Consider the following 57,671-nt stretch of genomic DNA (forward strand, 5'->3'; position numbering starts at 1 on the left):
GGCAGTCGATCAGCTCGAAGTTGACGCCGCCGAGATATCGTTCCAGTCGTCCAATGGCTGGGATATTGCCGGTGCCGGGCATTTCGGTTTCCGCACCGCCTGGATCAATCGCACCAAACAACCGATGGAACGCCTGTCGCATCAGGCTGATGTGGTCCTAAACGGTCTGGACGAACTTTTGCCCCTGATTGAGGCACCACAAAAAGCGTAACAGGGAACACCGCAGCGTTTTTTTGACAGACGACATCACGACCAATAAAAAAGGCAGGCCAAACGGGCCTGCCTTTCATTTTATGGAACCAGCGGATCGCGACTTGTTGGTCGCGCCCAGATGATCATCTTTAGATCACTTGTTGTGTTCTTTTTTGATATGAGACGCAACAACCTGCCCTGCCTGAATAACCGTCAGGCCGCCTTCTTCGGCAAGGCCTTCAATACGGCGGCAGTGCCCTTCGATATGGGCACCGGGCTCGATTGACAGGCTTTCATGAAGGATATCGCCCATCATGCGTGCTGTGTCTGCCAGCGATACGTCACGGGCTCGGACCTGCCCGGTGACGGAACCGCAAATGCGAATCTTGTCGGCAACGATTTCGCCGCGGACTTCGCCAGATTGACCAATGGTCAGATTACGGGTGCGAATGTCACCATTCACAGAACCATCAACCTGCACATCAGATTCCGAAATCAGATCACCGGTTACCCGAAGATCCGCATTAATTACTGAAAGGCCACCCTTCTTCTCGGCAGCAGAACCACCGTGATTAGTTGTTGCCGTTTGTTTCGTCTTGCTCGTTTTTGAAAACATAACGTCCCGCCTCAATGAACTTTATCGGATTGACCGGTTTGTCATTAACCAAGACCTCGTAATGAACATGGCTTCCCGTACTTCGACCGGTACTTCCCATCAATGCAACGATGTCTCGATAACCTACTTCATCGCCCTTCTTTACGAGGACCTTGTATAAATGCCCAAAACGGGTTCGAACGCCGTTCCCATGATCGAGTTCGACCATCTTCCCGTATTTGCCACTCCACCCTGCGTGCACCACTTTTCCGGGTGCTGTAGCAAAGATCTTTGTTTTGACCGGCCCGGCAAGATCGACGCCGGAATGAAAGGCCCATTTCCCATTGATCGGGTCTTTTCGTTTACCGAACGGACTGGATAGATAATAAGCCCCTGCCGGTTCCCCGATCGGTGCCTTCGTTATTCGCTCATTCAGATTGGCAAGATGATCCATGCGATCATTCAAGGCCACGGCTGTATTGACGAATTCCTCGTCCTGCGGATGTTCGGGCTCAAACGCCACGAACGGACCACCAATCCCCGGTTCATCGGGCTTCATCGGCGGCAGGATAAATTCTTCCGGCTGCAAGCCGGTCATTTCAAGAACACTTTCCAGTTCAAGAATAGTGCTGTCTGCGGTTTCTGCCACCCGCTGCATCGCCTGTTGCTGCACGGTATGCAGATCAGCAATACGTTGGCGCGTGTCACTCAGTTCAACCTGCAACTTCTTTGACCGCTGCAAGGCCTGATCCCGTTCACGCATAAGCCGCGACATCACAGTTTCAACTGTTTCGAGTTCATCGCGCAGTGCCAGATTGCGGTTGGTAATCCCGTCGATCTGCCCCTGAAGGGCCGACATCTGGTTGTCCATCGATGTCCGAAGCGCAGAAATACGGGTTTTTTCTTTCTCACTGCTTTCGAGCTTGGACGTATAATCCTGTACACGCGCTTGAAGCTGCATGTTCTTTTCGGCCATCGACAGAAGGTTGCGGTGCGTCCCTTCCATCTGGGTCGTAATTTCGCCAAACCGACGCTGACTTTCTGTAACCCGCGTAATCAACTGGTTATAGGACAGCTCGCTGCGAAAAAGTTGCTGTTCGCGCGTCGCCAGCCTTTGATCAAGGTACCAACTATACCCCGACACACCGACCATCCACGTGATGGCAGCCGCCCCGAACGAAGCCAAACCGAGCTGTGCGTATTTTCCAAGCCGAAGCTGGTAAACAGAATCGTTTGATCGGACCAGTATCTGCCGGTCCGGGAACCATTTATTCACCAAGCGACGCGTGCGTTCAAACGCCGACATATTCAGTATATAACCCCTACTTGCCCGTACTCACGCATCCGGGACCCCCGATCACGCATTGTTTCTTCTTAGCCCCATCGATCTTATTTTTTGCTTTATCTTTACGCTACCTGTTACTCGCCACTCAGGCAAGCATGTTAACGCAACCTTAACTTCAAAATTTTCTCCGGTCGGTTGCTTTGCTATGGTACTTAATGGCATGTTCAATAGCTAATGTGCGGATCAGTAATGCCTTTTTCCCGTTTTTTGATCACCTGCTCCGCCACCTGGTTCTATAGCGGAAAAAGTCCAAAGGCCCCCGGTACGATGGGGTCTTTTGCCGCATTACCGTTCGGCTGGTTGTTGTGGGCTTACGGTGGCAACACTGCCCTTATCGTTGCCAGCATCGTTGTTTTCGTTTTCGGCGTGTTTATCGCTGATCGATACAGCCACATGATCGGCGTCCATGATGCCGGTGAAATCGTCATTGATGAAGTTGTCGGTCAATGGATGTGCCTGATGGTCATTCCGCTTGGCAATGGCTGGATTGATCTTGCCTGGCTGTTTGGGGCTTTCGTCGCGTTTCGTGTATTTGACGTTTTAAAACCATGGCCGATCCGCTGGGTTGATCGCCGTGTTGGGGGCGGGTTTGGCATCATGTGTGATGATGTTCTGGCAGGAATATTCGCAATGATCATACTTGCCGGCATCCATCATTTCATCAGCGGGGGATTTGTATGATGATAGATGACGATATCCTGACCGCCGCGCGTAATCTGATCGAAAAATGCACCCAACGGGGCGAAATGATCGCAACGGCCGAGTCTTGTACGGGTGGATTAATCACCGGCGCACTGACCGCCGTCGATGGCAGCTCATCTGTTGTTGATTGCGGGTTTGTCACCTATTCCAACGAGGCAAAGCACAGCTTGATCGGTGTGAGCCAAGATGTACTGGCCGAACATGGTGCCGTGTCACAGCAGGTCGCCAAGGCGATGTGCGAAGGCGCATTGCAGCGCGCCCCGAATGCAACCATTGCCGTCTCTGTCACCGGCATTGCCGGTCCGGGTGGCGGAAGTGCGTTAAAACCTGTTGGTTTGGTTCATTTTGGCTGTGCAGGCAAAGGACGCCCGACCCGACTGTATCACGAAGTCTTTCCCGGTGATCGCCATGCGGTGCGTAAGGCAACCATCCTTCACGCCTTTGCCATGATCAACGACATGCTAAGAGGCTGATCACAGCAATATATGCCTGCCCCAGCCTCCATGATCGAGATATAAAAGGGAATTAGTCGCCCGATGGCGGCACGTTCGGCTCGCCATACACTTCACGGGCGCGATTTTCGAACGCCCCCACCATTCTTTTGACCGCTTCGTTAAAGACCACCCCGATCATCTTTTGCAAAAGGGCAGATCGGAATTCAAAATCAACGAAGAAATCAAGCCAGGTCCCGCCGTCCTCATCCTTTTCAAACACCCAATGGTTGTTAAGGTATTTAAACGGTCCTTGCAGATACTCGACATCAATCCGGTCCGGGCGCTGCAAGGTTACTTTGGATGTGTATTTCTCACGGAACATCTTAAAGCCAATCACAAGATCGGCTTTAAGAACATCACCCTCACGGCTGCGTACACGCGATGCGACACACCACGGCAAGAACTCGGAATAGGAATCGACATCCTCGACGAGTGCAAAGAGTTGTTCCTGCGTATAAGGCAGCTTCCTGCGCTCTGCATGCGTCGGCACTCGATATCTCCCCTTATCGTCGCGCGTGTCGTTTCTAACTTATTCGGCGGCTTCGGTTGCGCGTGCAACTTTTGCCTTGGCCTGATCTGCCGCCGCCAGCTTCTTCTCACGTGCTTCACGCAGCTGTTCGAAATCTCGGTCCGCGTGATAGCTCGAACGCGTCAACGGCGTTGCTGACACCATCAAGAAGCCCTTGCCACGTGCCATCGATGCATATTCATCGAATTCATCAGGCGTCACGAACCGATTGACCGGCTCATGTTTAAGGGTTGGCTGCAAATACTGCCCAATCGTCAGGAAATCGACATCAGCAACACGCAGATCATCCATTACCTGTGAGAGTTCCTTACGTTCTTCGCCAAACCCAACCATCAGGCCCGATTTGGTAAAGATCGTCGGATCAATCTGTTTCACCCGATCCAGAATACGCAGCGACTGGTAATAGCGCGCGCCCGGACGGATGTTGGTATAAAGACGCGGCACGGTTTCCAGATTGTGGTTAAACACATCCGGGCGGGCCTTGGCCACGATTTCAACCGCTCCCGGCTTATCACGGAAATCCGGGGTCAGAATTTCAATGGTGGTTTCCGGCGCTTTATGACGGATCGCTTCGATCACGCGGGCAAAGTGGGCTGCCCCGCCATCAGCAAGGTCATCACGGTCAACAGACGTGATCACAACATGCTTAAGCTGCATGTCGGCAACCGCCATCGCCAGATTTTCCGGCTCAAACGGATCAAGTGCGTTCGGCATCCCGGTTTTAACGTTACAGAACGAACATGCCCGTGTGCAGGTGTCGCCCATAATCATGAAGGATGCATGCTTTTTCTGCCAGCATTCACCGATATTCGGGCATGCCGCTTCTTCGCAGACCGTATGCAGATTCAGACCACGCGCAAGTTCGCGGGTTTCCTGATACCCCTTCGACGTCGGCGCCTTAACACGGATCCAGGACGGCTTGCGCCCTGATGGACGATCCGGGCGTTTTTGCTTTTCCGGGTGACGAAGTGCTTTCGCCTCGTTCTGCGCCGTCGACATAGAGTGACCTCCGAAGGATTTGACGGGCGGCAATGTGCCGCCACGCCACGTATTTGTCAAACCGACATTCGTCAAATTACGTCATACCGGGCATGCTTGCCCGGTAAAACGCGATATTTTAGAAATGGATCGCACGCCCATAGGCGTCAAGGACCGACTCATGCATCATTTCCGAAAGTGTCGGATGCGGGAAGATCGTATGCATCAGGTCTTCTTCGGTCGTCTCAAGCCCCATGGCCACGACAAAGCCCTGAATAAGCTCGGTCACTTCGGTGCCCACCATATGCGCGCCCAGCAATTCGCCGGTTTTCGCATCAAACACGGTTTTCACCAGACCTTCGGGCTCACCCAATGCAACCGCCTTGCCGTTGCCAATGAACGGGAATTTGCCAACTTTGACATCATACCCGGCGTCTTTGGCCTTGGCTTCGGTCAGGCCGACACTGGCGACCTGTGGATGGCAATAGGTGCAGCCCGGAATCTTAAGCGGATCAATCGGGTGAACATTTTTGACACCGGCGATTTTCTCAACACAGATGACACCTTCATGCTCGGCCTTATGGGCCAACATCGGCGGACCGGCAACATCACCAATGGCATAAATGCCCGGTTCTGCGGTGCGCGAATATTCATCGGCGCCAATAACGTTGCGATCAACTTTGACTTTGGTAGTTTCAAGACCGAGGTTTTCGGTATTGCCAATCACGCCAACAGCCGAAATCACGCGATCAACGGTGATTTCCTGTTTCTTGCCGTCTTTGGTCTCAACCGTCACAACAACGTTATCCGCATTGCGCTTCAGGTTGGCAACCTTGGCTTCGGTCAGGATTTTCATCCCGTCCTTGGTCATCATCTTCTGCGCAAGGGCGGCAACTTCCTTGTCTTCGACCGGCATGATCTGCGACATGATTTCAACCACGGTCACATCCGCACCCATGGTGTGATAGAAGCTGGCAAATTCGATCCCGATTGCCCCCGACCCGACGACCACAATGCTTTTGGGCATTTTGTCCGGCGTCATCGCCTTTTTGTAATCCCAGACCACCTTGCCGTCGGCCTCAAGCCCCGGCAGCGAACGGGCACGTGCGCCGGTGGCAATGATGTAATGCTTTGCCGTATAGGTGCCTGCATCCTTGCCTTCAACAACGATCTTTTTCGGGCCATCAAACTTGGCTTCGCCGTTGATGACGGTAACCTTGTTCTTCTTGAGAAGATGACCAACACCGCCGGTCAGCTGTTTGGAAACGCCACGCGACCGCTGAATGACGGCATCAAGATCAAAGGATGGCTTTTCGCACGAAAGGCCATATTCCTTTGCATGGTTCATATTGCGATATACTTCGGCTGAACGCAGCAACGCCTTGGTCGGGATACAGCCCCAGTTCAGGCAAATACCACCAAGGTGTTCACGTTCAACAACAGCCGTTTTCAGGCCAAGCTGGGCAGCACGGATTGCGGTTACATAACCACCCGGACCTGCACCAATCACGATTACGTCGAAATTGCTATCCGCCATCGTAGGATCTCCTTCGCCTGCCCGTCACCGGTTACAGGTCTTGAAATTCAAATGCTTGCGGGGACTAATTAAAGTCCCCGCGCAACTTTGGACCCTCAGAGCAGCATGCTCAGCGGATCTTCAATCAGCTTTTTGAATTCGGCCATGAACTCGGCACCGACCGCGCCATCGACCGCACGGTGGTCAACAGACAGGGTGCAGCTCATGACCGTGGCAATGGCAAGCGCGCCGTCTTTAACAACCGGACGCTGCTCGCCTGCACCGACGGCAAGAATGCAACCCTGCGGCGGATTAATGATGGCAGAAAATTCCTTAATGCCAAACATGCCCAGATTGGAAACCGAGAAGGTCCCGCCCTGATAATCTTCCGGCTTAAGTTTGCCATCACGTGCTTTGCCAGCAAGTGCTTTCATCTCGCCCGAGATTTCAGCAAGGCCTTTGGAGCCGGCATCACGCACAACCGGCGTAATCAGCCCACCCTCGATGGCAACCGCCACCGAGATATCCTGTTTCTTGCACATCAGGGTCGCTTTGTCGGTCCAGATGGCATTTGCCGCCGGAACTTTTTTAAGTGCCAGCGAAACAGCACGGATGACAAAGTCATTGACCGAAATTTTGACACCGTCGCCAGCTTTTTCATTTAGCTGCTTACGGGTGGCAAGAAGGTTGTCGAGTTCGCAATCGACCGTCAGGTAGAAATGCGGAACCTGCTGTTTAGATTCCGTCAGGCGGCGCGCGATGGTTTTGCGCATGCCACTGTTCGGAACTTCTTCGTATTCCGGAAGACCGGTCAAATCCGGGTTCCAGCCAGATGCCGCCGGGGCGGCAGATGCAGCCGGTGCAGATGGCGCAGCCTCTGCGTCCGATTTCTTTTCTGCCGGTTTCGACGACATGGCCGCTTCGACGTCACGTTTGACAACGCGACCACGCGGACCAGAGCCGGTTACAGCCGCAAGGTCAACGCCTTCGTTCGACGCAATGCGTCGTGCAAGCGGGCTGGCCTTAACGCGCTCACCACCAGATACAGGGGCTGCTGGTGCCTGACTTGCTTCTGCCGGGGCAGAAGCAGCCGCTGGTGCGTCTTCTTTGGCGGGTGCAGTCTCTTTTGTTTCTTTGGAACCTGCCGCCGAGGTATCCGCTGCTGACGTATCAGCACCGTCAAGAGCGCTTTCGTCTTCGTCTTCTTCAAGCAGAAGCGCGATTACCTCGTTTACAGGAACACCCTCGCTGCCTTCGGCAACAAGGATTTTACCGATTTTGCCTTCATCGACGGCTTCGACTTCCATCGTGGCTTTGTCGGTTTCAATTTCTGCGATGACATCGCCCGATTCAACGGTATCACCTTCCTTGACGTGCCATTTTGCCAAGGTGCCTTCGGTCATGGTCGGCGAAAGCGCCGGCATCAATACTTTTACAGGCATGAACACATTCTCCCGGTAACGGGGCGGTGCGTTTTATAACCGCACCTGCCCCTGTCCGTATCACTTAGCGATAGCAAACGGCCTTGGCCGCATCGACGATGTGCTGCTCTTGCGGAAGTGCAAGCACTTCCAGATTTGCAGCATACGGCATCGGAACATCTTCCCCGGCGACACGCGCAACCGGTGCGTCGAGGTAATCAAATGCATGTTCCATGACCGCCGATGCGATTTCCGCACCGATACCGGCGAAGTGCCAGCCTTCTTCACAGGTGACAATACGGTTGGTCTTCATCACCGAGCGAATGATCGTGTTCACATCCAGCGGACGGATCGTACGCAGGTTGATAACCTCAGCCGAGATGCCCTGCTCTGCCAGCTGTTCAGCAGCTTTCAGTGCCTTTCCAACCATGATCGAGAAAGCAACGATAGTGACATCGGTCCCTTCGCGTTCAATTTTGGCCTGACCGATTGGCAGAACGAAATTGTCGTCATCAGGAACTTCGAAGCTCTGACCGTACATCAGTTCGTTTTCAAGGAAGACAACCGGGTTCGGATCGCGGATCGCCGCCTTGAGAAGACCTTTGGCATCTGCGGCTGAATACGGTGCAACAACCTTAAGGCCCGGGCAATGTGCGTACCATGATGCATAACACTGCGAGTGCTGGGCACCAACGCGCGATGCGGCACCGTTTGGACCACGGAACACAATCGGGCAACCAAGCTGCCCACCAGACATATAAAGCGTCTTTGCTGCCGAGTTGATGATCTGGTCAATCGCCTGCATGGCGAAGTTGAACGTCATGAATTCGACAACCGGTCGCAGGCCCATAAATGCGGACCCCGTCGCAAGACCGGCAAACCCCTGTTCGGTAATCGGCGTATCAACAACACGCTTGTCACCAAACTCATCAAGCAGACCCTGGGTAACTTTGTAGGCCCCCTGGTACTCCGCAACTTCTTCGCCCATGACAAAGACGTTTTCATCACTGCGCATTTCTTCGGCCATTGCATCACGCAAGGCTTCACGCACCGACTGGGTTTTAAAGCTGGTGTAGGTTTTCTCATCCTGCGTTGCGTTAACAACACTCATGGCGCGCGGATCAGACTCCGCACGTTCAATCGTACCACTTGCGGAAACCGGGGCGGCCTTTGCCGTGCTCGGTGCCGGTGTTTCTTTTTCTTCGGCGGGTGCCGGTGCGGCTTCTGCTTTGGGCGCAGGTGACGCAGAAACATTATCAAGTGCAGACGCATCCTCGTCTTCGTCGAGGATGTACGCGATGACTGCATTCACCGCGACATTTTCGGTACCTTCAGCGATCACGATCTTGCCCACAGTACCTTCATCGACAGCTTCGACTTCCATCGTCGCCTTGTCGGTTTCAATTTCTGCGAGGACGTCACCGGATGCGACAGTGTCGCCTTCCTTGACAATCCATTTGGCAAGCGTGCCTTCGGTCATGGTCGGCGACAGCGCCGGCATCAAAACTTCAATCGGCATTGTTCCCTCTCTCCCGGGAAAAATCGTTCAAAAGCGGTTCGCGATAGCTTGCGATCACGCGTCGATCAGAATATCGGTAAACAGCTGCGAAACATCCGGTTCCGGGCTGTTCTGTGCGAACTCGGCCGCTTTTGCGACGTCGGATTTCACTTCCTTGTCGATATCTTTCAGGCCAGCTTCGTCAATGATGTCGCCATCAATAAGAAGCTTTTTGACCATATCGATCGGATCGTGTTCTTTGCGCATCTTGTCGAGTTCGTCCTTGGTGCGATATTTCGCAGGATCCGACATCGAATGACCACGATAACGATACGTTTTCAGCTCAAGGATATAAGGGCCCTTGCCTGCGCGGCAGTGTTCAACCGCACGTTCGCCAGCGGCTTTCACCGCCAGAACATCCATACCGTCAACCTGTTCACCCGGAATGCCATAAGCAGAGCCGCGCTGATAAAGATCAGGACTGGATGAATGACGCTGGGTAGAGGTACCCATGGCGTACTGGTTGTTCTCGATGCAATAAATCACCGGAAGCTGCCAGAGTGCGGCCATATTGAAGGACTCGTATACCTGCCCCTGGTTGACGGCACCGTCACCAAGATAGGTCAGGCAGACCTTGTCTTCACCGCGATATTTGTAATTGAAGGCAATACCGGTCCCAAGCGGAACCTGTGCGCCAACGATACCATGTCCGCCATAGAAATTCTTTTCCTTGGAGAACATATGCATCGAGCCACCCTTACCTTGGGAGTACCCGCCTTCGCGTCCTGTCAGCTCTGCCATCACGCCACCGGCATCCATGCCACATGCAAGCATATGTCCATGGTCACGGTAACTGGTGACAACACCATCGTCGCCGGTAACAGCAGCCTGCATGCCGACAACGACTGCTTCCTGCCCGATGTAAAGGTGACAGAAGCCACCGATGAGACCCATGCCATACAGCTGACCGGCTTTTTCTTCAAAGCGACGGATCAGAAGCATTTCACGGTAATATTTGAGGAGATCGTCACTGCTCGCCTGATTGTCGGCGCGCGTTGTGGCGCGTTTGCGTTTCGTGGTCGCCATGTTTCCTCCCGGTGGATGGCTGTCGCTTAAGCATCATGTATGAGCGCTTAATTCGGTACTGGACCACCGAAATGACTACCTAAAACCACGTGGAAGGGCAAGTAATCTAACACTGAATAAACCTTTGTTTTGCAACGCACAATTGCTGATAAACCATAAAATGGTTAATTATCGCAATTTCACAAATATACAGATTTTCAGAGTTTTCAGCTACTTGGGGCGATCCTTTAAAATCCGTTCATTCCCTCACGTCACAAATGCTATGCTTTTATGAACATAATATCGCATAGCCGTAAAAGAACAAATACAACCCCAGAAGGCATTCAATATCAACGCCCTCAACTGTTTTCCTGAGGAATTGGCATTTCAACCAAAAGTCAGTTGAAACAAAACCTTATCCAAAGGGATTTATTACTGAAGCCATTTCACAACTATAAATATTCACATCAAGCACAGGATTTGTGCCAAACCGGTGCCAAAACGGCAAAAGTTACAATAGTTGCAATCAATGGATTCTCCGGCCTGTTTTAAAGCACCGGAAGAAACGATGACGTAGTGCCGGGGAGATTACTTCTGCGCTGTGATGGTTGCGGTGTCGCTGTAGCCATCATGATGGAAGATAATCACATCATCTGGATGGGCGGCATTAAGCATCGCGCGCGCGCGTTCATCAAGCAGATCAGGGTCAAGATGCTTGGCGCGCAAGGACACAACATGTTGTTCAAGCAGTTTGCGCTTTTGCGTCGTCTCATCGCGGACCAAAGCAATCTCGGTGACACGATCCTGCATCGACCAATAGGTCAAAAGACCGCGATCACCTTCCACACTATGGAAGATGAAATACGCCATTACTGTAAATGCGATGACCGGTGCAACAGCCTGTTTAAGGCGACGAAAGACCGGTGATGTTGAAGACATTTACCCCTGCCCGTGCGCACAAAGCCGATTTGACGGCTTAAAAAGTTATTCCGGCTCCGCAACATGAAAACAACATACGTTATTCTCATGCCTTATCAGGTAGATAACACCTGCTAAGGTCAAAAGCCGGGTAATATTACCCGTCAAGTAACACCCAAACGCGTAAAAATAGAGTTAACCGCGCGCTTCAAACGCACAAAAATACGGTCAAACAGGTAATTCTGAATTAGGGAAATGGGGCAGCAAGAGTACGTATGAGCAGCCGCCTCATCCGCCACTGGCGCGGCGTTCCGTCTTTTGTGACACCGCTCATTGCACATGGAAAACGGGCCGCCCCGGAAATTCCCGGAACGGCCCGCCTTAACATCTATCGATCTTTAAAACCGATACGGCTTACTTCAGGATCGAACGACCCGGATAATACGCACCGGCATCAAGCATCTCTTCGATGCGGATCAACTGGTTGTATTTTGCAAGACGGTCAGAACGTGACAGCGAACCGGTTTTGATCTGACCACAATTGGTGGCAACCGCCAGATCGGCAATGGTCGAATCTTCGGTTTCGCCCGAACGGTGCGACATCACGGCAGTATAGCCTGCGCGATGGGCCATTTCGACAGCTTCAAGCGTCTCCGACAACGTGCCGATCTGGTTGACTTTGACCAGGATCGAGTTGGCAACGCCCTTTTTGATGCCGTCGGCAAGACGGATCGGGTTGGTCACGAAAAGATCATCGCCAACCAGCTGGGTTTTAGCACCGATTGCTGCGGTAAGTTCTGCCCAACCGTCCCAGTCATCTTCGGCCATACCATCTTCGATGGAGAAGATCGGGTATTTCCCGACAAGATCGGCCCAGTATTTCACCATACCACCGGCATCAAGGGTCTTACCCTCGCCCGCCAGCACGTATTTGCCGTCTTTGTAGAATTCGGTTGATGCGGCATCAAGCGCCAGCACAACGTCTTCTTCCGGACGATAGCCAGCAGCTTCGATTGATTTCATGACATAGCTGATTGCAGCTTCGGTCGATGCGATGTTCGGGGCAAAACCACCTTCATCCCCGACCGAGGTGCTCAGACCGTCTGCGGACAGTGCCTTTTTCAGGTTATGGAAGATTTCAGCACCCATACGGATCGCGTCTGACCCGGTTTCGGCTGAGACCGGAACAACCATGAATTCCTGAACATCGATGGCGTTATCGGCATGCTCGCCACCGTTGATGATGTTCATCATCGGCACCGGAAGGGTGCGTGCAAACGACCCCCCAACATAACGAAACAGCGGCAGGCCCGCATCTTCGGCCGCAGCCTTGGCTGTGGCAAGCGACACACCAAGGATCGCATTTGCGCCAAGGCGGGCTTTGTTCGGGGTACCGTCAAGATCAATCATGACGGTATCAACAGCAATCTGGTCTTCGGCATCCATACCAACCAGCGCTTCAAAAATCTCACCATTGACCGAGGCCACTGCTTTGGTGACACCTTTGCCCATATAGCGGTCTTCTTTGTCACGCAGCTCAACAGCTTCGTGCGCACCGGTTGACGCGCCAGACGGAACGGCAGCACGACCAAAGGCGCCATTTTCCAGAGTGACATCAACTTCGACCGTCGGGTTACCACGGCTGTCAAGGATTTCGCGGCCGCGAATATCGATAATAGCGGTCATGACTGAAACGTTCTCCTTAAGGACGAGGAAGCAAGCCCTTTATTGGGCTTGCGGGTTACAGCAAAAACAATGCCGCCAGACATGTTCTGGCGGCATTTTTATTTTCAGACGTCAAACATATCCAGACGAACCGGGTTGGCTTTGGCCACCTTGTCGAGTTCCATCAGGACCGAAAGAACTTCGGGGAGTTTGTTCAACGGAATTTGGTTCGGGCCATCGGAGATGGCCGTCGCCGGGTTATCGTGGGTTTCGATAAACAGTGCCGCGATACCAACCGCAACGGCCGCACGCGCAAGGACCGGCGCGAATTCGCGCTGGCCACCTGATGTGGTGCCCTGACCGCCCGGCTGTTGAACCGAATGGGTTGCATCAAAGACAACTGGATAGCCCTGACGGGCCATGGTGGGAAGTCCGCGGAAGTCTGTAACAAGCGTGTTATAGCCAAAGCTGGTTCCACGATCACACAGCATAATATTTTCATTGCCGGTAGCAGCAATATTGTTGGCCACATTGGCCATGTCCCAAGGCGCCAGGAATTGCCCCTTTTTGACATTAACCACGCGCCCGGTTTTGCCCGCCGCCTGCAAAAGATCGGCCTGACGGCACAGGAATGCCGGGATCTGCAGGATATCGGCAACTTCACCAACAGCCGCACACTGATCAGGCAAATGCACATCGGTTACAATCGGAAGGCCGGTCTTGTCTTTGACTTCGGCCAGAATATCAAGCCCCTCGGACATACCAACACCGCGTTTTGACGTCGTGCTGGTCCGGTTGGCTTTATCAAACGAGCTTTTATAGACAAGCCCAATGCCCATCCCCTCGGAAAGTTCCTTAAGGGCGATGGCCATTTCAAGCGCATGCGCACGGCTTTCAATCGCGCACGGGCCCGCCAATACAGCAAACGGCCGGTCATTGGCGATTTCGATATTTCCGACTTTAACGGTTTTGATTTCGGTCACTTCACTGACTTTCACTCAAGGCTTCAGGCACGCACGTTATAGGGTTACACCAGACGACTGCGCTCTTTGGCAGCCTTGATGTAGGACACAAATAGCGGATGCGGATCAAGCGGACGCGACCGCAGTTCCGGGTGGAACTGCACGCCGATGAACCACGGATGATCCGGGTATTCGACGATTTCCGGCAACCGCCCATCCGGCGACAGGCCCGAGAATTTAAGCCCTTTTTCCTCAAGCTGCCCCATGAAGTTTACGTTAACTTCATAGCGATGGCGATGGCGCTCAAGCACGGTTTCACTGGCATAGATGTCGCGCGCGCGCGACCCGTCAACCAGTTTGCACTCGTAATTGCCAAGACGCATGGTCCCGCCAAGATCGTCTTCATCCGAACGACGCTCAACCGACCCACCGTCTTTCGACCATTCGGTCATCAGACCGACAAGCGGTGTTTTCGTCGGACCAAATTCCGATGATGATGCATCTTTAAGGCCGGCCAAATTACGGGCGGCCTCAAGAACCGCCATCTGCATGCCAAAGCAAATGCCAAAATACGGCACCTTGTTTTCACGGGCATAACGGGCTGCGGCAATCTTGCCTTCTGCGCCACGCTCGCCAAAACCACCCGGCACCATGATCGCATCAAGCTTGGACAGGATTTCGCTAACGTCACCCTCTTTTTCAAGCGCGTCTGACGCAATCCACTCCAGCTTAACCCGGACCTTATTGGCAATGCCGCCATGGGTTAGCGCTTCGGTCAGGGATTTATAGGCATCAGGCAACTGAATGTATTTGCCAACGATCCCGATGGTGACTTCACCTTCCGGATTGCGGATGGTGTTGCAGATTTCATCCCACGGACGCAAATCGGGGTCCTGTGCCTGCAGGCCAAAGTGATGAAGCACTTCGTTATCAAGACCATACTGATGATAGCTGATCGGCACCTGATAGATGTTATCAACATCATAGGCCGGGATAACAGCCGCTTCACGCACGTTACAGAAACGCGCAATCTTGCGGCGCTCATTGATCGGAATTTCACGATCACACCGGCACAGAAGGATATCAGGCTGAATACCAACACTTTGCAGTTCCTTGACGGAATGCTGGGTTGGTTTGGTTTTAAGCTCACCGGCCGATGAAATATACGGCACCAAAGTCAAATGCATGAACAAGGTCCGGCCATCGCCAAGATCATTGCCCATCTGACGAATGGCTTCAAGGAACGGCAGGCTTTCGATATCGCCAACCGTGCCGCCAATTTCGACCAGAACGAAATCCTCGGTCGCATCGGACTGAACGAATTCCTTGATCGCATCGGTAATGTGCGGAATGACCTGCACCGTCCCGCCGAGGTAATCCCCGCGACGTTCGCGCGCAATCACATTGGAATAAATCCGCCCGGTGGTCACGTTATCAGAACGGCGCGATGACACCCCGGTGAAACGTTCATAATGGCCAAGATCAAGGTCGGTCTCGGCCCCGTCTTCGGTCACATAGCACTCACCGTGCTGATACGGGCTCATGGTGCCCGGATCAACGTTGATATATGGATCAAGCTTGCGCAGGCGAACGGTAAAACCACGTGCCTGTAGCGAGGCACCCAAAGCAGCCGACGCCAGGCCTTTGCCCAACGAAGAAACAACGCCACCGGTGATAAAGATATAACGAGTCATTTCTTTGCCTCATCTCAAAGCACAAAGCCTCGGTTCCAATGCAGTGCATCATGAACCGGGAAATACAACAATCAAAAAATGAGGCGGCAAGTTTGCCGCCTCGGGTCGTCGGTTATTTTGTCTAGCGGGTCGGAGCCGCGGGCCCGGTATCCTCAGCGGGTTCAGTAACCGCTGGGGCATCCGTGGTCGCCGAGGACGATGCTGCCGGAGCCTGTTCCAAGATGGAAGCTGGCTTGGTGTGGCTATTGGACTGGAGGGCCAGGATGATGCTGGTGATCATGAACGCGCCGGCCAGTATCGCAGTCGTGCGGGTCAGCAAGTTTGCAGCACCGCGTGAGCTCATCACGCCAAAACCGCCGCCGCCTCCGCCGCCACCGCTGTTACCACCGATACCAAGCCCACCGCCCTCGCTGCGCTGTACGAGAATGACGGCAATCATGCCAAGCGCGAGAAGAAGGTGAATTACCAGAATAACTGTTTGCATGGTGTCGAAACTCTTGTCCTAACTTCCGATCCGAACGCAACCTGCCCCGGATCGGGCATAAATTTGATGCGTATTTAACCCGTTTTATGGCTGTTGGCTAGGCGCAAGTTTCAATAATTTTCCAAAAATCATCAACCTTGAGGCTGGCCCCGCCGACCAAAGCACCGTCAACATCTTCGACAGCAAGCAATTCCGCCGCGTTGGACGGTTTGACCGAACCACCATAAAGAATACGGAATTCATCACCGTCTTCAAAACGTTCAACAAGTTCGGCACGAATTGCGGCATGAACCTTGGCAACTTCGGCAACACTGGCCGTCCGCCCGGTGCCAATGGCCCAGACCGGCTCATAGGCAATAATCGTGTTTTTCGCCGTCGCCCCATCGGGCACCGACACGGCAACCTGACCATTAACCACCGCAAGCGTCGCCCCAAGATCACGTTCCTGTTCGGTTTCACCAACACAGACAACCGCTGCCAACCCCGCATCATGTGCGGCGATGGCCTTCAGACGGATGGTGGTGGAACTTTCATCGTGATCGGCACGACGCTCGGAATGTCCGACAAGAACATAACCCGCGCCAATGTCAGCCAGCATCGGTGCAGCCACATCCCCGGTATGCGCGCCTGACGTCGCAACATGGCAATCCTGCCCGCCGACCATCACCGCACTGTCTTTGGTCGCCGCAACAACCTCGGACAACAGAGTTGCTGGCGGACAGACAAGAACGTCACAGCCCAAAACCCCGCGTTCGCCCGCCTTGGCCGCAAGGGCCGTAGCCAGCGCGACACCATCCGCGCGCAAACAGTTCATTTTCCAGTTTCCGGCGATCATGGGACGGCGTTGGGTCATGGATGTGGTCCTCTTGCTGGGTCAGGGTCAAACAGGCTCGGTATCTCTAACAAATGCGTCGTCGGGCGCATAGCCCGGTTACGATCCGTTACATTCTATCTTGATACGCGGTTTCTAGCACGCGGCATGCTCTGCGCCAAGCCCCGGAAACGGTGGTGATATGGCCCTTGTTTTGTCCTGCTTATTTGTTCTATGTAATCGGATGTTGCCGGGGGTACCTCTCGCCATTAAGATGCGCGACAATTCCGAACCGGGTTCCGTACCGTGACGGACAAAATTATAACCTGTCGAGACACCATTTCGACACCAAACCACGAATTGTTAGGCTTATTCATATGCTTGCTGGCATTCGCAAATTTTCGAAATCAATCTTTGCCAAAATCATCTTTGGCCTGATTGCATTGAGCTTCGTCGGCTGGGGCCTCAATGCGTCCATGCTTGACCTTGGAACATCACGTCAAGTCGCGGAAATCGGCAATCAGTCGATCACCCCCGTCGAACTGGACCGCGCTTTCCAGCGCAGTGTTCAGAACATGCGTAATGTGTTTGGTCCGAACTTCAACCAGCAGCAGGCCGTGCAAATGGGCCTCCTGAACAATACGGTTCAGTCACTGGTTTCCCAGAAGATCATGCGTGAAGACGCACGCGACAAGGGCATTGGCATCAGCGATGAAAAAGTCCGTGACGCCATCTTTGCGTCGGACAATTTCAAAGACCCGGCAACCAACCAGTTCAGCCGTGATCGTTTCATGCAGTCGCTCTATGCCGCAGGTTACACGGAACAGGAATTCATCGACGGCGTGCGTGGCGATCTTATGAGCCAGCAGATCGTTGGCAGCCTGACCGGCACTGCCGCAGTTCCTGAAATTATGGCACAGCAGATCGTTTCATATCGGAACGAACAGCGTTCGGGGTCATTCTTTACCCTTAACCGCGCAGAGTTTGACGACATCGCAACCGCCGATGACGCCACCCTTCGCAAATATCACGAAGACAATGCCCAGCAGTTTACCGCACCTGAAACCCGTGACGTCACCTTGGCGACACTGTCTTCTGCGGATCTGATCAGCACAATCAACGTGACCGACGCAGAAATCCTCGAATCCTATAACCAGCGCATTGCCGAATTCCAGACACCGGAAAAACGCACCGTGCAGCAGATCCTGTTTGCCCCGAACGAAGAACAGACAGCCAAAGACGCTTACAAACGTCTGCAAGAAGGCGCTGACTTCATGGACGTCGCCAAAGAAGCCGGCATGGATAGCTCGATGGTTAATCTGGGTGAATTCACTGCCAATGACATTCTTCCTGATTTGCGCGATGCGACCTTTGATCTGCCTGAAGGTGGTGTTTCCGAACCGGTTGAAACCGCACTTGGCTGGCATATCCTGCGTGTTCCGTCGATCACAGCAGGCAAAACCCAGTCACTTGATGACGTTCGCGACACCGTTGTTGATGGCTTGAAACAGTTCAAAGCCGAAGACGCGATTTATGATCTTGCCGTCACCTTCGACGAAGAACTTGGTGCAGGCACCCCGATCAAAGATGCCGCACGCGAGGTCGGGGCAAAAACCTATGACCTGTCGGGCGTTGTCCGTGGCGAAGGTCTGGCCGGTCAAACCATCGATGGTTCGGATGAAATCAACGCCAAAATCTTTGAACTCGAAGGTGGCGAAGAAAGCCTGCTTGAAGAAACTGCAAACGGCGTACGCTATGTCCTGCGGGTAAACCAGATCACCCCGTCAGCCTTGCGTCCGTTTGAGGACGTACGTGACGAGGTTGTGGCCGCATGGACAACCGATGAACGTCAACGCCTGATGCTTGCCAAGGCCGAAGAACTGGCCAGTGACATCAACAACACAGGTGCAGACATCGCCACCACGGCGGCCAATGATGGGGCGGAAGTCAAACAAAGCGGCCTGACCAAACGTGACGGCAATGGACTTAACGATGACGTTAGCCCATCTGTTGCCGCTGCCCTGTTCTCGCTTGAGGATGGCAAGGCCAAAGCACTCCAGACCAGCGAAAACGTTGTCATCGTCAAACTTGATGACATCAAGGCTGCCAATACGGACACCGCGGATGCGGCCCCTGTCACCGATGAGCTTAAACAAGCCATCAATCAGGACATCCTCGCGCAGTATCTTGATTACCTGAACGAGGAAATCTCGGTCAGCATCAACAACAGCGTGATCAACGGGCTGTATGCGCCCGCCGCGGCAAACTAATCATCCAACGCAAAGGGCGGCTTGTTTAAACAGGCCGCCCTTTTTCTTATAAAATCCACCCACGCCACAAGACCGGAAATCGGACATCCCCATGGAAATCAAACCGGATTTCACCAGTTTCAAGCAAAATTACGAAAACGGCATTTCGCAGGTTCTCTCGACAGCACTCACCGCGGACCTCGATACACCTGTCTCGGCTTTCCTTAAAATTGCCGACGGCATGCCCAATACCTATTTGCTTGAATCTGTTGAAGGCGGCGCTGTTCGCGGTCGTTATTCGTTCCTTGGCCTGAAACCCGATCTGATCTGGCGGTGCTTTGGCGATCGCGCCGAACTCAACCGGCGTGCCATGGCCGATGCCGACGCATTTGTTGCCGAAAAAGACGCCCCGCTCGAAAGCTTGAAAAAGCTGATGGCTGAAAGCCACATTACCCTGCCCGACAATATGCCGCCCATGAGTGCCGGTCTTGTTGGCTATATGGGCTATGACACCGTGCGTCTGATGGAAAAACTGCCCGACAGCAACAAGGATGAACTTGGTGTTCCTGATGGCATTTTTATCCGCCCAACGGTCACGGCAAGCTTTGACACCATCGCGGACACGGTCACCGTGGTAACACCTGTACGCCCTGAAGACGGCATCAGTGCTGACGCGGCCTATGATCTGGCCTGTGCGCGCCTCAATGACGTGGTTTTACAGTTCCAGCGCAATCTGTTTATCGACCGGCGTTCGAAATCGGTGCCCGACACCCTGCCCGACCCCAAGGTCAGCGTCGACGAAGCCGGGTTCCATAAAATGGTCGATCAGGCCAAGGAATATATCCGCGCGGGCGATATTTTTCAGGTGGTGCTGTCACAACGCTACACGTTGCCTTATCAGCTCCCGCCTTTCGCATTTTATCGTGCGCTGCGCCGGATCAACCCGTCGCCTTTCATGTTTTATCTTGATATCGGTGGGTTTCAGGTGGTTGGCGCCAGCCCGGAAATTCTGGTGCGCCTGCGCGATAACGAAGTCACCATTCGCCCGATTGCCGGTACGCGCCGCCGCGGTCATACACCCGAAGACGACAAAGTCATGGCGCAGGACCTTCTGGACGATCCCAAGGAACGCTCAGAGCATCTGATGTTGCTTGATCTTGGCCGCAACGATGTGGGCCGCGTTTCCAAACCCGGAACCGTACGCGTCACCGACCGCGAAAAGATCGAATATTATTCTCACGTCATGCACATCGTTTCCAACGTCGTGGGTGAAGTTGACGAAAAATACGATGCGATGGATGTACTCAAGGCTGGATTCCCGGCGGGAACAGTCTCGGGTGCCCCCAAGGTGCGCGCCATGGAAATCATTGATGAACTGGAATCGGTCCGTCGCGGCATTTACGCCGGATGCATTGGCTATATTTCCGCCGATGGCTCAATGGATACCTGTATTGCCCTGCGCACCGCCGTCATCAAGGACGAGCAAATCCACATTCAGGCAGGGGCTGGCATCGTTGTCGACAGCCAACCCGAACTTGAAGACAAGGAATGCCGAAACAAGGCAGGCGCGCTTATGGCTGCGGCCCGCGAAGCCCATCGCTTTGCCTAAGACACCAAGCTCACGCTTCGCACTCTGACCCCGACCTTCTGCCGATACTTTAAGAAAGGTTGTTTTGGTGACCCTATGCTTTTCGAAACATGGACCGGAATTTCCCTCTGAGCTGATCGATGCACTATCGGCCGGAGAAGTTGTTTTCCTGTGTGGTAGCGGCATTAGCGTTCCACAACTTCCAGATTTCAAGACATTGGTCGATCAAACCTATAAGCGGCTTGATGTCGATAAAGATGCCGCCGAAGAGCGCTCCTATGAAGGACAGCGCTATGAGGAAGTGCTCGGAGCTCTTGGACGCCGCCTCGCCGATCCCGAGGCAATGGTTCGCACAGTCTCTGAACAGTTGGTTGTGCCCTCAGAGCCGCAGCTTAACAAACATCAAACGATACTGAGGCTCTCGCGCGATCTTAACAACCGCGTTCTAACTGTTACTACTAACTTTGACACTTTGCTCGAGCGCGCGTTAGAAAATTCTCCGAATAGAGACCGCCAGAAAAGTTTTGCCGGTCAGGCACTCCCTGCTCCCGGAGGCCCCAATTTCTCCGGGATTATCCATTTACACGGCAGATTGGGCGACCCGGAACTTGACTTAGAAGCAACATCTCTTGTGCTTACCAGTTCCGACTATGGCGACGCCTACATGCGTTCGGGCTGGGCTTCACGGTTCCTATTCGATCTTGCCCGTTGCAAGACCCTCGTCCTTATTGGCTATAGTGCAAACGACGCACCGATCCGCTACTTCCTCAATGTACTAGAAGCCGACCGTGCTCGGTTCCCCGACCTGCATCAGGTGTACGCCTTCGATGCCTACGAACGTGATCCTATCGAGGCGCAGACAGGCTGGGGAACACTTGCCGTTAAACCGCTTCCATATTGCAAGTTCAACCCTGCGAACGGCGACCCTGATCACTCACCACTTTGGGACGATCTGTGCCAACTCGCTGACATGGTTGAACGCCCCAAACAATCACGTGAAAAGCTTACACAAAGGATTTTGACTGGTAATAGTAGTACTCTAACCGACCAGCAACTAAGTGAACTGTCCTGGCTCTTCTCTGATCGAAACGACCTATGGCCTGTCGCACTCAAAACCCTCTCTGATCCGAGTTGGTTTAAGGTCTTTCAAGAAAACAAACTTTGGTCAACTAAAGACGCAGCTTGGGTTATAGCAGCGTGGATCGCAAACAATTTTGAAAGCGCTCAAAGCTACAGGACTGCGGTAGAGTGGTATACTATCCTCGGTAATGACTTCATCTCGCGGTTAGAGCAACGACTACAGCAAAATCCGCCAGTATCACCTTTCTGGCTCAAGTCATGGCGCGTCTTTGTTTCGCTCCAACCAGCAGAGCATTCCGATGCGTTCGAACAAGAGGCTTATAATCTCAATTGGAAGCTTCAGTCTGGCCAGATCCTCGATAGCGACCTCAGGCAGTCGATCGCGTTGCTTGCGCCAATGCTCGTAGCCCGGCGACCGTGGCAGCGTAATGTTCAAGATATAGATGAATCGGAATTGGACGAACCACGATTGTCAAACCTTGTGAATCTTGAGCTCCGCGTTGCCGACGACACTAGCGCGGCTGATATTATCAAAGCACTGGATAAGTTAGACGGCTATGAGATGCGTATTCTTGAATTGGGCAACCAAGCTCTAAGTTCCTCTCTTCAGCAATCTGTCGACCTAGGGATGATTGTCGACGATTTCGATTGGAGCGACTTCAGCGTACCCTCGATTGAGGAACATGCCCAGAACGCGCACCACAATGGCGTAATATTCCTCGTCCGCACGATCATGAACACCTTCCCGAAAGCACTTAAATTCAATCGTGACCGGGCTCTTACGCAGGCTGCTCAATGGCGGACTTGGCCGGGGCGCATCGGCGCTCGGATGCTGCTCCATAGCGCACGCGATCCAGTCGCCTTCTCTGGCGACGACGCTCTGCGTTTACTGCTCCAGCTAAAGGATACCGATTTCTGGATCATCCGCCGAGAGTTAGCGTTGGTACTACGTGATAGAGCTTCCGAAGCTAAAAAAGAACTCGTTAATGAAGTAGAGGCCCGGATCCGAAACAGCGGTGAAGCATTTTATGCTCGCTATTCGCTCGAAGAGGATCAAGTAGACTGGCGTGCGCATGCTCGAGACAAAGACGTCTGGCTCCGCCTGAAGATGCTCGACGCCGCAGGTGCGGTCTCAACGGCGGGGCGGACCGAACTTGATGCAATCGTGTTGCGGCGACCTCACCTAGATCGCGATATAGAGGACAAAGACTTCTTCGGTTCCTATAGCTATGGCGTGCGAAACATCGTAGGCGACAGCGGACCGATCTTAGAGGCCGCTCCTGATGACCGCCTTAAAGTCGCAGCAGAGCTCCGTATAAGCCGCGATATCGACATGCAACTGGGGTGGAGAAGTTATTGCCAATCCGACCCTAAGGGCGCATTCGATACGCTCGCGTTCGCCGAACTGACAAAACCGAATATCGCCTTGTGGGGTGATCTTCTGTCGGTGTTAGCCCAAAGCAATGAAGAGAATAATGCAACGCTGCGCGACCAACTTTCGGTGGAATCACTTTCACTGTTGGAGGACCTCAACAAATTGGACCTCAAACCTATCGCAGCAAGCATTATCGATCTGCTCCTGTTCAGGTCACGGGGGTGTATAAAAAATCTCGAGAACTGGTGCGACCGGCTCTGGGCTGCGGTGCAACTTGTGGAGCATGAGGCAGACTTCGAAAAAGACATCGGCATGACAGCAATCAATAGTGCTGCAGGTCGACTAACAGAGATTCTTGTAAAGGAACTTAATCACACGAGAGAAACCGATGGGCAATACGAGGCGCGGCAGCGCAAGCGACTTGAGTTGATCGTAACTGACAAAAGCCAAGCCGGGATTCTGGGGCGAGCCGTACTTGTCCAAAACTTCGCGTTTATGCACAGCGTCGCTGCAGAGCTGGTTGAAAAGCACCTCATGCGTCGATTGGCTTCAGATACAGATGAAGCAAGAGCGTTACGCGCGGTAATGGTCTCCCAAAGCGAGATAACTCCTGAAGTCACCAAAGTGGCAAGCGATATTGTTCTGCGCGGAGTCATAGAAACACAAGCAATTTCAAGTTTCTCGGAACAAATAGCTTCTAACATTTTGCGAGCAGCACTTGCCTCTTTACGCGGCAATGATCCCGACCTCTGGGGTATCAGCGAGTCTGATGTAAGCCGCACGTTACGTGAATCCCCTTTTAATATACGCTGCGGGGCACTCAGCGTCCTAGCCCGTTGGATGCAAAATGATGAAGAAGGCGGCGAAGAGGCTTGGGAAAAGATGGTCGAACCTTTCTTCGAGAGAGTGTGGCCTAAAGAAAGCTGCTTCATTGATGACGCGTTCAACCATGACCTGATGTCTATAGTGATCTGCTCAGGTAAGCATTTTCCCATTGCACTCAAAAAATTACGACCATATTTCAGCTTATATAGCGGCAGACGTGCCAGCACTTACCCAATTAAAAATAGTCAGGCACCGGAAAATTTCCCATCGGAAGTACTCGACCTACTATGGCTTGTTTTTGGGGCGAAAGGCAGCGTCAGCTATGATGTCCCTAAACTTCTTGACCGCATAAAGGAAGCTGACCCAAATATCGAAGTTGATCGACGGTTCCAGTCGCTTGAACAACTTACAATTCGCTATAGCTAAAGGCTGGTGAATACTCACCTAAGAAGCAAAGTGACGGGGTCCTTTTCAGTGAATGCTTGATGGTTGCAACCTTTGCGACTAGCCCGTCGCACGTTGCGACGTGCGGCGCAAAACTTCCGTCGCCGGGACAAGGACAAACCCCTTGGCTTTGAGCGATGGAATCCAGTTTTGAAGTGCTTTAAGCGTTCGGTCACGTGGATGGCCAATGGCAATGGCGTAGCCCTGCTTGGCGGCAACCCGCTCTATTCTTGCCAGCATATCAGCGATTTTGGCGTCATCATCGGCATCATCAATAAACACATCACGGGTGATGGCCGGCACACCAAACTCATTGGCGGTCGAAAAACCAACCGATTTGGCGCTGGTGCGTGAATCAAGGAACATCAAACCACGTGACTTCATGACTTCCATGACGATCTTCATGCGTTCCGGGTCGGATGTGAACTTGCTGCCCATATGGTTATTAACCCCGACATAACCGTCAAACTGATCCAGCATCCATGTCATTTCGTTTAAAATCTTTTGCCGGTCATACTTGGCCAGCAAGGCATGCGGCCCCGGATCAACCGATGCCGATGACGGCTCCATGGGCATATGGAGCATCACTTCGTGGCCGGCCTTGCGCGCGGCATTGACCTGTGGCTGCAAATCCCGCGCATAGGGCAGATATGAAATAGTGACCGGTCCGGGAAGCAAAACCGTGCGTGCCGTGCGCGGTTGATCAAGCCCCGCATCATCAATGACAATCGCAATCACCGGCGCATTTCCGGCATTCGGGGCAAGGGCGGCATATTTGCGCCATGGCGCATTCCTGTCACTGTCTGGCGCAACACCGTGATCTGATCCACTGTCACCGGGAAGAATATCTGGTTCCGGTTTGGTCTCACGGGGCTTGGGTACTGCCGCCGTTTCAGGCGCCCCACCTTCTGTCTTTTCCTCGTTGCCGACAAGATAGCCCGTCCGCCCGCGTGTCGGTGTGTCTTCCGAAAGCTTGTAGTCCTTGCGCAATTTGGGCGTCGGGGCCGGTTCGGCCAGGGTATAACCCGGGGCCTTTTGATCAACGGCACGACCAAATTCATCCGAGGCGCGGTCAAGTTCAAGCATGCTGCCAACCGCAATGATCGCCGACAGTGTCCCGGCCACAAAAGCCCCGCCCAGCATCAGGCGACCGATACCGCCCGATTTCTTTTTCGGTGCAGACTTCTTGCGGGTTGTTTTTTTGGGTGCCGCCTTTTTACGTTTGGCGGGTTGTGCCCGACGTGCCACGTGGTCGTCTCCAGTCTTGTTTGCCCGGCCTCGTTTACCGGATCGTGCTACCCATATGGTGATTATAGACCGATCGTGTCGGCTGTTGTTTTGCTGCTTTTACACCGCGTCTGGTTAGCACCCTGTTAACCCCGGATCATCACCACCCCATGCAGGCGAAAAAATCCTTATCCTGCTTCCGCTTGACGTGGCCGCAGGTGCGTTTATTCTCTGGCGACCTTGAATATGCATAGGCCTTTCCCGCGATGTATCTCCTCATCGACAATTACGACAGCTTTACCTTCAATTTGTGGCATTACCTGCGCGAACTCGGCCCCGAGGTCGAAGTGCGCCGTAATGACGAAATCACGGTTGATGAGGCTCTTGCACTGAACCCCGAAGGCATTGTGATATCACCCGGCCCCTGTGATCCGGAACGGGCTGGTATTTGCCTTGATCTTATCAAGGCGGCCGCGGGTAAGGTCAAACTTCTGGGCGTGTGCCTTGGCCATCAATCCATTGGTCAGGCCTTTGGCGGCAAGGTCATCCGTGCACCAAACTGCATGCATGGTAAAACCGATGCAATGAACCACGACGCGGCAAGTGTGTTTGACGGGCTGCCCAGTCCGTTTACAGCAACACGGTATCATTCTTTGGTCATCGAACGCGACACCCTGCCCGATTGCCTTGAAATTACCGCCGAAAGCGAAGATGGTCTGATCATGGGGGTGCGTCATAAAACCCATCAAATTCATGGCGTTCAGTTCCACCCCGAAAGCATCGCGTCAGAACATGGCCACGCATTATTAAAGAATTTTATCGATTTTACCGGCGCATGACCCTGCACCGGACCGCAAACCGAGGACACCTGTATGTCGACTGACTATGATCTCAAGGCCATCTTGGCCGAAGTCGCAACTGGCGAAAAGCTGAACGAAAAACAGGCCGAACAGGCCTTTAACGTTCTGATGTCGGGTCAGGCTACCCCATCACAGATGGGCGCGTTCCTGATGGGCTTGCGCCTTCGCGGCGAAACGGTCGATGAAATCACCGGGGCCGCGCGTGTCATGCGCGCCAAGGCGACCGGGATTATTGCACCTGAAAACGCGGTTGATACCTGCGGCACCGGTGGCGATGGCAGCGGAACCTATAACATTTCAACCGCAGCCGCGATTGTCGCCGCAGCCGCTGGTGCGACCGTTGCCAAACATGGTAACCGGGCGGCATCCTCCAAATCGGGATCAGCGGACGTTCTGATGGCGCTTGGTGTTAATCTTGATGCCGACATGGCGCTTCTGGAAAAGGCGCTTAAAAACATCAATCTGTGTTTCATGATGGCGACCCGTCACCATTCGGCCATGCGCCACGTCATGCCAACCCGGGTTGAGATGGGCACACGCACCATCTTTAACCTTCTGGGCCCACTTGCCAACCCGGCCAAGACAAAACGTCAGGTTCTCGGCGTTTTTGCCCGTGAATGGGTCGAGCCGATTGCCAACGTTTTGAACCGTTTGGGATCGGTGCATGCATGGGTTGTTCATGGTCATGACGGGCTTGATGAAATCTCGACCACCGGACCGACTTTTGGTGCCGAAGTCAAAAATGGCAAGGTCACAACCTTTGAAATCAGCCCCGGTGACTATGGTATTGAAACCGTGACCCTTGATGCGCTTAAGGGTGGCGATGCGGATGTGAATGCCAAAGCCATTCTTGACCTTCTGGCCGGTCAGAAAAGTGCCTATCGCGATATCGTTTTGATGAATGCCGGTGCCGCCCTTGTGGTCACCGATATCGCAAGCGACCTTGCAGACGGCATTAAAAAGGCCGCCGACGCCATTGATAGCGGCAAGGCTGCAGAAACGCTGCAAGGCCTTGTTACGATCACCAACGAAGGAAACGCGGCGTGAGCGACGTACTGACCAAAATATGTGACGACAAACGCGATCACGTTGCAGCGTGCAAGGCGCGCACGACGCTTGGTTCCCTTGAAGCTGCGGCCAATGAACAATCTGCACCACGTGGGTTTATCACGGCCCTTGAGACGTCGGTGGCCGATGGTCGCTATGGCCTGATTGCCGAAATCAAGAAGGCCTCCCCGTCAAAGGGACTTATTCGCGCCGATTTCAATCCGCCGGAACTGGCCAAGGCCTATCAGGCTGGCGGGGCGAGCTGCCTGTCGGTTTTGACCGATGTGCCGTATTTTCAGGGTGATGACAGCTATCTGGTCGCGGCCCGCGCCGCTGTGGACCTTCCGGCGCTTCGTAAGGATTTCATGATTGATCCCTATCAGGTCACCGAGGCGCGTGCACTGGGTGCCGATTGCATTTTGCTGATTATGGCGGCTCTTGAAGATGCTCAGGCGGCTGAGCTTGAAGATGCAGCCCGTGCGCTTGGCATGGATGTTCTGATCGAGGTCCATAACGCCCCGGAACTTGAACGGGCGTTAAAACTGAAATCGCGCCTGATCGGGGTTAACAACCGCAACCTCAAAACCATGGAAACGTCGCTGACCACCACCGAAGAACTGGCCGCCATGGTTGATGAGGACCGTTTGCTGGTCGCCGAAAGTGGCCTGTTCACCCCAGATGATCTGTCGCGCATGGCAAAGGTCGGCGCGCAATGCTTCCTGATTGGCGAAAGCCTGATGCGTCAGGACGACGTTGCCACGGCCACCCGCACGCTACTTGGCCTTGCGGCCTGATTGGGATCGGACAGTTTTATGGCAGACAAACTTTCCCATATTGATGCTGGCGGTAACGCGGTGATGGTTGATATTTCGGCCAAGGCCGAGACTGCCCGCATTGCCGTTGCCAAGGCCCGCGTTTTAATGTCTGCCGAGACATATGCGCTGATCGCAAATCACGGCCATAAAAAGGGTGATGTTCTTGCCATTGCCCAATTGGCCGGGATTATGGGGGCCAAGAAAACCCCGGACCTGATCCCGCTGTGTCATCCCCTGCCGCTGACATCGGTGACGGTTGATCTTGAACTGGTTGACGGTGTTGATGCGGTTGATATTACCGCCACCTGCAAAACCACGGGCAAAACCGGGGTCGAGATGGAGGCATTGACTGCGGCCTCTGTTGCGGCGCTAACGGTGTTTGACATGTGCAAGGCGGTGGATAAGGGCATGCAGATTACCGACCTGCGGGTGACCCGAAAAGAAGGTGGCAAATCAGGCACTTTCGTCGCGGATTGATCCCCTGTTCGATTATTCACATATTTTGAATAATACCGGCGATTAAACACATTTGATGTAAAATCGTATCGATGCGCTTGACCTGTAAAAAGAACTAAAGTAGAACATCTATGTATTCTTTTTGTTCTTGTTACAGGTTCGGAAAATATCATGCTGACGCGCAAGCAATATGAATTGCTGGTCTATATCGACAATTACCTTCGCGATCGCGGTATCTCGCCCTCTTTCGATGAAATGAAGGAGGCACTGGACCTTAAATCCAAATCGGGCATTCATCGCCTGATTACCGGGCTTGAGGAACGCGGTTTTATCCGCCGCCTTGCCCATCGCGCGCGTGCGCTTGAGGTCTTGCGCCTGCCGGAAAACAGCGATGATGATGCGCCCGAGACCCCGAACAATGTGACATCGCTTGCCAGTGCGCGCAAAACCCCGCATCGGCCGACAACGGTTCCGACGGCCTTTTCTGACAACAGTGACGCCATTTCGCTGCCGCTGTATGGCCGGATTGCTGCGGGTACCCCGATTGAGGCGCTACGCGATCAAAGCACAATGGTTCAGGTTCCCGCCGCCCTTCTGGGGGCTGGTGATCACTATGCGCTTGAGGTATCAGGCGATTCCATGATTGAGGCCGGGATTCTTGATGGCGATACCGTGCTGATCCAGCGGTGCGAGCAGGCCCATGACGGCACCATCGTCGTTGCCTTGGTCGATGACAGTGAAGCGACCCTGAAGCGCCTTAAACGCGGCCGCGGTGAAGTCATGCTTGAACCAGCCAACGCGCGTTATGAGACCCGATCATTGTCACCGGACCGGGTTCGCATTCAGGGACGCCTGGTGGGGCTTTTGCGCCAGTACTAAGGCAAGCCAGACTAAGCCCTGCCCCATACATACACCCATTTTTGTTTCGCCCGGCTTTGATGAAGGCCGGGCGAAATTCATTTGTATGATGATTACTTTTTTGGTGGTTTCGTGCTGTTTGTTACTGGCTGTTTTGCCGGTTCCGGTGCAGATCAGCGCGCAATCCTGCCGCCAATCACAATCCAAGGCCAGCCGCCGGTTTCGGTTCGAACCGATCTCACCGGGTTTTCATGATTGTCGGGATCGATGGTGACACCGCCCTGCCACCACAACACATCATCATCGACCAGAATGTCAGCCCCTGCTGCGCGGCATTGGGTTTGGGGCAGATCACTTTTGAGATCGACCACGATATCGGCATTGCGACAGGCATAGAACGGGTTGGCGAATGTGTTGGCGATCACGATGGTCTTTTGCCCATCACCGCCCATTACGTCACCCCCCATTACATCACTGCCCATCACAACACGGCACGGATCATTGGCACATGTTTGCAGATGCCGGTCTTCATTTTCAGGACGCAGCCCAAACCGCGCCATCCATAGGGATTTTTGAAATGAAGACAGTTTTTGCGGGATGTGGAGAACCTGTTGGTCGCGATCAAACACCGCCCAGCTTTCCCTGTCCCCGGAAATCAGAATATCGGGGGAATGATGGCGCGATTGAATGATTATCCCCGCGATCAGTATCGGGATCACAGGTAACACCAACCAGCGACCCCGCCAGATCACGCACCATGTTAGCGCTAACATCGCGCAAGATACCGCCACAGCATCAAGGCCCGCAACGTACCATAATCCCCATTCGACACTGCCCAACCCGGATGCAGTATCAAGCAAGACGGTCAAACCAGGCTGCATCAACCACAGTACGGGGTACTCCAAGCCAAAGGGCATTAGGGCAAGGGCGGCGACAATCAATGGCATGATCCAAAACGCCATTACCGGTATGGCAATCAGGTTTGCCACCACGCCCAAGGCCGATATCCTGCCGAAGTGATAGCCAATGATCGGGGCCGTCACAGCGGTAACAATGATGCCCGTAATGACAAGCCCCACCAGATAGACCATCGCGCGTTCAAACCATGGCCGGGCTCCCTGCCCGTCAAGCCAACGCCGTCCCGGTCCATCATAAAAGGCAACCAGCGCGCCGACAGCGGCAAAGGAAAGCTGAAAACTTGCGCCCAAAACCACATCAGGTCGCAAGAGCAAAACAATCACCGCAGCCACCCCGACCAGACGCAGCGAAATGGCGCGTCGATCCAGTAGCAAGGCAACCCAAACCACAAGCAGCATGACATATGCCCGCTGGGTCGGAACGGTTGCGCCGGATAATCCAAGATAGACCAGCCCGGCCACCATCGCACCAACTGCGGCCCATTTCTTAATCGGATAACGCAAGGCAATCGTTGGGGCTGCCGCCAAGCCCAAGCGGATCAGGAAAAATACCGTTCCACACAGAAGCCCCATATGCAGGCCTGATATTGCCAAAAGATGGGCAAGTCCGGATTTTCGCAAATCTTCGGCAATATCGGGCCGGACATCACCACGTTCCCCAATGATCAGGGCCTTGGCAATTCCGGCTTCCGGAGGGCGCATACCATCGTCAATCCTGCGTGATACGTTTTGTCGCAAAACTTCGAAATAACTTAATAATGAACTGATTTCATTAGACTTATCACCTTGGGATCGAGACACTTCGAATTGACGACCAAAGGCAAAACCGGTTGCGCCGATATCACTAAAGTAAAGGTTGCGGGCAAAATCGGGATCACCGGGCACGGACGGCGGGCGCAATGGAAACAGGCGGGCCTTGGCCGATATCTGATCGCCAATCGCAAGATCGCTATCGCCCAGAAAACTGATCCGCACTTTCCAATCAAAGTTATCCTGATCCAAACCATCAATATGCGTCGGATCAATGGTTGCCCGCAATCGGCTTCCACGCGGTTCAAGGCCAGAAACCACGCCGGTCACTGTGGTTGAATACAACGTCCGCGTCAGAAGGTTCGCCGGCCCGGCCTGGGTATGAAGGGCAGCGATCAAAAGTCCGGCGACAAGACACGCCAAAGATTGCAGGACAAACGCCACCATGGCCCGGCGGCGGGACCGCCAAAATCCGCACAACAAAAGAATCAAAGCCAAAGCGGCCTGATGCGGCCAGATACGCGCAGGAAGGCAAAAATACAGCGCGCATCCCAACCCAAAGAAGAGAACAGATGACAGGAACCATTTATTTCTTTGATGTGCGACAGCGGATGCAATCTGTGAAGTTATCCCCACAAGATATTGTTTTTTCAACATTCCACTGAAGTGTCTTCGACGAATGTCCAATAGCCTACCCGACGGTTAGTTTCTATCTAACATCGGCTGTGGTGCAACAGCGTGTCATTTGTGCTATAGCCTGCACGCCAAAAGTCCTTGCGACAAGCGACAACATCCAAATAACGGATATATTGAATGACGGTTGTTACCCGTTTTGCCCCGTCCCCGACCGGGTTCTTACACATCGGCGGCGCACGTACCGCCCTTTATAACTGGCTTTATGCCAAACATACTGGCGGCAAGTTCTTGCTGCGTATCGAAGACACTGACCGCGAACGTTCAACTCCTGAAGCTGTCGACGCTATTTTTGACGGGTTGAACTGGCTGGGCCTGACCGCCGACGAAGAGCCGACTTTCCAGTTTGCCCGTCGCGACCGCCATGCCGAGGTTGCCCAATCCCTTCTGGATGCAGGCAAGGCATATTATTGCTATTGCTCGCCCGAAGAACTGACCATCATGCGCGAAAAAGCACGCGCAGAAGGCCGTCCGATGAAGTACGACGGCACGTGGCGTGACCGCGGTGCGTCTGACGCCCCCGAGGGCATCAAACCTGTCGTGCGGCTTAAATCGCCACAAGAAGGCGATGCGGAGATCAATGATCAGGTGCAGGGCGAAGTCCGGGTCGGCAATGAGCAGCTTGATGATTACGTCATTCTGCGCGGTGACGGCACGCCGACCTATATGCTTTCGGTTGTTGTCGATGACCATGACATGGGTGTCACCAATGTCATTCGCGGCGATGATCATCTGACCAACGCATTCCGCCAGAAAGCTTTGTATGACGCACTGGGTTGGGATGTTCCAACATTTGCCCATATTCCGCTTATTCATGGCCCGGACGGTGCAAAACTTTCCAAACGTCATGGCGCGTTAGGTGTTGATTCCTATCGCGATGAAATGGGCTTCCTGCCTGAAGCGGTAAACAACTATCTGCTGCGCCTTGGCTGGGGTCACGGTGATGATGAAGTTATCTCCCAGGAGCAGGCAATTGAGTGGTTTGACATCACCGATGTCGGTAAGGGTGCGGCGCGATTTGACTTCGCGAAGCTGACAAACCTGAATGGCATCTACATGCGCCAGGCAGATGACAAGAGGCTAGTAGACGAGATTTCCCAACGGGTTGCGACCCTGATTGGAAGCGATGCAATTGATGCAGCGCAAAAAGAAATCTTGATCAATGGCATGTCAGGCCTTAAAGAAAGGGCTAAGACACTCATCGAGCTCGCCTGCTCTTCGGCCTTCTACGTTACGGATGGCGTTACGTCATTTAACGAGAAAGCTCAGTCCCTCATTGATAGTGCACCCGAAGGTCTGTTTGCAGAACTGGCCAACAGTCTCGAAGCGCTTGATAGCTGGACCGAAGAGAACGTTGACGCAAGTGTCCGCGAAACTGCCGAAAAACTAGATCTTAAACTCGGTAAAGTCGCGCAACCCTTGCGGGCGGTGCTCACAGGTTCCAATTCTTCACCAGGCATCTTCGACGTAATGATCGTGCTTGGCAAAGAGCAAACGCTGAAACGCATCCGACATTTCGATGCATAACAACAGCGAATAACGAAAAAGTTAATAGTCTGTTTGCGCTTGGTGCGCCGCAGCATTATGCTGCATTCAACTTGAAACCGTGTTCGTTCAAACAGGGAAGGAAAAATAGTCATGGCTGATAATTCCAAGACTTCCCACACCGTAACCTTGACCGACAACGCCACAGGCAAGTCGATCGAGATGCCGGTGCTTAAGGGTAGCGTAGGACCGGATGTTATCGACATTCGTAAACTCTATGCTGAAACTGGATTTTTCACATACGATCCTGGCTTTACGTCAACCGGCTCCTGCCAGTCCGAGCTAACCTATATTGATGGCGATGTGGGTATCCTGCGCCATCGTGGGTATGCGATTGACGATCTTGCAGAAGATTCAGACTTCCTGGAAGTTTGCCATCTGCTGATTTATGGCGAGTTGCCAAACGCCACCGAAAAGAAACAGTTCGAAACCGACATCACCCTGCACACCATGGTGCATGAACAGATGCGCAATTTCTATAACGGCTTCCGCCGCGATGCGCATCCGATGGCCATTATGGTTGGTGTTATTGGCGCGATGTCTGCTTTCTATCATGACAGCACCGACATCAATGACCCGCAGCAGCGTCTGATTTCGGCATATCGCCTGATTGCGAAAATGCCGACCATCGCAGCGATGGCGTATAAATATTCGATCGGTCAGCCGTTCCGTTATCCGAACAACAAACTCGGTTATGCGGAAAACTTCCTGCAGATGATGTTTGGCAACCCGTGCGAAGAGTATGTTGTTAATCCTGTTCTGGCCAAAGCAATGGATCGTATCCTGATCCTCCATGCCGACCATGAGCAGAATGCATCGACCTCAACCGTACGTCTTGCCGGTTCTTCGGGTGCAAATCCGTTTGCATGTATTGCTGCTGGTATCGCGTCCCTTTGGGGGCCGGCACATGGTGGTGCGAACGAAGCCGTTCTTAAAATGCTCAACGAAATCGGCGATGTGAAAAACATCCCGGAATATGTTGCAAAAGCAAAAGACAAGAACGATCCGTTCCGCCTGATGGGCTTTGGTCACCGCGTTTACAAAAACTACGATCCGCGCGCCAAAGTCATGCAGGAAACCTGCCACGAAGTTCTCAAAGAACTCAACGTCAGCGATCCGTTGCTTGACGTTGCACAGGAACTTGAACGTATTGCACGTGAAGACGAGTACTTCATCGAGAAGAAACTCTATCCGAACGTCGATTTCTACTCGGGCATCATCTTCAAGGCGATGGGCATTCCGGTCAGCATGTTTACCGTGCTGTTCGCGGTTGCACGTACCGTCGGCTGGATCGCCCAGTGGAAAGAAATGATCGAAGATCCTTCGCAGAAAATCGGTCGTCCGCGTCAGCTGTTTACCGGCGTCGCAGAACGTCCGTTTATTCCGGTCGACAAGCGTTAATTCGCGGCGATCCTGTAAGCGATCTGAACAAAAAGAAAGGCCCGGAGTTTTCCGGGCCTTTCTTGCATCTAAAGTATGAAACTACGGTGTTTTACCAGCTTCCGGTGTTTTCCATGCTGGCCCATGGTTCAGCTGATTTGAGGTTTTCACCCTTTTGCAGGAACTCGATGGAAATGCCATCAGGGGAACGTACAAATGCCATCCGGCCATCGCGGGGCGGACGATTAATGGTCACACCGGCATCCATCAGTTTCTGACAGAGCGCATAGACGTCATCAACTTCATAGGCCAGATGGCCAAAGTTGCGACCGCCTGAATAGCTTTCCGGATCCCAGTTGTAGGTCAGTTCAAGTTCCGGTGCCTTGGTTGCCTTGGCACTGTCAACGTCAGCGGGCGGCGCGAGATAAATCAGGGTAAAACGCCCCTGCTCGCTTTCGATGCGGCGGGTTTCGCTCATGCCGAGCAGGTCACAATAAAATTTCAGCGAATCATCGATATTTTCGACACGCACCATCGTGTGCAAATAACGCATAACAATGTCTCCGTCATGAAGTGATCAATGACGTGAAACTATGCGTTATCAGGCGATAACACCACCCTGCGTCGACTATTTTTTGGCGATGATTTTCAAAACCTGCTCGGCGGCCTTTTCACTTGGCGCACGCCCGCCAAACCCCAGCAGGTGACAGGCTTCGTCAAAGCCGTCCTTCTGCTCCTGACGGATCGGACTGTCCCCGAGCAAGCCATCAAGTATTGGTGTAATATTGCCCGGCTGACACTTATCTTGCAGGAATTCCGGGATCAGCTTACGCCTCAGCACCAAATTGACGATGGTTACCGTATCAATCTTGATCAGGCGTTTGGCAATCCAGCCGGTTATTGCGTTCACCTGATAGGCAATCACATGGGGCACACCGGAAATGGCAAGCTCCAGCGATACCGTGCCCGATGCGGCCAAGGCGCAGTACGCGGCGGCAAACGCATCGTGACGTTCCTGATCGGTTGAAACAACGATGGGTGACAGTGGCCAATCGTTCATTTCTGCAGTGACCACATCAGCGACCTTGGCTACGGTTGGCACAACGATGCGTGTATCAGGATATTTGGCCGCAATGTCCGTGATCACGGTTTTAAACACAGGTAACAGACGTTTGACTTCTGAATTGCGGCTGCCGGGTAAAACAGCGAGCAGCTTTGTCTTGTCGCTCAGACCATGCTTGGCCCGAAAACGATCTGCATCCCCATCGTGACGCTCTTCGACGGCTGAGTGGCCAATAAAGGTGGTTGGCAGGCCTTCTTTTTCGAAATAGGGCGGTTCAAACGGCAGAAGAGCCAAAAGGTGATCAAGGAAACCGGCAATTTTGCGCGCGCGCCCTTCGCGCCATGCCCAGACAGAGGGTGCTACATAATGGACAAGCGGTATGCCCTTGCCCTTTAACTTCTTACCAACACGAAAACTGAAATCGGGGGCATCAATTGTCACCACGACATCGGGTTGTTCGGTTTGGGCAAATTTAGCGGTCTGTGAAATACGTTTGAGAAGATGCGGGATGTGCGGCACGACTTCCGTCAGGCCCATGACCGACATTTCATTCATCGGAAACAGGCTGCTTAAGCCTTCGCGTTCCATGCGCGGGCCACCAACGCCGATAAAGCGCGCATCGGGTGCCTGTGCCTTGATGGCAGCCATCAAACGCCCGCCCAACTGATCGCCAGATGCTTCACCGGCAACAAGCATAATCTTAGGGCCGTTAGAAACGGACTGAGTGGTCATTGATTATCTTCCGCGCGCAAACCAACGACAAACATCCCAAGGGCATCAGCACGGGCCAAAACCGCCTCACGGTCAATGATCATGGTCCCACCGGCAAGAAGTGCGATGCCACGCAGGCCTGCCTTATGAGATTCTTCAATGGTTCTTAGTCCAATGGCCGGCAGATCAAGGCGCTTGTCCTGTTGCGGCTTGGCCGATTTCACCAGAACACCACCGACGCCTTCGCGTTTATACAGCGCAGACCGGCGGAGCATTTCATCGGTGCCCTCAATCGCCTCAAGAGCCAGAACAAGTCCTTGTTGAACCACACAGCCCTGCCCGACATCGGCCTGACCAAGGATCCGGGCCACCGAAAGGCCGTGTTTGGCGTCGCTCATTGCCTGTTCATCTGGCTGAACTGTGCCAAGAACGCCTTCTTCGACTGCCAAATCGGTCAGGATTTCATGCGCCCCGATCAGCCGGAAACCTTCGCGTTCCAGTTCCTGACCAACAAGACGCAAGAGCCCATCGTCGCCCAGCGCCTTCAGACCGACTTTCATCAGAAGTTTGGTGGCGCGCCAATCAGGCCGCATGGCGGAAAAGCTTGGTCGTGCCACCTTGCCGGCCAACACAATATCAACGCAGTCCTCTGCGCGCATGGCTTCAAGGATTTTAGCCGCGGCACCAAGACGCAATGTGATTTGTGGGTAGCTTTCAAGCGTCGGGTCATTGGCATGACCATCAAGCATCACAACGAAAACAGCCCGCCCGGCAGCCTTGGCAGCAGCAGCCAAACGGGCCGGAAGCGCGCCGCCCCCCGCAATGATGCCCAATTTCGGCGGCGAATTATCCTGAGGAGCTGTCATATTTTGGTGTGCATACGGAACGCATGCTTTCTGCTTTCAGGAAGTCGATGATTTCCATCACCGGACCGAGGCCTTCGAAATCCTTGGAGACTTCTTCGACACGTTCGGCAAGCGTACCTTCCTGTGCGAACAGCAGGCGATAGGCTTTGCGCAGGGAATGGATCGTTTCACGATCAAATCCGCGCCGTTTCAGGCCAATGATGTTCAAACCGGAAAGATAGGCCCGGTTGCCAATCACCGATCCATACGGGATCACGTCGCTGTCAACACCGGTCATGCCGCCGATCATGGCGTGTTTGCCGATGCGGACAAACTGGTGAACGGCCGACAGCCCGCCAACAATGGCGAAATCCTCGACCAGGACATGGCCTGCCAAGGTTCCGTTATTGACCAGAATGCAATGGTTCCCGACATGACAATCGTGACCAACATGGGCCCCAGTCATCAAAAGGCAGTCATCGCCAATTGTGGTTTCCATCCCGCCGCCTTCGGTGCCGGGATTAAGGGTGGCACCCTCGCGGATTTTGGTACGGTTGCCAACAATCAGACGGCTTTGTTCGCCCTTGAACTTAAGGTCCTGCGGGGCATGACCGACAGACGCGAACGGATAGACTTCACATTCATCACCAAGGGTTGTCACGCCCGCCATTGCCACATGGCTGTGCAGTTTTACCCGGTCCCCCAAGACAACCTTCGGGCCGACCACGCAATAGGGCCCGATTTCGACATCCTGACCAATCTGCGCGCCATCTTCGACGACGGCGGTTGGATGCACTTTTGACATTATCAGTTATCCCGGATCATCGCGGCGATTGTGGCCTCGGCAACGACTTGCCCATCCACTTTGACTTGGCTTTCGAATTTCCAGACCGGACCACGGCTTTGTTTTTTGACCACGTGAATGTGCATGACGTCACCCGGCGTCACCGGTTTGCGGAAACGCGCACTGTCGATGCTCATGAAATAGACGAGTTTGCCTTCGGCACCCTCACCAAGAGTCTGCACGACAAGAATGGCCGCCGTTTGCGCCATGCTTTCGATAATCAGAACGCCCGGCATGATTGGTTGCTGCGGAAAATGACCGGTGAACTGCGGCTCGTTCATCGTGACGTTTTTGATGCCGGTCGCCGACTCACCCGGGGCAATATCGATTACTTTATCGATCAGCAAGAACGGGTAACGATGCGGAATCATTTCCATAATGCGCTGAATATCAACACTTAACAGTTCGGTCATGCGTATCGTCCTTATTTCTTTTTTCGTATCAGACGCGACAAGGCCACCGTCTGCTTATGATAGTCCATGACCGGGACAGCGGGGCTTCCGCCCACGGTCTCACCCGGTCCGATATTTTTCATGACACCTGATTGCGCAGCAACTTTGGCGCCATCACCGATTTCAAGGTGCCCGGTTATGCCAGCCTGACCGGCAAGAACAACAAAATTGCCAAGCTTGGTTGACCCCGAAATCCCGACCTGGGACACAATAACACAGCCCATGCCAAGTTCGACGTTATGGCCGATTTGCACCAGATTGTCGATACGACACCCGTTCCCGATCACGGTATCGGGCCCTGCCCCGCGGTCAATCGTTGCGTTTGCACCAACCTCGACATCGTTGCCGATGACAACGCGGCCAAGTTGGGGAACCTTTGCATGGCCTTGCGGGCCCATGGCAAAGCCAAAACCATCCTGACCGATACGTGCGCCGGGATAAATCAGGCACAGATTGCCAATCAGGCTGTGGCTGATGGTTGCACCAGCACCGACTTTGCAGCCCGAACCAATGACAACACCGTCGCCAATCACCGCGTTGGACGCAATGATCGTGCCGTCGCCAATTTCGCAATTGGCGCCGATGACCGCACAGGCATCAATTTGAACCCCGGTACCAAGCTTGGCCGTTGGATCAATCACCGCACGATCCGAAATAACGCCATTACCGGTTTCAAATGGATAATACGCTGTCGCGGCCTTAGCATAGGCGCGGTACGGATCATCGGTCGTAAAAAGCACCATGTTTTGGGGGGCGCGATCTGCAAATTCGGGGCGCACGAAACAGGCACCGGCATGACTTCCGACAAACGCATCAATGTATTTGCGATTGTCAAAGAAGCTCAGGATCGTGCTATCGGCGATTTGCAGCGGTGCGACATCATCAAAACGGCGTTCCGCGTCCGGTGCATTTACCGGGGTCGCACCAGTCAGATCAGCGATTTCTTTGATGCTGAACGGTCCTTTGCGATGAAAGAAACGCGGATCAGCCATTACGAGCCTTCCTTGAATTCAACCTGGATAGTTGGCAGTTGCGCATTCATGCGATTGAGGATTTCAGCCGATGCATTCATCCCCTTGGCATGGAGGATGACCTCACTTTTACGTAAAACCAAGGTTGATTTACGTTCTTCGGCCAGTGCAGCAACGATTTCAATCAGCTTTTTCTGAAAAGTTCCGTTGGCAACCGCACGTGCTTCATCAAGTACGCGGTTCCGTCCCTGTGCGAATTTCTGAAAATCGGCAACTTTCTGCTGAAAGGCCTTTTGCTTTTCCTGAAAGACATCGTTGGCAAGCAGGGTTCGCTGCTGAGCCATTTGTTTGTCTTCTTCACGCAGGGCCTGTTGGCGGGTTTCGATTTCCTGCTGATAGGCCTGCTGACGCTCTTTAAGCTGCTTATTGACGTCGCGCATTGCCGATGATTCACGCAAGATACCGTCGATATCGACGATCATGACGTTTGCAAGCGTCTCCGTCGATAACGCATCTTGCGCCCGAACTTCGGTCGACAAACCGATGCCCGAGATAACTGCAACAGCGAACGCGACGTTACGAATCGATTTCATAATGCTCATTTTAGAATCTGGTCCCGAAGTTAAGACGGAACACTTCCTCTTTGTCGTAATCTTCTTTCAAAACGGCCTGTGACAGATCGACACCAATCGGACCAAACGGCGATTCCCAACCAACGCCAACCCCGACAGATCCACGCAGTGAACCTTCGTCATAGATTTCGCCAGGCCGCGCACCGTCTACACCTTCGGACGAACCGAAGTCACTAAAGACGCGACCTTTCAGGGCAAACTCAGACGGCAGTCCAAGCGGGAAGTCCATTTGCACAGACCCCGTATAGTAGGTTTTTCCGCCAAGAGCATCGCCTGTGGCGATGTCTCGCGGTCCAACGCCAGCCGATTCAAACCCACGCAGGTTTGCACCACCCGTAAAGAAGCGCTGGGAGATGCGTGTGTCGTCCCCAATACCAAAGATGTACCCCGTCGACGCACGTGTCGAGAGCACCCACTCATTTTCACGATCCAGCGGATAATAATATCCACCTTCAATACGCGTGCGAAGATAGGTTTCATCGCCACCGAGCCCGGCGAAATCGTTCGACAGCCGTGCGAAATAACCTTCGGTGGGAGAATAAGAGCTATCACGTTTGTCATAGGTCAGTGTGTGACCGATCGAAGATTCAACGAATTCCGTTTCTTCCGCTAACAACAGTCGTGACGCTTCATTTTCGTTGATGTCAGAATATGAATTCTGTTCCAGACCGTAACGGAACGAATGTGACAATTCCTCTGAATATTTGAACCCGGCGCGCAGGCGACCACCCGTTTGCTCTTCGTCGTAAGAACTTTCGTCCTGATTGTCCTCTTCACGGCGATAAACATCAAAGCCAGCGGCGATTTCACGGTCCAGGAAATATGGCTCGGTAAAGGAAAGATCAACCTGTTGATCCGTCGATCCAAGCGTAAAGTTAAGACGCAAGTCCTGTCCTTTACCCAACAGATTACGTTCACGAATACCGAGCTGACCAAACGCACCGTTATCAGTACCGTACCCCGCCCCAATCGAGAATTCACCTGTCGATTTTTCTTCGACATCGACTTCAAGAACGGTCTGGTCAGGTGTTGTGCCCGGCAGGGTCTTGACGTCAACCGACTTGAAGAAGTTCAGGTTCTCGATACGTTGTTTAGACCGCTTCATTTTCGAACTGCTAAACGCATCGCCCTCGACAAGACGGAATTCACGCCGGATCACTTCATCAAGTGTTCGTACGTTCCCGACAACGTTAATACGCTCGACATAGACCTTTGGTCCTTCGGCAATGGTAAAGGTCACATCAATCGTGCCGTTTTCACGGTTACGCTGAACATTTGGCCGAATATCAATGAAGGCATAGCCCTGATCGCCAACCTGGGTGGTCAAAACTTCAATGGCGTCATCGACCATATCGGCATTGTACCATTCGCCAGCCTCGATTTCGATCAGTGGCACCAATGCTTCGGCATCAATTTTGTCAATCTGCGACACCACATTGATCGTGCCAAACTGGTAGCGGCTGCCTTCGCTGACGGTATATGTGATGAAGAAATCGGAGCGATCCGGCGTCAACTCCGCGACGGAAGACAGCACCTGAAAATCAGCGTAGCCCGCCGAAAGATAAAAACGACGCAGCAGTTCACGGTCAAACGTCACGCGGTCCGGATCATAATTGTCATCCGATGTCAGGATTTTCCACCAGGCACTTTCGGTTGTGCGAATGACTTCGAGAAGCTCACCATCGTCAAAGGCCTTATTGCCAACGAAGTTGACTTTCCGAATGCCCGTCGCTTCGCCTTCTTCAATCTCGAAAACCAGATCGACACGGTTTTGCTCAAGCTGGATGACCTTGGGTTCGACCGTCGCGGCAAACCGGCCATTACGGCGGTAAAGTTCAAGAATACGCTGCACGTCGGACTGAACCTTGGTACGCGTGTAAACCACACGCGGACGCAATTGAAGCTCGGTACTGAGCGTATCGTCTTTCAGGCGCTGATTACCTTCAAAGGCAATACGGTTAATGATCGGGTTTTCAACGACATTAACCAGAAGCACGCCTTGATTGAATGAAATCGATACATCGGCAAAAAGTCCTGTCGAAAACAGAGCTTTAAGGGAATCGTTAATTTTCTGTGCGTCGTAAGGATCGCCCGCTGCAACCGTCAGGTAGGCATCAACGGTCGCACTTTCGATACGATTGTTCCCATCCACCTTGATGTCGCGGATCACGCCCGAACTTTGAGCATATGCAACCGTGGACACAATCATTGGCGTCGTCGCGCCAAGCAAAGCCGCAAAAATTACGGCTGCTTTTACCCTACGCAGCAAGTTAACCCCCCTTTTGCCGTCATTCATTAGCCAGCAAGTCCTTTGAGGAAACTAAAGACGCCCAACTGCGTCAAATCGTTCCAGGTTGCGAAAATTATTAAGCTGAATACCAAACCCGCGCCAATACGGAAACCATATTCTTGTGCTTTTGTCCCCAATGGCTTACCGCGAATTGCCTCAATCGCATAAAACACCAGATGGCCCCCATCGAGAACCGGAACAGGCATCAGGTTAATCAACCCAAGGCTGATGGACAAATACCCCATAAAGAACAGCAAGGGACCAAAGCCACCTTCGGCGACTTCGCCAGACATTTGCGCAATGCGGATCGGCCCGCCCAATTCCGAACTGTCACGATCACCACTGATCATTTCGCCAATGGCCGAGAACGTTTGTGTTGTTAAGGTATAGAACGTCGTAAATGCCCGCCCCGCGGCATCAATCACACCATCCCGACTGGTTTCAAAAGCCCCGGCTGTAATACCAAGACGCCCGAACGTCTGCGTTCCATCGCCATCTTCGGGCGTTACAGCTTCCGGGGTGACAAGCAGGTCAAGCGGTGCATCGTTGCGAACAACCGACAAACGCAGTTCTTCGGCCGGATGAGCGCGGACAATTTCAGATAGATCGGAGAACCATTCGACCTGATCACCATCAATCGCGGTAATGCGGTCTTCGGCCAAAAGGCCGGCACTCGCGGCCGGGCTGTTGTCCATGACCTCGCCAACCACGGGCAAAGCGCGCTGTTGACCAACGGCAGCAAACAGGAAGGTGAAAACGACAATCGCAAACAGGAAGTTGGCAAGTGGGCCCGCAAAAACGATGGCAGCCCGTGCGGCAACACTTTTGTTATGGAACGCGAACTGTTTTTCGTCTTCGGCAAGGTCATCACGCTGCCCGGCACTTGCCGGGTTCATGTCGCCAAACATCTTCACATATCCGCCAAGCGGCAGAAGACTGACTTTCCAGCGGGTTCCTTTTTTATCAACCCAGCCAAACAGTTCCGGCCCGAAACCAATTGAAAAGGCTTCGACTTTTACGCCGTTTTTGATCGCAACCCAGTAGTGCCCGTACTCATGAACAAAAACGAGGACCGAGAGCACAAATAGAAAAGAAAGCAAGGTTTCCATCAAGACGTCCCTTATCCGGTAAAACCGGTGTTATTTACTTAAACAGCAGCAATGCGTGCTGCTGTTTCACGTCGGACCATGGCATCTGTCGCAAACACCTGATCCAGATCGACAAGATATTCCTTGCCGATTTTATCCATCATGTCCTCGACGATTTCTGCAATCGCAAGGAAGCCGATTTTGTCGCCAAGGAACGCTGCAACCGCAACCTCGTTTGCCGCATTCAAGACAGTAGGCAGTGTGCCCCCCGCCTGCAAGGCTTCTCGTGCCAAACGCAGTGCCGGGAAGCGAACAATATCTGGCGCCTCGAAGTTCAAACCTCCGATCGTGGCAAAATCAAGACGCGGTGCGTCAACCTTGATCCGTTCAGGCCATGAAAGCGCATAGGCAATCGGTGTTCGCATATCGGGCGAGCCAAGCTGGGCCAGTACAGATCCATCAGCATATTCGACCATGCTGTGCACGACCGACTGGGGATGGACAACAATTTCGATCCGTTCTTCGGGAACCGGGAAAAGATGGCGCGCTTCAATCAGCTCAAGCCCCTTGTTCATCATGGTTGCCGAATCAATCGAGATTTTGGCACCCATATCCCAATTTGGATGGGCAAGCGCCTGCGCGCGGGTCACCGATTTCATCTCGTTCAGTGACCATGCCCGAAACGGTCCCCCGGACGCGGTAAGCAAGATACGCTCTATCTGGTCTTCGGCCCGGTCTTCGAGCACCTGAAAAATCGCACTATGTTCCGAATCGACGGGAATAAGGGTTGCGCCGTGCGTCACAACTTCCCGGGACATCAGACTGCCCGCACAGACGAGCGTTTCCTTGTTGGCAAGTCCGACCCGCGCACCACGACGAATGGCCGCCAGTGTTGGCTTAAGGCCCGCCGCCCCGACGATTGCGGCAATGACAATATCAGACGGTCGTGAAGCTGCCTCGACAAGGGCGTCTTCGCCAGCCATCACCTCAATGTCCGTATCTGACAATGCGTCACGCAGTTGGGAAAAACAGTCGGGATCACCAATGACAGCACATTTTGCGCCAAGGTCCCGGGCGGTTTTGGCAAGTGCATCAACATTGCGGTGCGCGGTAACCGCATCGACGCAATATTTGTCAGCGTGCGTTTTTAAAATATCGACCGTACTTGTGCCGACAGATCCCGTAACGCCAAAAACACTGACGGATTTCTTCAAATTCATCAAACACCTGTCAGAAAAGAACCGGACTAATATCAGGCTCTATCGCAATGCAAGTCCAGCGAAACAGACAATGGCAAAGGCAACTGGAAACACCGTCAGCATTCCGTCAGCACGATCAAGCAGCCCACCATGCCCCGGGATCAAATTGCTGCTGTCCTTAACCTTGAAACGCCGTTTAAGAGCAGACTCACCCAGATCACCGATCTGAGCCACAATCGCCAGAACCATACTGACCAGAACAATGAGCCAGTTGACCGCATCATTGCTGAAATAGGTCACAAGACCGCCAATAACGCCAGCACAGAACATGCCCCCAATCAAACCAGCCCATGTTTTCTTTGGACTGAAACGCGGTGCCAGTTTTGGTCCACCAATCGCCCGACCAAAGGCATAGCCGCCTGTGTCGGTCGCCCAGACAAGGAAGAACAACCACATGATGGTCAGAAGACCGTCAGCATCCTGATTGCGCAACCACAATGCCGACAATCCGGCAAGTGAGATGTAAAGAACACCAAATCCAGCCAGCAGCCAGTTTTTGCCCCCACGGGCAACCGCAATAATCACACCGATTGCAATTGGCATAAATGTAAGCGGGCCCTGCCCGGTCATTTGCATCAGCATGGCAACGCCAACGGCCACAGCCGCGACAATAGACACACCGTTATAATGGGCAGGCACGCACATGCGCGCCCACTCCCACATCATGCCCGCACAAAACAGAAATAACAGAATGTCGAAATAGGGTGAACCAAACCAGACAGCGGCAATTGCCACTGGTGTCATGACCAGCGCAGAAAGAATGCGTGGTTTTAGTCCGGAATTCGTATCTTTTTGACGTTCGGTTTCAGATGACTGCACCAAAACGCCGCTCCCGTCCGGCAAAGTTGTCAATGGCTCTTTCCAGATGGCTGCGGTCAAAATCAGGCCAGAGAACGTCTTCAAAGACAAACTCTGTATAGGCCGATTGCCACAGCAAGAAATTGCTGATCCGTTGTTCACCACTGGTTCTGATCAGAAGATCAGGATCGGGCATGCCAACGGTCGACAAGTTCTGTTCGATCAAGTCTTCGGTAACAGCATCCGCTGAAAGTTCCCCCGATGCGACTTTGCGCGCGATCTCGCGCACGGCCTGCGTAATTTCGGCCCGTGCCCCGTAACTCAACGCAATCGTCAAGTTAAGACGCGTGTTGTCACGGGTTTGGTCTTCGGCCTTGGCCAAAAGACCGCGAATATCATCGGCAAAACGTGTCCGGTCGCCAATGATGCGAATTTTCACGTTGTTTCGGTGCAACGTCGCAAGCTCACGCTTTAAAAACAGCCGCAAAAGTCCCATCAGATCACTGACTTCGCTTTCCGGGCGTTTCCAGTTTTCGGTCGAGAACCCATAGAGCGTCAGATACTCAATGCCAAGCTCGGCAGATGCCTCGACCGTGCGACGCACCGCTTCGACCCCGGCACGATGCCCCATCGTGCGGGGTTTGCCACGCCCGCGTGCCCAACGACCGTTGCCATCCATAATGATGGCAACGTGACGCGGAACACACGGCAGTTCTTGTTGGTGAGTTTGCGAAGACAGAACAGCCATGGTCAGACTTGCATGATTTCCTGTTCTTTGTGCGACAGCGTCTCATCGATGTCGGAAATGACCTTATCGGTCAGCTTCTGGATCTCTTTTTCTTCGTCATGCATCTCGTCTTTGGAGATATCGCTGTCCTTTTCCCATTTTTTCAGCTGGTCCATGCCATCACGGCGGACGTTACGTACTGAGATTTTGGCTTGCTCGGCATATTTGCCGGCAATTTTGGACAGCTCGGCACGGCGTTCTTCGTTCAATGCCGGAATCGGAACACGAACAAGGGTGCCATCAGCCGCCGGATTGAGGCCCAGGCCAGAATCGCGGATAGCCTTTTCAACGGATTTGACCATGGTTTTGTCCCATACCTGAACCGAAAGCATCCGGGATTCAGGAACACTGACAGAAGCCACCTGATTGAGCGGGGTCGGAACGCCATAGGCTTCGACCATGACCGGCTCAAGAAGGCTTACACTGGCACGTCCGGTACGCAGACCGGTAAATTCCTTGTGCAGTACTTCTACGGCCCCTTCCATACGGCGGGACAGGTCCTTTTTTAGGCCAGCAACGTCAGACACGTTCAGTCTCCATTCGAAATAATCGTAAACGTCCCCTTTGCAGAGACAACATCTGCGAAGGCACCCGGATTATGCAAAGAAAATACGATAACCGGAATATCATTTTCGCGTGCCAAAGAAATAGCCGATGCATCCATCACACGCAAATCTTTGGACAAAACTTCCATATAGGTAAGTGAGTCGTAACGCTCGGCGGTCGGGTCCGTTTTCGGGTCAGCGGTATAAACACCATCGACCTGCGTGCCTTTAAGCAGCGCATCACAGCCCATTTCAACCGCACGCAATGCCGCAGCGGTATCGGTGGTAAAGAACGGATTGCCCGTTCCCGCAGCAAAGATCACTACGCGACCTTTTTCCATGTGGCGAACAGCACGACGGCGAATATAGGGTTCACAAACGGAAGACATTGGAATGGCAGACTGAACGCGAGTCTGAACACCGTGGCGCTCAAGCGCGTTTTGAACCGCGAGCGCATTCATGATGGTTGCCAGCATGCCCATGTAATCGGCTGTGGCACGTTCCATGCCCTGAGAGGCACCTTTGACGCCACGGAAAATGTTCCCGCCGCCAATCACCATGCAAACTTCAGCCCCCATGTCGTGAACGACCTTGATTTCGCTGGCAATCCGGTCGACCGTCTCAGGATCGATACCATATTGCTGTTTACCTAGAAGTCCCTCACCCGAGAGCTTCAAAAGGACGCGGCGAAATTTCAGTTGGTCGTTTTCTGCCATGTCTTCAATGCCTCTTAATGCCGATGTCACGCATCCCCCAACGACGGGGAAATGCAAAATTCAGATATAAAAAGACCGGCGAGTAACAGGGCGGATTTGCGCTGCCGACCTCGCCGGTCTGGATCATACACGAAATGGCGCGTAACGCACCATTTCGAAAAGATGTTTTATTTGTTCAGCTGCTCAGCAACTTCGGCCGCAAAATCTTTCTCTTCTCGCTCGATGCCTTCACCGAGTTCGAAGCGAACAAAGCCCTTAAGGGTAATCGGCTTGCCAGCTTCTTTAGCGACATTCTCGATTACGTCTTTAACTTTGTTTTCGCCGTCAATCACGAAGGTTTGCTCAACCAGAACAACCTGCTCGTAATATTTACGGATACGACCGTCGATCATTTTTTCGATGATTTCGATCGGACGGCCCGATTCTTTAGCCTGTTCGGTCAGAACGGTTTTTTCACGCTCGACCAGTTCCGGATCAAGATCCGCAACGGTTGCCGAAGCCGGGTTGGTTGCCGCAATATGCATCGCGATCTGTTTGCCCAGACCTTCGAGAACAGCAGCGTCAGCTTCGGATTCCAGAGCCACCAGAACGCCGATTTTACCGAGATCGGTAGCAACAGCAGAGTGGATGTAAGAAGCAACAACACCTTTTTCGACCGACAGGCCAGCCGAACGACGAAGAGACATGTTTTCGCCAATGGTGGCGATCATGTGGGTGACCTGCTCTTCGACGTTACGCGATGTGCCCGGGAAAGCAGCAGCTTTCAGCGCATCGACGTCACCATCAACAGAAACGGCCTGAACGGCAACTTCGTTGACAAATTTCTGGAAGTCTTCGTTACGCGAAACGAAGTCAGTTTCAGCGTTCAGCTCGACAACAGCACCTTTGGTACCGTTAACCGCAACGGCAACAAGACCTTCGGCAGCAACGCGGCCAGCTTTCTTGGCAGCATTTGCAAGACCTTTGGTCCGCAGCCAATCGACAGCAGCGTCGACATTGCCATCGGTTTCGGAAAGCGCTTTTTTGCAATCCATCATGCCAGCGCCGGTGGTTTCGCGAAGCTCTTTTACGAGAGCAGCGGTAATAGCCATTTCTTAAAGCCCCTATTACGCAATCAAGTTAACACCTAAAGAAACGGCGGCATCCTAGCCGCCGTTTCCCCGGGTACAAAATGAAAGTTATGCGGAAGCTGCTTCTGCAGCTGCTTCTTTCGTCGCGTTCGCTTCAGCCGGAACTTCTTCCGCTTCACCGAGATCCGCGCCAGAAGCGGTCATTTCTTCCTGAATACCATCAAGAACAGAACCAACGAACAGATCGCAATACAGCTGGATCGCACGGATCGCATCATCGTTGCCCGGAACCGGGTACTGAACGTTCGCCGGGTCAGAGTTGGTATCGAGGATAGCAACAACCGGGATGTTCAGGTTCTTGGCATCTTGAATGGCAAGTGCTTCTTTGTTGGTGTCAACCACGACAATAATGTCTGGCAGACCACCCATGTCCTTAATACCGCCCAGAGCGCGTTCAAGTTTGTCGCGCGAACGGGTCAGGTTCAGGATTTCTTTTTTGGTCAGACCTTCGGCACCCGAAGTCAGGATTTCGTCCTGTTCTTTGAGGCGTTTGATCGAATTGGAAACAGTGTTCCAGTTGGTCAGCATGCCGCCGAGCCAGCGATGGTTCACGTAGTACTGGCCGCAACGTTTTGCAGCTTCAGCAACGATCGGGGATGCCTGACGTTTGGTACCAACGAAAAGAACACGACCACCTGAAGCGGTAACGTCACGAACGGCCTGCATCGCACGATGCAGCATCGGGACAGTTTCCTGCAAGTTCAGGATGTGGATGTCGTTACGTGCACCAAAGATGAACTGTTTCATCTTCGGGTTCCAACGGCGGGTGTGGTGACCAAAGTGGACACCAGCTTCCATGAGCTGGCGCATGGTAAAGGTTGGCAAAGCCATGATAATTCCTACCTTTTTCCGGTTAATACCTCCGCGAAAGGGAATTTCATGCCTCATGCATGAAACACCGGATGGACGAGTTGCCATATGACGGCAGTCGCCGCTCTTTCGCGTGCGATGTTCGAGCGGGTTTTAATCCCGTCCCGTAAAGAATGCAAGCCCTAAAACCCCGCTGACACGCAATGACACATGTTTGCCTGCTCAGCAGAACCAGAACTGCAATCTGGAACAACACTTTAAACGATCAGCCCCACATTTTCATAGTAAAAAACCCAAAGAAACAGCCGCCCCGGCGTGCGTAAAGACATTGATCGAACCGGAAATGCATACCGAAAAACCATTGACGATGTAAAACGTTCGTTTTACATATTTGATATGAACATAAAAACCAAACTCCTCATAGCCGCAGAGCAGCTTTTTGATCGGCATGGTTTCATGGCAACCAGCATGGACCGTTTGACCGCAGCCGCAGATATGTCCAGCCGCACGCTTTACAAACATATTGGCGGGAAAACTGGCCTCGTAACCGCCGTCTTGACGGCGCGAGACGAACGTTTCATGCAAAAGATCAACGTCAACAGTCTTGATGAACTGTTCAACGCGCTGGCGGAATGGGTTCGGGATGAAGGCGCGCGCGGCTGCCTTTTCCTGCGGGCCTACGGCGAAACGGGTGGGAACACACCGGAAATAGCGGAGGTCGTCTTGCGTCATAAAGCGGCATTTCGCAACCGACTTGACGAAATAGTCCGCTCAGAAGTCGGGCTTAGTGATGCAAACGTCAGCGCCCTCGTCGACCAAATACTAATCTTGATTGAAGGCGCCACATCCGTTTCAGTTTACCAAGGCGAAGGTGCTATTTCTGCGGCACGCGACGCAGCGGCTGTCCTGATTGCGCAGGCCCGATCATGAATGCTGCACTTCGCATCGGAACCACCGGATTTGGCTTGATCGCTGTTTGTTATGGCTTTGCGCGCTTTGCCTTTGGTTTGTTCCTACCAGAAATTGACAATGACCTTTCTCTTGGTCCTACCCTATCGGGTATCATTTCAGGCGGCTCATTTTTTGGCTATTGTATTGCAATTGTCGCCTCGGCCACGTTAACCGAGCGGTTCGGTGCACGTGCAGTTGCAGTCTGCGCATCGCTGGTCGCGGCGATTGGTATGGCCGGAATTGCTGCGGCACCAAACGCAGTCTGGCTTGCTGGTGCTGTACTTTTGGCGGGATCAAGCACGGGCTTGGCATCCCCACCAATGGCCGCCGCTGTCACAGCAGCGGTAAAACGTCATCAGCAGAACATAACAAACACCACGATCAATGCCGGGACAAGTGCGGGCATTGCACTTTCAGGCCCGATTGCATTGTTGGTTGCCGGGCAATGGCGTTTGGCGTTTGGCGGGTTCGCGCTTGTTGCCCTATTGATGGCATTCGTCGCACACATAACCCTGCCCCGCACGGACGACACCCCAAGTTCGCCGCAAAGATTACCGCCAGTTACTGATGATGTCGTGCGACTGATTATCGCAGCGTTTCTGATGGGGGCTGCCAGTACCGCCCTTTGGTCCTTTGGCGGCCAGTTGGCAAACTTACACATGGGATGGAAGATAAACGATATCGGGATGCTATGGGTTGCCATCGGTTCAGCAGGCATTTTCGGTGCTTTTGCCGGTGCATTTGTTGCGCGCTTTGGCCTTAACCGCACCCACTGGATGTTTCTGGGGTTGATGTCCGTTGGCATTCTCGCCGTCGGCATGACGGGGGCTACCCCCTTCACCACCCTTCTTGGTGGTGCCTTGTTCGGGGCTTCTTATGTCATGTTAACCGGGGTGTATTTGATCTGGGGCGTTGCCGCGTCACCCAATCGCCCTGCGATGGGATTAATGATCGGTTTTCTTATGATCGCAGTCGGTCAAACGGCGGGAGCCCCCGTTTTCGGGATATTGATGGACGCGTTTGGCCCGGACCATGCGGTGATGGTTTTCATCGTGCTGGGACTTGCAGCCGGTGGGGCGAGTATCAGAAGAAAACTGGTCGCCGCACGATGAAACGTTATGAGGTTTGGCATAAACGCGCGATCATGCATAGCGAGCACGCCGACCGGCGCCTGAACTTCCACAAACCCCGGCGATTAAGTTTCCTCTAAATTTCCTCGGCAAATTCAACGCCCGGAATAGCCCCGATGGCGCCGATCAGAGATGGCCCGACCTTATAACTGTCTTCAAGCTCGATCTCGGCCATGCGGCCATCGCCACACATGGACGACAAGGTCACAAGGCCCCTTCCCTTGCCCGCCGTTTCAAGCAATTCGCGGATTTCTGAAACCGGATCAGGGCGGTTCAACCGAATGCGAATGCCTTCGGCCGCCCCTGAAACAGCCTGTTCAAGATCCTCTACGCGCTGACCTTGAATGCGCAGTTGCCCTTCGCGCATTTCAGCCGCAACAATCAACAGAACCGGCCGTCCGGCATTGATGATTTCCTTGTATGCCGCCCAGGCTTCTGCCCAGAAGGCGACTTCGAAGCTACCGGTCGGGTCGGAAAACATCACGAAGGCAAATTTCGAACCGTTCTTTTTCGAAATCATTTCACGGGCATTGATCAAGGTTCCGGCGAGTTTGATCGCCCCTTTATTCTGCGCACGCATGCGGGCAGGCAATTCCTTGATCGGTGCAATGCCAATCCGCTGAATACTTTTGCCGAACGTATCAAGCGGATGGGCCGACAGGTAAAAGCCGATGGCCGAGAATTCCTCGGTCAGTTTTTCCATCGGCACCCAGTCACGCTCATCAGGCAGTTTGATCGCGTCCTTGGCAAAGGCGCTTTCATCACCAAACATCGAAATCTGGTCATCATTACGTGCCTGCATTTCGCGCTGGGCAACGGCGATGACTTTATCGACATTTTCAAGCATGACCTTGCGGTTAGTCGCCAGACAGTCCAGCGCACCGGCACGGACAAGGTTTTCAAGCAGGCGTTTATTGACGGCCCGACTATCGATGCGCGATGCAAAATCGGTAAGATCTTTAAACGGCCCGTTGGCTTCGCGCTCGGCAACCAAGCTTTCCATCGCCGCATCGCCGACATTGCGGATTGCCGCCAGTGCATAGCGGATTTTACCGCCGCTCTCGTGGTTTTCGACCGAGAACGCGACTTGCGAATGGTTGATGCAGGGCGGCAGAATTTCGATTTCAAGCCGTTCGACTTCTTGCTTGAACACCGCAAGTTTTTCGGTGTTGTGCATATCAAGCGTCATCAACGCGGCCATGAATTCGACCGGATAGTTGGCCTTTAGAAACGCGGTTTGATAGGCCACCAGCGCATAGGCGGCGGCGTGTGATTTGTTAAAGCCGTAGGATGCGAATTTGGCGACCTGATCAAAGATGTCGGATGCTTGTCCGCGATCAACACCGTTCTTTTCCGATCCTTCGACAAACAGCGACCGCTGCTTTTCCATTTCTTCGGCGATTTTTTTACCCATCGCACGGCGCAGCAAATCTGCACCGCCAAGCGAATAGCCCGCCATGATCTGGGCCAGCTCCATGACCTGTTCCTGATAGATCATGATGCCATAGGTTTCTTGCAGGATCGGCTGCAACATCGGGTGCATGTAATCAGGTTCTTCCTGACCATGCTTACGTGCAATGTAATGCGGGATGTTATCCATCGGGCCCGGACGATACAGCGCCACGACAGCGATAATATCTTCTAACGTATCTGGCTTCAGACCGCGTAAAACGTCCTGCATGCCTTGGGATTCAAGCTGGAACACGCCGACGGTTTCAGCGGCAGACAACAGTTTAAACGATGGACGATCATCAAGCTCAATTGCACTGATATCAAAATCTTGCGGGACGTCTTTGCGTTGACGCATCAAATTGACGGCTTCGATAATCACCGTCAGGGTCTTAAGCCCCAGGAAGTCAAACTTCACCAGCCCGGCGTTTTCAACATACTTCATGTTGAACTGTGTCACCGGCATGTCCGAGCGCGGATCGCGATAGAGCGGGACCAGCTCATCAAGATCGCGATCACCGATCACAACCCCGGCCGCGTGGGTCGAGGAGTTGCGGTACAGCCCTTCGATCTGCATGGCGATGGTGAGCAAGCGGTCGATGTCGGGGTCTTCACGTGCAATCCGGCGCAGGTCCGGTTCCATATCGATCGCTTCTTTGAGCGGGATCGGTTTGGCCGGATCGCCGGGAATCATTTTACAGATTTTATCGACATAGCCGTATGGAATGCTCAGCACACGCCCGACGTCACGCACGGCGGCCTTGGCTTGCAGCTTACCGAATGTGATGATCTGTGCGACACGGTCATGACCGTATTTTTTCTGCACATACTCAATCACTTCGCCGCGTCGATCCTGACAGAAATCGACGTCAAAGTCAGGCATCGACACACGTTCCGGGTTAAGGAAACGTTCGAACAGAAGCGAAAACCGAAGCGGATCAAGATCGGTAATCAAAAGCGCATAGGCCACAAGCGACCCTGCCCCCGACCCACGGCCCGGTCCAACCGGAATTTCATGATCCTTCGCCCATTGAATGAAGTCGGCAACGATCAAAAAGTAGCCCGGAAAGCCCATCTGATTGATGATGCCAAGCTCATAATCAAGGCGCGTCCAATAGGGTTTGGCGATTTCTTCCTTGTCAGCATCCGACATATCATCGGTATAGACATATTTTGCCAGTCGGCCCTTAAGGCCTTCTTCGGACATGTGGCGCAGTTCGTCGACCTCGGTCCGGCCTTCGCCACAGTCAAAGGGCGGCAGGATCGGATCGATTTTTTCGACGTGCCATGAACAGCGTTTGGCAATCGCCACCGTATTGTCGCAGGCCTCGGGGATATCGGCGAACAGGTTGCGCATTTCATCTGCGGTCTTAAACCGGTGATCTCTCGTCAGTTTCCAGCGTTCATCCTGCCCGACGACCGCCCCCTGCCCGATACAGATGAACACGTCATGGGCTTCATACATGTTGCCCGACGGGAAATAGCAATTGTTGGTCGCAACAAGTGGCACGTCATGATCGTAGGCCAGCTTAACCAAACCCGGTTCGACCTGCTCTTCAAGCGCCTCGCCGTGTCTTTGCAACTCGATATACAGGCGGTTGCCAAAGATGCCCTTTAATTTCGTCAGACAGGCTTCGGCCTTATCAACCTGTTCCTCGGCCAGAAGGCGCGCCAAGGGCCCGGTTGGGCCACCGGTCAGGCAAATCACATGGTCGGAATATTGTTCGATGTGCTCATACAGCGCCTTGGGTTCGCTTCCGGCCTCAGACGTCATATGGGCGCGCGAAACAATTTTCAGAAGGTTGAAATAACCTTCCTTATTCTGGGCAATCAGAACAAGGCGATCAGGCATCGGTTCGCGCATGATTTTGCCAACAGCAGGCTTATCGCCAAACCGCTCAAAACCCATTTGCACGCCAAGGATCGGCTGAATACCCGCACCACTCATGGCGCCAGCGAAATCAAGCGCGCCGAACATATTGTCGGTATCGGTCATCGCAACGGCAGGTTGGCCGTCGGCTGCGCAAAGCTTGGCAAGCTCCTTCGTCGTGATGGCACCTTCGGCAAGCGAATAGTTGGTGTGAACACGAAGATGGACGAAACCGTTTTCCATCGTAATTTTACCCCGGAAAAGAAGACAAAAGACTGGTCACACGGTGTTTCGTACAATGGCGAAACACCGCGTTCGATCAGCTTAGAGAATTTTGAGCCGTTGCGAAAGGTCGCTTAGGGACAGAACCTAGGCGAGTTCGGCTGGATCAAGTTCGACCAAATGACCATCCCGCAAGGTCACTACCCGGTCCATCTGGCTTGCCAGTGCCGGGTTATGGGTTGCGATCAAGGATGCCAGACCCGTTTCACGCACCAGAGACATCAACATGCCAAAGACAGTTGCCGCTGTTTGCGGGTCAAGGTTACCGGTCGGCTCATCGGCAAATAAAACGTCCGGCACATTGGCAAGAGCACGCGCAATGGCAACCCGTTGCTGCTCACCACCCGACAAGCGCGCGGGACGATGTTCAGCACGATTTTCAAGGCCAAGACAACGCAGGAGTTCAAGACCGCGCACTTCGGCTTCGGAGCGTTTCAGGCCATTGATCATTTGCGGCATGACGACATTTTCAATTGCAGAAAATTCCGGCAGCAAATGATGGTACTGATAGACAAACCCGATGTGGCGACGGCGCATTTCGGTCCGCGCAAGATCAGACAAATCCGTGCTGCGCTTACCACCGATCGACACCAAACCGCCGTCAGGCTTTTCAAGCAATCCGGCGATCTGGAGCAAGGTTGATTTACCCGCACCAGACGGCCCGACAAGGGCGACAATTTCGCCCTGATGGATTTCAAGATCGACTGATTTGAGGATTTCCAGCTGATCGGGGCCCTGATTGAAAACACGATCAATCTTTTCAAGGCGCAGAACAACAGTACGCGAGCGTTCCTGAGCAGTTGTTTTGACCTGATCACTCATAGCGCAGAGCCTCCACCGGATCGAGACGCGACGCCCGCCATGCCGGATAAACCGTGGCAAGGAAGGTCAGTGTGAGGGACATGACGCAAACCAGAACGACCTCGCCCGTATCCATATCGGCCGGCAGTTGCGACAGGAAATAGATTTCAGCATTAAACAAATCGGTGCCCGTCAGGGTCTGAATGAACTGGCGGATGTTTTCGATGTTCAGACAGAACAACACACCGATGATCAGACCACTCAGCGTGCCCAAAACCCCGATGGATGCGCCCGCCAGGAAGAACACCTTCATGATTGATTTGCGGGTCGCCCCCATGGTGCGCAGGATGGCAATATCGCGCCCCTTATCCTTTACCAGCATGACCATGCCCGAAATGATATTGAAGGCGGCAACAAGAATGATCAATGTCAGGATCAGGAACATCACATTACGTTCGACCTGTAACGCATTGAAAAATCCGGAATTTGATTGTTGCCAATTGACCAGCCGCAGCTTTTCACTGGCAAGCGTTGTCAACAGCGTATCCATGGTGTCATCAAGTGACGAGATATCATCAAGCATCACTTCAAAATGTGTGATTTTCTCGGGCAGGCGGAAATAAAGCTGTGCGGCAGACAGCGGCATAAAGATAAACCCGCTGTCATATTCATACATGCCAATATCAAACAGCCCGGCCACGGTATAGGCGCGTACACGCGGGACGGCGCCAAATGCGGTGACATTGCCCTTGGGCGAAATCAGATTGACGGTATCACCGACTCCGACACCAAGCTTCATCGCAAGACGTGCGCCCATGATGATGCTGTCATCACCCTTAAAATTATCAAGCGACCCAAACACGATGTTATCGGCAATGGTTTTACGTTGTTTAACATCGTCAGGACGCATGCCGCGCACAATGGCACCGCTTGCCCGGCCATTTTTCGATGCCATGACCTGTCCTTCAACGACAGGAACAGACAGCTTTACATTACCGGTTTCAGCGATCTCTTTTTCAATCGCATCGTAATTGGCAATGCCGTCATTGCTTTGTGCATAGACCGATATATGCCCGTTCAACCCTAAAATCCGACCAAGTAATTCGGCGCGGAAACCGTTCATGACCGACATCACAATAATCAGCGTTGCCACACCAAGCATGATGCCCAGCAACGAGAAAATGGCGATAACGGAAACGAAACCTTCCTGCCGACGTGGACGCAGGTAGCGAAAGGCCACCATACGTTCGAACGGACTGAACATGGGCA

Annotated in this window: 50 protein-coding genes (1 of these 50 only partly in view); 15 read left to right on the plus strand and 35 right to left on the minus strand. The window is 53.3% G+C overall.

Annotated features, from left to right (window positions below; all coding sequences use genetic code 11):
• Positions 1 to 211, plus strand: partial view of a haloacid dehalogenase type II gene (locus K355_RS0111695; protein WP_028791550.1) — the 3' end only. 488 nt of this gene lie to the left of the window's left edge; 211 of the gene's 699 nt are visible here — the last part of the coding sequence; the start codon falls outside the window, past its left edge; it ends in the stop codon at positions 209 to 211.
• A gap of 135 nt (positions 212 to 346) precedes the next feature.
• On the opposite strand, the gene K355_RS0111700 is transcribed toward K355_RS0111695, so the two are convergent.
• Positions 347 to 808 carry a bactofilin family protein gene (locus tag K355_RS0111700; protein ID WP_022732330.1) on the minus strand — a complete coding sequence of 154 codons (462 nt, stop codon included), beginning with the start codon at positions 806 to 808 and terminating at the stop codon, positions 347 to 349.
• On the minus strand, positions 765 to 2,093 hold the full coding sequence (locus K355_RS0111705) for a M23 family metallopeptidase (RefSeq protein WP_022732331.1): 1,329 nt from the start codon (positions 2,091 to 2,093) through the stop codon (positions 765 to 767). Before K355_RS0111705 ends, K355_RS0111700 begins: the two co-directional genes overlap by 44 nt.
• 228 nt (positions 2,094 to 2,321) lie before the next feature.
• Between K355_RS0111705 and K355_RS0111710 the strand changes: the two genes are divergently transcribed.
• Positions 2,322 to 2,813 (plus strand): phosphatidylglycerophosphatase A family protein, encoded by a 492-nt coding sequence (locus K355_RS0111710; RefSeq protein ID WP_022732332.1) that lies wholly within the window; start codon positions 2,322 to 2,324, stop codon positions 2,811 to 2,813.
• Positions 2,810 to 3,307, plus strand: a complete 498-nt coding sequence (locus K355_RS0111715; protein WP_022732333.1) for a CinA family protein — start codon at positions 2,810 to 2,812, stop codon at positions 3,305 to 3,307. The genes K355_RS0111710 and K355_RS0111715 overlap by 4 nt, the downstream gene beginning before the upstream one ends.
• A 52-nt stretch (positions 3,308 to 3,359) precedes the next feature.
• Here the strand turns inward: K355_RS0111715 and K355_RS0111720 are convergent, their stop codons facing one another.
• From K355_RS0111720 to tpiA, 12 genes are all read right to left on the minus strand, one after another.
• Positions 3,360 to 3,818, minus strand: coding sequence for a type II toxin-antitoxin system RatA family toxin (locus K355_RS0111720; protein ID WP_022732334.1), 459 nt, complete (start codon positions 3,816 to 3,818; stop codon positions 3,360 to 3,362).
• A 39-nt stretch (positions 3,819 to 3,857) separates the two neighbouring features.
• Positions 3,858 to 4,856 (minus strand): lipoyl synthase, encoded by a 999-nt coding sequence (gene lipA / locus K355_RS0111725; protein ID WP_022732335.1) that lies wholly within the window; start codon positions 4,854 to 4,856, stop codon positions 3,858 to 3,860.
• Between the two features lie 118 nt (positions 4,857 to 4,974).
• Complete coding sequence (gene lpdA / locus K355_RS0111730) at positions 4,975 to 6,372, minus strand: dihydrolipoyl dehydrogenase (RefSeq protein WP_022732336.1); 1,398 nt, start codon at positions 6,370 to 6,372, stop codon at positions 4,975 to 4,977.
• A gap of 95 nt (positions 6,373 to 6,467) precedes the next feature.
• A complete protein-coding gene (locus K355_RS0111735; protein WP_022732337.1) occupies positions 6,468 to 7,793 on the minus strand; it encodes a pyruvate dehydrogenase complex dihydrolipoamide acetyltransferase in 1,326 nt (441 codons plus the stop codon).
• A gap of 64 nt (positions 7,794 to 7,857) precedes the next feature.
• The gene (locus tag K355_RS0111740) at positions 7,858 to 9,291 is read right to left on the minus strand and encodes a pyruvate dehydrogenase complex E1 component subunit beta (RefSeq protein ID WP_022732338.1); all 1,434 of its coding nucleotides are present in this window, start codon (positions 9,289 to 9,291) and stop codon (positions 7,858 to 7,860) included.
• Between the two features lie 54 nt (positions 9,292 to 9,345).
• Positions 9,346 to 10,356, minus strand: coding sequence for a pyruvate dehydrogenase (acetyl-transferring) E1 component subunit alpha (gene pdhA / locus K355_RS0111745; RefSeq protein WP_022732339.1), 1,011 nt, complete (start codon positions 10,354 to 10,356; stop codon positions 9,346 to 9,348).
• 567 nt (positions 10,357 to 10,923) lie between these two features.
• The gene (locus tag K355_RS0111750; protein WP_022732340.1) at positions 10,924 to 11,274 is read right to left on the minus strand and encodes an FtsB family cell division protein; all 351 of its coding nucleotides are present in this window, start codon (positions 11,272 to 11,274) and stop codon (positions 10,924 to 10,926) included.
• Positions 11,275 to 11,667: 393 nt separating this feature from the next.
• Entirely contained in the window at positions 11,668 to 12,939 is a 1,272-nt protein-coding gene (eno, locus tag K355_RS0111755) for a phosphopyruvate hydratase (protein ID WP_022732341.1), read from the minus strand.
• 104 nt (positions 12,940 to 13,043) lie between these two features.
• Positions 13,044 to 13,901: a 3-deoxy-8-phosphooctulonate synthase gene (kdsA, locus tag K355_RS0111760; RefSeq protein WP_028791552.1), complete on the minus strand. Its 858-nt coding sequence runs from the start codon at positions 13,899 to 13,901 to the stop codon at positions 13,044 to 13,046.
• A gap of 44 nt (positions 13,902 to 13,945) precedes the next feature.
• Entirely contained in the window at positions 13,946 to 15,574 is a 1,629-nt protein-coding gene (locus tag K355_RS0111765; protein WP_022732343.1) for a CTP synthase, read from the minus strand.
• 121 nt (positions 15,575 to 15,695) lie between these two features.
• Complete coding sequence (secG, locus tag K355_RS0111770; protein ID WP_022732344.1) at positions 15,696 to 16,058, minus strand: preprotein translocase subunit SecG; 363 nt, start codon at positions 16,056 to 16,058, stop codon at positions 15,696 to 15,698.
• 97 nt (positions 16,059 to 16,155) lie between these two features.
• Positions 16,156 to 16,911 (minus strand): triose-phosphate isomerase, encoded by a 756-nt coding sequence (tpiA, locus tag K355_RS0111775; protein ID WP_022732345.1) that lies wholly within the window; start codon positions 16,909 to 16,911, stop codon positions 16,156 to 16,158.
• A gap of 335 nt (positions 16,912 to 17,246) precedes the next feature.
• Between tpiA and K355_RS0111780 the strand changes: the two genes are divergently transcribed.
• The 3 genes from K355_RS0111780 to K355_RS0111790 all read left to right on the plus strand — a co-directional run bounded on the left by K355_RS0111780 (position 17,247) and on the right by K355_RS0111790 (position 24,412).
• Positions 17,247 to 19,139 carry a peptidyl-prolyl cis-trans isomerase gene (locus K355_RS0111780; protein ID WP_022732346.1) on the plus strand — a complete coding sequence of 631 codons (1,893 nt, stop codon included), beginning with the start codon at positions 17,247 to 17,249 and terminating at the stop codon, positions 19,137 to 19,139.
• Between the two features lie 91 nt (positions 19,140 to 19,230).
• Entirely contained in the window at positions 19,231 to 20,727 is a 1,497-nt protein-coding gene (gene trpE, locus K355_RS0111785; protein ID WP_022732347.1) for an anthranilate synthase component I, read from the plus strand.
• Positions 20,728 to 20,794: 67 nt separating this feature from the next.
• Complete coding sequence (locus K355_RS0111790; protein WP_028791553.1) at positions 20,795 to 24,412, plus strand: SIR2 family protein; 3,618 nt, start codon at positions 20,795 to 20,797, stop codon at positions 24,410 to 24,412.
• Positions 24,413 to 24,490: 78 nt separating this feature from the next.
• Here K355_RS0111790 and K355_RS0111795 read toward each other — a convergent pair whose 3' ends face one another.
• The gene (locus K355_RS0111795; RefSeq protein ID WP_022732349.1) at positions 24,491 to 25,678 is read right to left on the minus strand and encodes a divergent polysaccharide deacetylase family protein; all 1,188 of its coding nucleotides are present in this window, start codon (positions 25,676 to 25,678) and stop codon (positions 24,491 to 24,493) included.
• Positions 25,679 to 25,923: 245 nt separating this feature from the next.
• Between K355_RS0111795 and K355_RS0111800 the strand changes: the two genes are divergently transcribed.
• The 5 genes from K355_RS0111800 (at position 25,924) to lexA (ending at position 29,714) form a co-directional block, all read left to right on the plus strand.
• Positions 25,924 to 26,496 (plus strand): anthranilate synthase component II, encoded by a 573-nt coding sequence (locus K355_RS0111800; RefSeq protein ID WP_022732350.1) that lies wholly within the window; start codon positions 25,924 to 25,926, stop codon positions 26,494 to 26,496.
• A gap of 33 nt (positions 26,497 to 26,529) precedes the next feature.
• Positions 26,530 to 27,564, plus strand: a complete 1,035-nt coding sequence (gene trpD, locus K355_RS0111805; protein ID WP_022732351.1) for an anthranilate phosphoribosyltransferase — start codon at positions 26,530 to 26,532, stop codon at positions 27,562 to 27,564.
• The gene (gene trpC, locus K355_RS0111810) at positions 27,561 to 28,358 is read left to right on the plus strand and encodes an indole-3-glycerol phosphate synthase TrpC (RefSeq protein WP_022732352.1); all 798 of its coding nucleotides are present in this window, start codon (positions 27,561 to 27,563) and stop codon (positions 28,356 to 28,358) included. Before trpD ends, trpC begins: the two co-directional genes overlap by 4 nt.
• An 18-nt stretch (positions 28,359 to 28,376) precedes the next feature.
• A complete protein-coding gene (gene moaC, locus K355_RS0111815; protein WP_022732353.1) occupies positions 28,377 to 28,856 on the plus strand; it encodes a cyclic pyranopterin monophosphate synthase MoaC in 480 nt (159 codons plus the stop codon).
• Between the two features lie 150 nt (positions 28,857 to 29,006).
• A complete protein-coding gene (gene lexA / locus K355_RS0111820; protein ID WP_022732354.1) occupies positions 29,007 to 29,714 on the plus strand; it encodes a transcriptional repressor LexA in 708 nt (235 codons plus the stop codon).
• Positions 29,715 to 29,866: 152 nt separating this feature from the next.
• Here the strand turns inward: lexA and K355_RS0111825 are convergent, their stop codons facing one another.
• Positions 29,867 to 31,858, minus strand: coding sequence for a ComEC/Rec2 family competence protein (locus tag K355_RS0111825; protein ID WP_245562944.1), 1,992 nt, complete (start codon positions 31,856 to 31,858; stop codon positions 29,867 to 29,869).
• A 315-nt stretch (positions 31,859 to 32,173) separates the two neighbouring features.
• Between K355_RS0111825 and gltX the strand changes: the two genes are divergently transcribed.
• Both gltX and K355_RS0111835 read left to right on the plus strand, forming a co-directional pair.
• The gene (gene gltX, locus K355_RS0111830) at positions 32,174 to 33,580 is read left to right on the plus strand and encodes a glutamate--tRNA ligase (protein WP_022732356.1); all 1,407 of its coding nucleotides are present in this window, start codon (positions 32,174 to 32,176) and stop codon (positions 33,578 to 33,580) included.
• Between the two features lie 111 nt (positions 33,581 to 33,691).
• The gene (locus K355_RS0111835; protein ID WP_022732357.1) at positions 33,692 to 34,999 is read left to right on the plus strand and encodes a citrate synthase; all 1,308 of its coding nucleotides are present in this window, start codon (positions 33,692 to 33,694) and stop codon (positions 34,997 to 34,999) included.
• A gap of 91 nt (positions 35,000 to 35,090) precedes the next feature.
• Here the strand turns inward: K355_RS0111835 and K355_RS0111840 are convergent, their stop codons facing one another.
• From K355_RS0111840 to rpsB, 16 genes are all read right to left on the minus strand, one after another.
• Complete coding sequence (locus K355_RS0111840) at positions 35,091 to 35,531, minus strand: VOC family protein (protein WP_022732358.1); 441 nt, start codon at positions 35,529 to 35,531, stop codon at positions 35,091 to 35,093.
• 75 nt (positions 35,532 to 35,606) lie between these two features.
• On the minus strand, positions 35,607 to 36,773 hold the full coding sequence (gene lpxB, locus K355_RS0111845; protein ID WP_022732359.1) for a lipid-A-disaccharide synthase: 1,167 nt from the start codon (positions 36,771 to 36,773) through the stop codon (positions 35,607 to 35,609).
• Entirely contained in the window at positions 36,770 to 37,618 is an 849-nt protein-coding gene (locus K355_RS0111850) for an LpxI family protein (RefSeq protein WP_028791555.1), read from the minus strand. The genes lpxB and K355_RS0111850 overlap by 4 nt, the downstream gene beginning before the upstream one ends.
• Positions 37,599 to 38,402 (minus strand): acyl-ACP--UDP-N-acetylglucosamine O-acyltransferase, encoded by an 804-nt coding sequence (lpxA, locus tag K355_RS0111855; RefSeq protein ID WP_022732361.1) that lies wholly within the window; start codon positions 38,400 to 38,402, stop codon positions 37,599 to 37,601. The genes K355_RS0111850 and lpxA overlap by 20 nt, the downstream gene beginning before the upstream one ends.
• A 2-nt stretch (positions 38,403 to 38,404) precedes the next feature.
• Positions 38,405 to 38,854: a 3-hydroxyacyl-ACP dehydratase FabZ gene (gene fabZ / locus K355_RS0111860; RefSeq protein WP_022732362.1), complete on the minus strand. Its 450-nt coding sequence runs from the start codon at positions 38,852 to 38,854 to the stop codon at positions 38,405 to 38,407.
• A gap of 11 nt (positions 38,855 to 38,865) precedes the next feature.
• Positions 38,866 to 39,885 carry a UDP-3-O-(3-hydroxymyristoyl)glucosamine N-acyltransferase gene (gene lpxD / locus K355_RS0111865; RefSeq protein WP_022732363.1) on the minus strand — a complete coding sequence of 340 codons (1,020 nt, stop codon included), beginning with the start codon at positions 39,883 to 39,885 and terminating at the stop codon, positions 38,866 to 38,868.
• On the minus strand, positions 39,885 to 40,466 hold the full coding sequence (locus tag K355_RS0111870; RefSeq protein WP_022732364.1) for an OmpH/Skp family outer membrane protein: 582 nt from the start codon (positions 40,464 to 40,466) through the stop codon (positions 39,885 to 39,887). The genes lpxD and K355_RS0111870 overlap by 1 nt, the downstream gene beginning before the upstream one ends.
• A 1-nt stretch (position 40,467) precedes the next feature.
• On the minus strand, positions 40,468 to 42,765 hold the full coding sequence (gene bamA, locus K355_RS0111875; protein ID WP_028791556.1) for an outer membrane protein assembly factor BamA: 2,298 nt from the start codon (positions 42,763 to 42,765) through the stop codon (positions 40,468 to 40,470).
• Positions 42,766 to 42,791: 26 nt separating this feature from the next.
• Complete coding sequence (gene rseP, locus K355_RS0111880) at positions 42,792 to 43,895, minus strand: RIP metalloprotease RseP (RefSeq protein ID WP_022732366.1); 1,104 nt, start codon at positions 43,893 to 43,895, stop codon at positions 42,792 to 42,794.
• A 38-nt stretch (positions 43,896 to 43,933) separates the two neighbouring features.
• Positions 43,934 to 45,094: a 1-deoxy-D-xylulose-5-phosphate reductoisomerase gene (locus K355_RS0111885; RefSeq protein ID WP_022732367.1), complete on the minus strand. Its 1,161-nt coding sequence runs from the start codon at positions 45,092 to 45,094 to the stop codon at positions 43,934 to 43,936.
• A 39-nt stretch (positions 45,095 to 45,133) separates the two neighbouring features.
• Positions 45,134 to 45,952 carry a phosphatidate cytidylyltransferase gene (locus tag K355_RS0111890; protein WP_245562945.1) on the minus strand — a complete coding sequence of 273 codons (819 nt, stop codon included), beginning with the start codon at positions 45,950 to 45,952 and terminating at the stop codon, positions 45,134 to 45,136.
• Positions 45,939 to 46,679, minus strand: a complete 741-nt coding sequence (locus K355_RS0111895) for an isoprenyl transferase (protein ID WP_022732369.1) — start codon at positions 46,677 to 46,679, stop codon at positions 45,939 to 45,941. The genes K355_RS0111890 and K355_RS0111895 overlap by 14 nt, the downstream gene beginning before the upstream one ends.
• A 2-nt stretch (positions 46,680 to 46,681) precedes the next feature.
• Entirely contained in the window at positions 46,682 to 47,245 is a 564-nt protein-coding gene (frr, locus tag K355_RS0111900; RefSeq protein ID WP_022732370.1) for a ribosome recycling factor, read from the minus strand.
• A gap of 2 nt (positions 47,246 to 47,247) precedes the next feature.
• Positions 47,248 to 47,979, minus strand: coding sequence for a UMP kinase (gene pyrH / locus K355_RS0111905; protein ID WP_022732371.1), 732 nt, complete (start codon positions 47,977 to 47,979; stop codon positions 47,248 to 47,250).
• 167 nt (positions 47,980 to 48,146) lie between these two features.
• Entirely contained in the window at positions 48,147 to 49,070 is a 924-nt protein-coding gene (gene tsf / locus K355_RS0111910) for a translation elongation factor Ts (protein ID WP_022732372.1), read from the minus strand.
• Between the two features lie 87 nt (positions 49,071 to 49,157).
• Positions 49,158 to 49,940, minus strand: coding sequence for a 30S ribosomal protein S2 (rpsB, locus tag K355_RS0111915; RefSeq protein ID WP_022732373.1), 783 nt, complete (start codon positions 49,938 to 49,940; stop codon positions 49,158 to 49,160).
• Positions 49,941 to 50,642: 702 nt separating this feature from the next.
• Here rpsB and K355_RS26090 point away from each other — a divergent pair.
• Positions 50,643 to 50,849 (plus strand): hypothetical protein, encoded by a 207-nt coding sequence (locus tag K355_RS26090; protein ID WP_245562947.1) that lies wholly within the window; start codon positions 50,643 to 50,645, stop codon positions 50,847 to 50,849.
• Positions 50,846 to 51,982, plus strand: coding sequence for an MFS transporter (locus K355_RS23880; RefSeq protein WP_022732375.1), 1,137 nt, complete (start codon positions 50,846 to 50,848; stop codon positions 51,980 to 51,982). The genes K355_RS26090 and K355_RS23880 overlap by 4 nt, the downstream gene beginning before the upstream one ends.
• A gap of 94 nt (positions 51,983 to 52,076) precedes the next feature.
• Here the strand turns inward: K355_RS23880 and dnaE are convergent, their stop codons facing one another.
• The 3 genes from dnaE to K355_RS0111940 all read right to left on the minus strand — a co-directional run bounded on the left by dnaE (position 52,077) and on the right by K355_RS0111940 (position 57,666).
• Entirely contained in the window at positions 52,077 to 55,562 is a 3,486-nt protein-coding gene (dnaE, locus tag K355_RS0111930) for a DNA polymerase III subunit alpha (protein ID WP_022732376.1), read from the minus strand.
• Between the two features lie 126 nt (positions 55,563 to 55,688).
• Positions 55,689 to 56,423 carry an ABC transporter ATP-binding protein gene (locus K355_RS0111935; protein ID WP_022732377.1) on the minus strand — a complete coding sequence of 245 codons (735 nt, stop codon included), beginning with the start codon at positions 56,421 to 56,423 and terminating at the stop codon, positions 55,689 to 55,691.
• A complete protein-coding gene (locus K355_RS0111940) occupies positions 56,416 to 57,666 on the minus strand; it encodes a lipoprotein-releasing ABC transporter permease subunit (RefSeq protein WP_022732378.1) in 1,251 nt (416 codons plus the stop codon). Before K355_RS0111940 ends, K355_RS0111935 begins: the two co-directional genes overlap by 8 nt.
• Positions 57,667 to 57,671 lie beyond the last annotated feature (5 nt).

This window comes from Thalassospira lucentensis MCCC 1A00383 = DSM 14000, assembly GCF_000421265.1.
Taxonomy (GTDB): Bacteria; Pseudomonadota; Alphaproteobacteria; order Rhodospirillales; family Thalassospiraceae; genus Thalassospira; species Thalassospira lucentensis.

Excerpts from the sequence above, each read along its gene's own strand:
- K355_RS0111700 (WP_022732330.1), bottom strand. The coding sequence starts at position 808 with ATGTTTTCAAAAACGAGCAAGACGAAACAAACGGCAACAACTAATCAC.
- K355_RS0111705 (WP_022732331.1), bottom strand. The coding sequence starts at position 2,093 with ATGTCGGCGTTTGAACGCACGCGTCGCTTGGTGAATAAATGGTTCCCG.
- K355_RS0111710 (WP_022732332.1), top strand. The coding sequence starts at position 2,322 with ATGCCTTTTTCCCGTTTTTTGATCACCTGCTCCGCCACCTGGTTCTAT.
- K355_RS0111715 (WP_022732333.1), top strand. The coding sequence starts at position 2,810 with ATGATGATAGATGACGATATCCTGACCGCCGCGCGTAATCTGATCGAA.
- lipA (WP_022732335.1), bottom strand. The coding sequence starts at position 4,856 with ATGTCGACGGCGCAGAACGAGGCGAAAGCACTTCGTCACCCGGAAAAG.
- lpdA (WP_022732336.1), bottom strand. The coding sequence starts at position 6,372 with ATGGCGGATAGCAATTTCGACGTAATCGTGATTGGTGCAGGTCCGGGT.
- K355_RS0111735 (WP_022732337.1), bottom strand. The coding sequence starts at position 7,793 with ATGCCTGTAAAAGTATTGATGCCGGCGCTTTCGCCGACCATGACCGAA.
- K355_RS0111740 (WP_022732338.1), bottom strand. The coding sequence starts at position 9,291 with ATGCCGATTGAAGTTTTGATGCCGGCGCTGTCGCCGACCATGACCGAA.
- pdhA (WP_022732339.1), bottom strand. The coding sequence starts at position 10,356 with ATGGCGACCACGAAACGCAAACGCGCCACAACGCGCGCCGACAATCAG.
- K355_RS0111750 (WP_022732340.1), bottom strand. The coding sequence starts at position 11,274 with ATGTCTTCAACATCACCGGTCTTTCGTCGCCTTAAACAGGCTGTTGCA.
- eno (WP_022732341.1), bottom strand. The coding sequence starts at position 12,939 with ATGACCGCTATTATCGATATTCGCGGCCGCGAAATCCTTGACAGCCGT.
- K355_RS0111765 (WP_022732343.1), bottom strand. The coding sequence starts at position 15,574 with ATGACTCGTTATATCTTTATCACCGGTGGCGTTGTTTCTTCGTTGGGC.
- secG (WP_022732344.1), bottom strand. The coding sequence starts at position 16,058 with ATGCAAACAGTTATTCTGGTAATTCACCTTCTTCTCGCGCTTGGCATG.
- tpiA (WP_022732345.1), bottom strand. The coding sequence starts at position 16,911 with ATGACCCAACGCCGTCCCATGATCGCCGGAAACTGGAAAATGAACTGT.
- K355_RS0111780 (WP_022732346.1), top strand. The coding sequence starts at position 17,247 with ATGCTTGCTGGCATTCGCAAATTTTCGAAATCAATCTTTGCCAAAATC.
- trpE (WP_022732347.1), top strand. The coding sequence starts at position 19,231 with ATGGAAATCAAACCGGATTTCACCAGTTTCAAGCAAAATTACGAAAAC.
- K355_RS0111800 (WP_022732350.1), top strand. The coding sequence starts at position 25,924 with ATGTATCTCCTCATCGACAATTACGACAGCTTTACCTTCAATTTGTGG.
- trpD (WP_022732351.1), top strand. The coding sequence starts at position 26,530 with ATGTCGACTGACTATGATCTCAAGGCCATCTTGGCCGAAGTCGCAACT.
- moaC (WP_022732353.1), top strand. The coding sequence starts at position 28,377 with ATGGCAGACAAACTTTCCCATATTGATGCTGGCGGTAACGCGGTGATG.
- lexA (WP_022732354.1), top strand. The coding sequence starts at position 29,007 with ATGCTGACGCGCAAGCAATATGAATTGCTGGTCTATATCGACAATTAC.
- gltX (WP_022732356.1), top strand. The coding sequence starts at position 32,174 with ATGACGGTTGTTACCCGTTTTGCCCCGTCCCCGACCGGGTTCTTACAC.
- K355_RS0111835 (WP_022732357.1), top strand. The coding sequence starts at position 33,692 with ATGGCTGATAATTCCAAGACTTCCCACACCGTAACCTTGACCGACAAC.
- K355_RS0111840 (WP_022732358.1), bottom strand. The coding sequence starts at position 35,531 with ATGCGTTATTTGCACACGATGGTGCGTGTCGAAAATATCGATGATTCG.
- lpxB (WP_022732359.1), bottom strand. The coding sequence starts at position 36,773 with ATGACCACTCAGTCCGTTTCTAACGGCCCTAAGATTATGCTTGTTGCC.
- K355_RS0111850 (WP_028791555.1), bottom strand. The coding sequence starts at position 37,618 with ATGACAGCTCCTCAGGATAATTCGCCGCCGAAATTGGGCATCATTGCG.
- lpxA (WP_022732361.1), bottom strand. The coding sequence starts at position 38,402 with ATGTCAAAAGTGCATCCAACCGCCGTCGTCGAAGATGGCGCGCAGATT.
- fabZ (WP_022732362.1), bottom strand. The coding sequence starts at position 38,854 with ATGACCGAACTGTTAAGTGTTGATATTCAGCGCATTATGGAAATGATT.
- lpxD (WP_022732363.1), bottom strand. The coding sequence starts at position 39,885 with ATGGCTGATCCGCGTTTCTTTCATCGCAAAGGACCGTTCAGCATCAAA.
- K355_RS0111870 (WP_022732364.1), bottom strand. The coding sequence starts at position 40,466 with ATGAGCATTATGAAATCGATTCGTAACGTCGCGTTCGCTGTTGCAGTT.
- rseP (WP_022732366.1), bottom strand. The coding sequence starts at position 43,895 with ATGGAAACCTTGCTTTCTTTTCTATTTGTGCTCTCGGTCCTCGTTTTT.
- K355_RS0111885 (WP_022732367.1), bottom strand. The coding sequence starts at position 45,094 with ATGAATTTGAAGAAATCCGTCAGTGTTTTTGGCGTTACGGGATCTGTC.
- K355_RS0111895 (WP_022732369.1), bottom strand. The coding sequence starts at position 46,679 with ATGGCTGTTCTGTCTTCGCAAACTCACCAACAAGAACTGCCGTGTGTT.
- pyrH (WP_022732371.1), bottom strand. The coding sequence starts at position 47,979 with ATGGCAGAAAACGACCAACTGAAATTTCGCCGCGTCCTTTTGAAGCTC.
- tsf (WP_022732372.1), bottom strand. The coding sequence starts at position 49,070 with ATGGCTATTACCGCTGCTCTCGTAAAAGAGCTTCGCGAAACCACCGGC.
- rpsB (WP_022732373.1), bottom strand. The coding sequence starts at position 49,940 with ATGGCTTTGCCAACCTTTACCATGCGCCAGCTCATGGAAGCTGGTGTC.
- K355_RS23880 (WP_022732375.1), top strand. The coding sequence starts at position 50,846 with ATGAATGCTGCACTTCGCATCGGAACCACCGGATTTGGCTTGATCGCT.
- dnaE (WP_022732376.1), bottom strand. The coding sequence starts at position 55,562 with ATGGAAAACGGTTTCGTCCATCTTCGTGTTCACACCAACTATTCGCTT.
- K355_RS0111935 (WP_022732377.1), bottom strand. The coding sequence starts at position 56,423 with ATGAGTGATCAGGTCAAAACAACTGCTCAGGAACGCTCGCGTACTGTT.
- K355_RS0111940 (WP_022732378.1), bottom strand. The coding sequence starts at position 57,666 with ATGTTCAGTCCGTTCGAACGTATGGTGGCCTTTCGCTACCTGCGTCCA.